The sequence below is a fragment of the Desulfitobacterium metallireducens DSM 15288 genome, assembly GCF_000231405.2.
GTDB classification, from domain to species: domain Bacteria; phylum Bacillota; class Desulfitobacteriia; order Desulfitobacteriales; family Desulfitobacteriaceae; genus Desulfitobacterium_A; species Desulfitobacterium_A metallireducens.
The window spans coordinates 978,752-1,036,422 of sequence record NZ_CP007032.1; the positions used below are offsets into that span (position 1 = coordinate 978,752).

61 protein-coding genes, 1 pseudogene and 1 riboswitch (2 of these 63 running past the window's edge) are annotated in these 57,671 nt (G+C 39.7%); of the genes and pseudogenes, 45 read left to right on the top strand and 17 right to left on the bottom strand.

Annotation, left to right across the window (positions count from 1 at the left end; all coding sequences use genetic code 11):
• Both DESME_RS04680 and DESME_RS04685 read left to right on the top strand, forming a co-directional pair.
• Positions 1–815, top strand: the 3' portion of a protein-coding gene (locus tag DESME_RS04680) for a carbon starvation CstA family protein (RefSeq protein WP_006715008.1). Its footprint begins 673 nt before the window's first position; the window shows 815 of its 1,488 coding nt (coding positions 674–1,488); the start codon falls outside the window, past its left edge; the stop codon is at positions 813–815.
• Between the two features lie 168 nt (positions 816–983).
• Positions 984–1,403 carry a hypothetical protein gene (locus DESME_RS04685; protein WP_006715007.1) on the top strand — a complete coding sequence of 140 codons (420 nt, stop codon included), beginning with the start codon at positions 984–986 and terminating at the stop codon, positions 1,401–1,403.
• A gap of 104 nt (positions 1,404–1,507) precedes the next feature.
• Here DESME_RS04685 and DESME_RS04690 read toward each other — a convergent pair whose 3' ends face one another.
• Together DESME_RS04690 and DESME_RS15585 are read right to left on the bottom strand one after the other, a co-directional pair.
• Positions 1,508–1,999 carry a hypothetical protein gene (locus DESME_RS04690; RefSeq protein ID WP_006715006.1) on the bottom strand — a complete coding sequence of 164 codons (492 nt, stop codon included), beginning with the start codon at positions 1,997–1,999 and terminating at the stop codon, positions 1,508–1,510.
• The gene (locus tag DESME_RS15585; RefSeq protein ID WP_156922793.1) at positions 1,996–2,298 is read right to left on the bottom strand and encodes a 4Fe-4S binding protein; all 303 of its coding nucleotides are present in this window, start codon (positions 2,296–2,298) and stop codon (positions 1,996–1,998) included. The genes DESME_RS04690 and DESME_RS15585 overlap by 4 nt, the downstream gene beginning before the upstream one ends.
• Positions 2,299–2,400: 102 nt before the next feature.
• Here DESME_RS15585 and DESME_RS04695 point away from each other — a divergent pair, with 102 nt between their 5' ends.
• The 3 genes from DESME_RS04695 (at position 2,401) to DESME_RS04705 (ending at position 6,244) form a co-directional block, all read left to right on the top strand.
• Positions 2,401–3,264, top strand: coding sequence for a pentapeptide repeat-containing protein (locus DESME_RS04695; protein WP_006715005.1), 864 nt, complete (start codon positions 2,401–2,403; stop codon positions 3,262–3,264).
• A gap of 101 nt (positions 3,265–3,365) precedes the next feature.
• Positions 3,366–4,640: a ferredoxin reductase family protein gene (locus tag DESME_RS04700; RefSeq protein ID WP_006715004.1), complete on the top strand. Its 1,275-nt coding sequence runs from the start codon at positions 3,366–3,368 to the stop codon at positions 4,638–4,640.
• A gap of 155 nt (positions 4,641–4,795) precedes the next feature.
• The gene (locus tag DESME_RS04705; protein WP_006715003.1) at positions 4,796–6,244 is read left to right on the top strand and encodes an amino acid permease; all 1,449 of its coding nucleotides are present in this window, start codon (positions 4,796–4,798) and stop codon (positions 6,242–6,244) included.
• A gap of 92 nt (positions 6,245–6,336) precedes the next feature.
• Here DESME_RS04705 and DESME_RS04710 read toward each other — a convergent pair whose 3' ends face one another.
• A complete protein-coding gene (locus DESME_RS04710; RefSeq protein ID WP_006715002.1) occupies positions 6,337–6,900 on the bottom strand; it encodes a hypothetical protein in 564 nt (187 codons plus the stop codon).
• A 295-nt stretch (positions 6,901–7,195) separates the two neighbouring features.
• Between DESME_RS04710 and DESME_RS04715 the strand changes: the two genes are divergently transcribed.
• From DESME_RS04715 to ymfI, 3 genes are all read left to right on the top strand, one after another.
• On the top strand, positions 7,196–8,788 hold the full coding sequence (locus DESME_RS04715; protein ID WP_006715001.1) for an NAD(P)/FAD-dependent oxidoreductase: 1,593 nt from the start codon (positions 7,196–7,198) through the stop codon (positions 8,786–8,788).
• 92 nt (positions 8,789–8,880) lie between these two features.
• Positions 8,881–9,234, top strand: coding sequence for an HsmA family protein (locus DESME_RS04720; protein ID WP_174377975.1), 354 nt, complete (start codon positions 8,881–8,883; stop codon positions 9,232–9,234).
• Positions 9,231–9,965: an elongation factor P 5-aminopentanone reductase gene (ymfI, locus tag DESME_RS04725; protein ID WP_006714999.1), complete on the top strand. Its 735-nt coding sequence runs from the start codon at positions 9,231–9,233 to the stop codon at positions 9,963–9,965. Before DESME_RS04720 ends, ymfI begins: the two co-directional genes overlap by 4 nt.
• On the opposite strand, the gene DESME_RS04730 is transcribed toward ymfI, so the two are convergent.
• Positions 9,954–10,856, bottom strand: coding sequence for a phosphatidylserine decarboxylase (locus tag DESME_RS04730; RefSeq protein ID WP_006714998.1), 903 nt, complete (start codon positions 10,854–10,856; stop codon positions 9,954–9,956). The genes ymfI and DESME_RS04730 overlap by 12 nt on opposite strands.
• A gap of 247 nt (positions 10,857–11,103) precedes the next feature.
• Here DESME_RS04730 and DESME_RS04735 point away from each other — a divergent pair, with 247 nt between their 5' ends.
• The 18 genes from DESME_RS04735 (at position 11,104) to DESME_RS04820 (ending at position 26,074) form a co-directional block, all read left to right on the top strand.
• Positions 11,104–11,670: a tetratricopeptide repeat protein gene (locus DESME_RS04735; RefSeq protein WP_006714997.1), complete on the top strand. Its 567-nt coding sequence runs from the start codon at positions 11,104–11,106 to the stop codon at positions 11,668–11,670.
• An 82-nt stretch (positions 11,671–11,752) separates the two neighbouring features.
• Positions 11,753–11,962: a (2Fe-2S)-binding protein gene (locus DESME_RS04740; protein WP_025248666.1), complete on the top strand. Its 210-nt coding sequence runs from the start codon at positions 11,753–11,755 to the stop codon at positions 11,960–11,962.
• 70 nt (positions 11,963–12,032) lie between these two features.
• Positions 12,033–12,740, top strand: coding sequence for a DUF421 domain-containing protein (locus tag DESME_RS04745; RefSeq protein WP_006714995.1), 708 nt, complete (start codon positions 12,033–12,035; stop codon positions 12,738–12,740).
• Between the two features lie 84 nt (positions 12,741–12,824).
• Positions 12,825–13,160 carry a thioredoxin family protein gene (locus DESME_RS04750; protein WP_006714994.1) on the top strand — a complete coding sequence of 112 codons (336 nt, stop codon included), beginning with the start codon at positions 12,825–12,827 and terminating at the stop codon, positions 13,158–13,160.
• A 180-nt stretch (positions 13,161–13,340) separates the two neighbouring features.
• Positions 13,341–13,820, top strand: coding sequence for a DUF6530 family protein (locus tag DESME_RS04755; RefSeq protein WP_025248667.1), 480 nt, complete (start codon positions 13,341–13,343; stop codon positions 13,818–13,820).
• A 1-nt stretch (position 13,821) separates the two neighbouring features.
• Positions 13,822–14,172, top strand: a complete 351-nt coding sequence (locus tag DESME_RS04760; RefSeq protein WP_006714992.1) for a GIY-YIG nuclease family protein — start codon at positions 13,822–13,824, stop codon at positions 14,170–14,172.
• Positions 14,173–14,295: 123 nt separating this feature from the next.
• Entirely contained in the window at positions 14,296–15,504 is a 1,209-nt protein-coding gene (locus DESME_RS04765) for an NADP-dependent isocitrate dehydrogenase (protein WP_006714991.1), read from the top strand.
• 162 nt (positions 15,505–15,666) lie between these two features.
• On the top strand, positions 15,667–16,785 hold the full coding sequence (locus DESME_RS04770) for a glycosyltransferase (RefSeq protein WP_041484093.1): 1,119 nt from the start codon (positions 15,667–15,669) through the stop codon (positions 16,783–16,785).
• Positions 16,782–17,504, top strand: a complete 723-nt coding sequence (locus DESME_RS04775; protein ID WP_167998829.1) for a glycerol acyltransferase — start codon at positions 16,782–16,784, stop codon at positions 17,502–17,504. Before DESME_RS04770 ends, DESME_RS04775 begins: the two co-directional genes overlap by 4 nt.
• 137 nt (positions 17,505–17,641) lie before the next feature.
• The gene (locus DESME_RS04780) at positions 17,642–18,040 is read left to right on the top strand and encodes a NusG domain II-containing protein (protein WP_006714988.1); all 399 of its coding nucleotides are present in this window, start codon (positions 17,642–17,644) and stop codon (positions 18,038–18,040) included.
• 61 nt (positions 18,041–18,101) lie between these two features.
• Positions 18,102–19,190, top strand: coding sequence for an FAD:protein FMN transferase (locus DESME_RS04785; RefSeq protein ID WP_041483960.1), 1,089 nt, complete (start codon positions 18,102–18,104; stop codon positions 19,188–19,190).
• A gap of 91 nt (positions 19,191–19,281) precedes the next feature.
• Positions 19,282–19,800, top strand: coding sequence for a Gx transporter family protein (locus DESME_RS04790; protein ID WP_006714986.1), 519 nt, complete (start codon positions 19,282–19,284; stop codon positions 19,798–19,800).
• 21 nt (positions 19,801–19,821) lie between these two features.
• Complete coding sequence (locus DESME_RS04795) at positions 19,822–20,619, top strand: energy-coupling factor transporter transmembrane component T family protein (RefSeq protein ID WP_025248669.1); 798 nt, start codon at positions 19,822–19,824, stop codon at positions 20,617–20,619.
• 293 nt (positions 20,620–20,912) lie between these two features.
• Positions 20,913–21,668: a hypothetical protein gene (locus tag DESME_RS04800; RefSeq protein ID WP_006714984.1), complete on the top strand. Its 756-nt coding sequence runs from the start codon at positions 20,913–20,915 to the stop codon at positions 21,666–21,668.
• A 216-nt stretch (positions 21,669–21,884) separates the two neighbouring features.
• Entirely contained in the window at positions 21,885–22,742 is an 858-nt protein-coding gene (locus DESME_RS04805) for a DegV family protein (RefSeq protein WP_006714983.1), read from the top strand.
• A 294-nt stretch (positions 22,743–23,036) separates the two neighbouring features.
• Positions 23,037–24,218, top strand: a complete 1,182-nt coding sequence (locus tag DESME_RS04810) for a pyridoxal phosphate-dependent aminotransferase (RefSeq protein WP_006714982.1) — start codon at positions 23,037–23,039, stop codon at positions 24,216–24,218.
• Between the two features lie 43 nt (positions 24,219–24,261).
• Complete coding sequence (locus DESME_RS04815; RefSeq protein ID WP_006714981.1) at positions 24,262–25,170, top strand: MBL fold metallo-hydrolase; 909 nt, start codon at positions 24,262–24,264, stop codon at positions 25,168–25,170.
• An 85-nt stretch (positions 25,171–25,255) separates the two neighbouring features.
• Complete coding sequence (locus DESME_RS04820; protein ID WP_006714980.1) at positions 25,256–26,074, top strand: EFR1 family ferrodoxin; 819 nt, start codon at positions 25,256–25,258, stop codon at positions 26,072–26,074.
• A 20-nt stretch (positions 26,075–26,094) separates the two neighbouring features.
• On the opposite strand, the gene DESME_RS04825 is transcribed toward DESME_RS04820, so the two are convergent.
• The 3 genes from DESME_RS04825 to DESME_RS04835 form a co-directional block, all read right to left on the bottom strand.
• A complete protein-coding gene (locus DESME_RS04825; RefSeq protein ID WP_006714979.1) occupies positions 26,095–26,652 on the bottom strand; it encodes a manganese efflux pump MntP in 558 nt (185 codons plus the stop codon).
• Positions 26,653–26,893: 241 nt separating this feature from the next.
• On the bottom strand, positions 26,894–28,444 hold the full coding sequence (gene pckA, locus DESME_RS04830; protein WP_006714978.1) for a phosphoenolpyruvate carboxykinase (ATP): 1,551 nt from the start codon (positions 28,442–28,444) through the stop codon (positions 26,894–26,896).
• Between the two features lie 203 nt (positions 28,445–28,647).
• Positions 28,648–31,302 (bottom strand): calcium-translocating P-type ATPase, PMCA-type, encoded by a 2,655-nt coding sequence (locus tag DESME_RS04835; RefSeq protein ID WP_006714977.1) that lies wholly within the window; start codon positions 31,300–31,302, stop codon positions 28,648–28,650.
• Positions 31,303–31,493: 191 nt separating this feature from the next.
• Between DESME_RS04835 and DESME_RS04840 the strand changes: the two genes are divergently transcribed.
• The 5 genes from DESME_RS04840 (at position 31,494) to ytvI (ending at position 35,915) form a co-directional block, all read left to right on the top strand.
• Positions 31,494–31,763 (top strand): DUF1905 domain-containing protein, encoded by a 270-nt coding sequence (locus tag DESME_RS04840; RefSeq protein ID WP_006714976.1) that lies wholly within the window; start codon positions 31,494–31,496, stop codon positions 31,761–31,763.
• Between the two features lie 99 nt (positions 31,764–31,862).
• Complete coding sequence (locus DESME_RS04845) at positions 31,863–32,765, top strand: DUF2156 domain-containing protein (protein ID WP_006714975.1); 903 nt, start codon at positions 31,863–31,865, stop codon at positions 32,763–32,765.
• Positions 32,744–33,649, top strand: coding sequence for a GNAT family N-acetyltransferase (locus DESME_RS04850; protein ID WP_006714974.1), 906 nt, complete (start codon positions 32,744–32,746; stop codon positions 33,647–33,649). The genes DESME_RS04845 and DESME_RS04850 overlap by 22 nt, the downstream gene beginning before the upstream one ends.
• Before the next feature lie 11 nt (positions 33,650–33,660).
• Entirely contained in the window at positions 33,661–34,689 is a 1,029-nt protein-coding gene (locus DESME_RS04855; RefSeq protein WP_006714973.1) for a 3-deoxy-7-phosphoheptulonate synthase, read from the top strand.
• 161 nt (positions 34,690–34,850) lie between these two features.
• Positions 34,851–35,915 carry a sporulation integral membrane protein YtvI gene (gene ytvI / locus DESME_RS04860; protein WP_006714972.1) on the top strand — a complete coding sequence of 355 codons (1,065 nt, stop codon included), beginning with the start codon at positions 34,851–34,853 and terminating at the stop codon, positions 35,913–35,915.
• Positions 35,916–35,925: 10 nt separating this feature from the next.
• Here ytvI and DESME_RS04865 read toward each other — a convergent pair whose 3' ends face one another.
• The gene (locus tag DESME_RS04865) at positions 35,926–36,801 is read right to left on the bottom strand and encodes a radical SAM protein (protein ID WP_006714971.1); all 876 of its coding nucleotides are present in this window, start codon (positions 36,799–36,801) and stop codon (positions 35,926–35,928) included.
• A 27-nt stretch (positions 36,802–36,828) separates the two neighbouring features.
• Positions 36,829–38,001 carry a cation diffusion facilitator family transporter gene (locus DESME_RS04870; RefSeq protein ID WP_006714970.1) on the bottom strand — a complete coding sequence of 391 codons (1,173 nt, stop codon included), beginning with the start codon at positions 37,999–38,001 and terminating at the stop codon, positions 36,829–36,831.
• A gap of 145 nt (positions 38,002–38,146) precedes the next feature.
• Here DESME_RS04870 and DESME_RS04875 point away from each other — a divergent pair, with 145 nt between their 5' ends.
• Positions 38,147–39,229, top strand: coding sequence for a GerMN domain-containing protein (locus DESME_RS04875; protein ID WP_006714969.1), 1,083 nt, complete (start codon positions 38,147–38,149; stop codon positions 39,227–39,229).
• Positions 39,230–39,275: 46 nt separating this feature from the next.
• On the opposite strand, the gene DESME_RS04880 is transcribed toward DESME_RS04875, so the two are convergent.
• Entirely contained in the window at positions 39,276–40,139 is an 864-nt protein-coding gene (locus DESME_RS04880; protein ID WP_006714968.1) for an MBL fold metallo-hydrolase, read from the bottom strand.
• A 211-nt stretch (positions 40,140–40,350) separates the two neighbouring features.
• On the opposite strand from DESME_RS04880, the gene DESME_RS04885 reads away from it, so the two are divergent.
• Positions 40,351–41,169 (top strand): DUF4405 domain-containing protein, encoded by an 819-nt coding sequence (locus DESME_RS04885; RefSeq protein ID WP_006714967.1) that lies wholly within the window; start codon positions 40,351–40,353, stop codon positions 41,167–41,169.
• Here DESME_RS04885 and DESME_RS04890 read toward each other — a convergent pair.
• The 3 genes from DESME_RS04890 to DESME_RS04900 all read right to left on the bottom strand — a co-directional run bounded on the left by DESME_RS04890 (position 41,140) and on the right by DESME_RS04900 (position 44,640).
• Positions 41,140–41,937: an MBL fold metallo-hydrolase gene (locus DESME_RS04890; RefSeq protein WP_006714966.1), complete on the bottom strand. Its 798-nt coding sequence runs from the start codon at positions 41,935–41,937 to the stop codon at positions 41,140–41,142. The two genes, DESME_RS04885 and DESME_RS04890, sit on opposite strands and share 30 nt — an antisense overlap.
• Positions 41,938–42,010: 73 nt before the next feature.
• Positions 42,011–43,474, bottom strand: a complete 1,464-nt coding sequence (locus DESME_RS04895) for an ArsB/NhaD family transporter (RefSeq protein ID WP_006714965.1) — start codon at positions 43,472–43,474, stop codon at positions 42,011–42,013.
• Positions 43,475–43,779: 305 nt separating this feature from the next.
• Positions 43,780–44,640, bottom strand: coding sequence for a class I SAM-dependent methyltransferase (locus tag DESME_RS04900; protein ID WP_006714963.1), 861 nt, complete (start codon positions 44,638–44,640; stop codon positions 43,780–43,782).
• A 201-nt stretch (positions 44,641–44,841) separates the two neighbouring features.
• Between DESME_RS04900 and DESME_RS04905 the strand changes: the two genes are divergently transcribed.
• On the top strand, positions 44,842–45,684 hold the full coding sequence (locus tag DESME_RS04905; protein ID WP_006714962.1) for a pirin family protein: 843 nt from the start codon (positions 44,842–44,844) through the stop codon (positions 45,682–45,684).
• Between the two features lie 132 nt (positions 45,685–45,816).
• Here the strand turns inward: DESME_RS04905 and DESME_RS04910 are convergent, their stop codons facing one another.
• From DESME_RS04910 to DESME_RS04920, 3 genes are all read right to left on the bottom strand, one after another.
• Positions 45,817–46,062, bottom strand: coding sequence for a 4Fe-4S binding protein (locus DESME_RS04910; RefSeq protein ID WP_006714961.1), 246 nt, complete (start codon positions 46,060–46,062; stop codon positions 45,817–45,819).
• An 88-nt stretch (positions 46,063–46,150) separates the two neighbouring features.
• Positions 46,151–47,281 (bottom strand): putative hydroxymethylpyrimidine transporter CytX, encoded by a 1,131-nt coding sequence (gene cytX, locus DESME_RS04915; protein WP_242837421.1) that lies wholly within the window; start codon positions 47,279–47,281, stop codon positions 46,151–46,153.
• 210 nt (positions 47,282–47,491) lie between these two features.
• Positions 47,492–47,594, bottom strand: a riboswitch (TPP riboswitch).
• An 88-nt stretch (positions 47,595–47,682) separates the two neighbouring features.
• Positions 47,683–49,347: a putative bifunctional diguanylate cyclase/phosphodiesterase gene (locus tag DESME_RS04920; protein WP_167998830.1), complete on the bottom strand. Its 1,665-nt coding sequence runs from the start codon at positions 49,345–49,347 to the stop codon at positions 47,683–47,685.
• A 215-nt stretch (positions 49,348–49,562) separates the two neighbouring features.
• On the opposite strand from DESME_RS04920, the gene DESME_RS04925 reads away from it, so the two are divergent.
• Positions 49,563–50,612, top strand: a complete 1,050-nt coding sequence (locus tag DESME_RS04925; RefSeq protein ID WP_006714958.1) for a phosphodiester glycosidase family protein — start codon at positions 49,563–49,565, stop codon at positions 50,610–50,612.
• 244 nt (positions 50,613–50,856) lie between these two features.
• On the top strand, positions 50,857–51,315 hold the full coding sequence (locus DESME_RS04930; protein ID WP_006714957.1) for an SHOCT domain-containing protein: 459 nt from the start codon (positions 50,857–50,859) through the stop codon (positions 51,313–51,315).
• 167 nt (positions 51,316–51,482) lie between these two features.
• On the opposite strand, the gene DESME_RS04935 is transcribed toward DESME_RS04930, so the two are convergent.
• The gene (locus DESME_RS04935) at positions 51,483–51,815 is read right to left on the bottom strand and encodes a CGGC domain-containing protein (RefSeq protein WP_006714956.1); all 333 of its coding nucleotides are present in this window, start codon (positions 51,813–51,815) and stop codon (positions 51,483–51,485) included.
• A 185-nt stretch (positions 51,816–52,000) separates the two neighbouring features.
• On the opposite strand from DESME_RS04935, the gene DESME_RS15320 reads away from it, so the two are divergent.
• The 9 genes and pseudogenes from DESME_RS15320 to DESME_RS04975 form a co-directional block, all read left to right on the top strand.
• On the top strand, positions 52,001–52,870 hold the full coding sequence (locus DESME_RS15320) for a LysR family transcriptional regulator (RefSeq protein ID WP_006714955.1): 870 nt from the start codon (positions 52,001–52,003) through the stop codon (positions 52,868–52,870).
• Between the two features lie 90 nt (positions 52,871–52,960).
• Positions 52,961–53,269 carry a LapA family protein gene (locus DESME_RS15325; RefSeq protein ID WP_006714954.1) on the top strand — a complete coding sequence of 103 codons (309 nt, stop codon included), beginning with the start codon at positions 52,961–52,963 and terminating at the stop codon, positions 53,267–53,269.
• A gap of 188 nt (positions 53,270–53,457) precedes the next feature.
• Positions 53,458–54,396, top strand: a complete 939-nt coding sequence (cbiQ, locus tag DESME_RS04950) for a cobalt ECF transporter T component CbiQ (protein WP_006714953.1) — start codon at positions 53,458–53,460, stop codon at positions 54,394–54,396.
• Positions 54,397–54,430: 34 nt separating this feature from the next.
• Positions 54,431–55,456 carry a cobalt transporter CbiM gene (cbiM, locus tag DESME_RS04955; protein WP_006714952.1) on the top strand — a complete coding sequence of 342 codons (1,026 nt, stop codon included), beginning with the start codon at positions 54,431–54,433 and terminating at the stop codon, positions 55,454–55,456.
• 108 nt (positions 55,457–55,564) lie between these two features.
• Positions 55,565–56,464: a GGDEF domain-containing protein gene (locus DESME_RS04960; protein ID WP_006714951.1), complete on the top strand. Its 900-nt coding sequence runs from the start codon at positions 55,565–55,567 to the stop codon at positions 56,462–56,464.
• A gap of 63 nt (positions 56,465–56,527) precedes the next feature.
• Positions 56,528–56,965, top strand: a complete 438-nt coding sequence (gene mscL / locus DESME_RS04965; RefSeq protein ID WP_006714950.1) for a large conductance mechanosensitive channel protein MscL — start codon at positions 56,528–56,530, stop codon at positions 56,963–56,965.
• A 115-nt stretch (positions 56,966–57,080) separates the two neighbouring features.
• Positions 57,081–57,230 (top strand): annotated as a pseudogene (rd, locus tag DESME_RS16180) (rubredoxin); the annotation flags it as partial.
• 45 nt (positions 57,231–57,275) lie between these two features.
• On the top strand, positions 57,276–57,425 hold the full coding sequence (gene rd / locus DESME_RS16185) for a rubredoxin (protein ID WP_242837441.1): 150 nt from the start codon (positions 57,276–57,278) through the stop codon (positions 57,423–57,425).
• Between the two features lie 142 nt (positions 57,426–57,567).
• Positions 57,568–57,671: the 5' portion of a metal ABC transporter substrate-binding protein gene (locus tag DESME_RS04975; protein WP_006714948.1), read on the top strand. It continues 838 nt past the right edge of the window; 104 of the gene's 942 nt are visible here — the first part of the coding sequence; it begins with the start codon at positions 57,568–57,570; its stop codon lies beyond the right edge, outside the window.

The following is a 57,671-nucleotide window of genomic DNA, read 5'->3' on the forward strand; positions in this document are numbered from 1 at the left end:
CAAATCCATTTACGCAACATCCGAGTGGACTTCCGTTTATTCCGATCTTTTTTGTTACAGTTGCCTGTGGAATTCTGAGTGGCTTCCATGCTACGCAGGCTACCCTTATATCTAGAACTGTCACTCATGAGAAAGAAGGAAAAGGCACCTTTTATAATATGATGCTGGTTGAAGGCTTTATCGCAATGTGCTGGGCAGCAGGCGCTATGGTTATATTTGGAAGAGGAGCCGGATTGGATACAGCACCTACCTTGATGGTTGGACTTGTATCAAAAGGATTCCTAGGAACAATCGGTGGGATGATCGCGATCATCGGAGTTGTTGTTCTTCCGATCACTTCAGGTGATACAGCCTTCCGATCACTGAGACTTATGGTTGCTGAGCAATTTAATATCGATCAGAAGGATTTTAGAAAGAGACTTGCAATAACTGCTATAATGTTCATTCCTGCAATCATTGTACTCTATTATTCAAAATCAGACCCAGCTGGATTCAATATTCTCTGGAGATATTTCTCCTTCACCAATCAATTTGTTGGAACCTTTGCATTGGCGACCATTTCTGTATATCTTTACTTAAATAAGAAAAACTACCTGATCGCATTATTACCGGGTGTTTTCTACTTCTTTGTAACTTTAAGCTTTATATTCCATGCCCCAATCGGACTGAAATTGGATGAAAGATTGGGAATGGATCCAACAAGCTATACGGCTTCATACATATTGGCAGCAGTATTTTGTATAGGTTACGTATGGTTTGTCAGAAAGCATAGTGAGAAAGAAAAAGAAACAATTATGAATGACGTGTCCTGTTGAGTCACATGATTTAACTTTATAAATTAATATAAATTTAGGCATTGATAATATTGAACATTATTAATGCCTAAATTTTATATTTGAGTTAAATGTATATCTAGAGGAATATTGGAGAAAGAAGCAGAATGATTATATTAATCTTGATCTGTGAATGAAGAAGGAATTATTGTGTTAAAACGTCCCATTATTGAAAAAGAATATATTGACCATTTCCAAGAAATTGGGTATTTTGGAGAGACTCAGGACCTTGAGATGAATCATATTTCACAAGTGGAAGAATCAATCAAAACTAATCGAGGACATCGCTTTCAACTTTTAGTGTCGAGCGAACTAAACTCCAATCTAGGAGCCAAAGAATATGAAGTAGTTGGGTGGATCGAAAGAACTGAGGAGATTCCCTTTGACTTTATCATCTATGATCGTAAACAAAGTAAACACTATCTTGCTCGACTGCATGGCAGGAAAGATGGGTGGCCCCTTTTCAGTGTTCAGCCAGAAGGTTATACCTGCGCTCGCTCACAGATGGGTTCGGATTGGAACTGCTTAATGTGTATTAAGTATTTTGGAACAGTATGTAAAGCACGATAACCAAGTAAACCGCAAATGCAGGATAAAAAGGGAGGAACCTCCTGAAAACCTAGCGAGTTTCAGGAGGTTCCTCCCTTTTGTTGTTTCGGAATTTTTGTTTGCTTTTACGGTACCTCAACAGAATGTGTATCTAGAAACTGAAATTGTTCCTGAGTTAGTGGTGCTTTTGCTTTTAGAATATCTACGGCGGGTTTAGGTAGGTACGTTCCATCTGCTAGCGTGATCGGCAAGCCTTTGTATAGAGCCACATAAGTACGCACTGAGCCTGTTCCTACTTCTTTTCCGTCAGCAGCTAAAGAAGAATATATTGTTTCAAGCTCTTTAACCTGAAAGGAAGCATAGTTTGAAGAATCTTTTATGCCAAAAGCGATTCCTAGATCCTCAACAGGGATCTCAAATGCGTTTTGGATTTCTGCAAAAGTATATGAGCCACGAATATCGGCAGGATTATATTGTCCAGCTAAACTCCCCTCTGAGAAGGTTGCTGGTATTTTATCATTTGTTGTTTTCCAAAGATCAAGACCAGAAGTAATTCCTACTGTTCCAAAGATAACGATGAAGATGATCCAGCCCAGAATGTTTGATTTTATTTTCATACGTGGTTTTCCTCCTTTGTAGAAAACTCCACAGTATTTGCAACGGGGCAGGAGTGTTCAGAGGTGCATTTCATGCAGCTAATGCATTGGTGATTTCGGACGGCATTTGTGGTTGATACACTAATATTCATAGGGCAAGCTCTGTCGCAGGCTTTACAATTAACACAACTGCTGTTCTTTCGGTGAATTTTGAAAATCCTAAAGAAGTTGAAGAATCCTAAAACTGCTCCATAGGGACAAGCATATTTACACCAGGGCCGTTCAATAAATAGCGAGAGGATTATTGTGGCTCCAAGTATAAGGAGAGCCTGTAGAGCAACTTCGGAGGACTATGATGTGGAATAAAGGGAAAATAGTCCATGGTTAATCATACTGAATTGAATAATAAGGAGAAGTAGATAATGTCTGAGAATCATGAGTGTTCTGTAACTTCATTTGATATAGGTCGCCGAAATCTGAGAGCGGATTGTGAACATTGTTTCGGCCTGTGCTGTATCGCACTGTACTTTTCAGCTTCGGAAGGCTTCCCAAAGGATAAAGACGCTGGTCAGCCTTGTAATTACCTCCAACAAGACTTTCGCTGTTCTGTCCACAAAAGTCTAAGTGAAAAGGGTCTTAAGGGATGTCGTGGTTTTGACTGCTTTGGTGCAGGACAAAAGGTTGCCCAAGTCAGCTTTGGAGGATGCGACTGGAAGAAAGCTCCAGAATCAGCGAAGCCAATGTTCGAGGCATTCTTAATCATGCGGCAACTCCATGAACTACTTTGGTATCTTACTGAAGCGCTGACCTTACAGCCAGCTCGATCTCTTCATGGTGCACTCCGAACTATACTTGATGAGACGGAACAATTAACGCATCTCAGTCCTGATTCGCTCATAAAACTGGACGTGGCACAACACCGAGCAGTGGTTAATACTCTGCTCGTCAAGACCAGTGAACTTGTACGCGCTGAAGCTCGTCATGGGCAGAAGGCTCCTTCGGGTCGCCAGAGGACCTTCCAACGAGGTGCCGATCTTATCGCTAAAGACCTCAGAAAAATTGATCTCAGAGGAGCTAATTTGAGAGGAGCGTATCTTATTGCGGCTGATCTTAGAGAAACGGACCTGAGTGGGACGGATTTCATTGGGGCTGATTTCCGAGATGCAGACCTCCGAGGAGCTGACCTTACCCAGAGTATCTTTCTTACCCAAGCCCAACTTAATGCAGCGAAGGGAGATAATAACACAAAGTTGCCTTTGGCGCTCACTCACCCAGCAAATTGGTGAACTTCCGGGTGTTAAAAAAGTAACGTATTTAAATTCCGATTTTATCATTTTGAGTTATAATGAAGAATATGATCGAAAATTGTATATGGAGGACGAATGAATTGAAACTCAAAGGGAAGTTGGGAATTTTTAGTATCTTTTTTAGTGTTTTAATCACGATTATGTTTTGGAGTTTTGAACAACCTGTAAAAGATCTTGCTTTTATAGGTCAAGTTTCACAACTCTTAGGGACTTTAGCATTGCTTGGCTTTGCCTGGAATAACTTTATTTCTACAAGACAACCTATTCTTGACAAGTTATTTGATGGACTGGATCAATCCTATATTTATCATAAATACCTCAGTATTATTTCGCTTGCTCTGGCCATGGTTCATGCAATGACGATTGGGATGAGTAAAGCCCAGAATTTAGCGCCAGGAACTCGTCCAGTAAAAAGTATTTTTATAGTATTGGGTTCGCCGAGTATGACGTTATTCATCATCTTGGTGATTGTGGCTTTTATGGCTAAAAAAATAGACTATGAGAAGTGGAAGAGTATTCATAAATTAGTACTCATCCCTTATGTTATTGCGCTCTTCCATTACTACGGAAGCTCATCCTATGTTGTATTTGGAGTTACTCCTTTTAGTCTTTGGATTAACATTGTTAATGCAATTGGGGTTATATCCGCCGTATATAGTCTATTTATTTATGAGAAAAGTTCTTTTAAATATCGCTACAAAGTGGTTAATACGCAATTCGTGGCTAAGGGAATGTTACAAATTTCAGGGAAGCCGATCGGTGAAAACTTAAATTACAAGGCTGGGCAATTTGCATTTTTAAAATTCGTAGATGCAAAACTGAAGTTTCCTTCTCATCCCTTTACGATCAGTGAAGCCCCGCATAAAGATGAAATCCAATTTACCATCAAGTCATTAGGTGACCACACAGGGTCTTTGCTGAAGAACTTAAAGGTTGGCGATGAGTTCGCAGTTGAGAACGCCCATGGTCAATTTAATTATTTAACGGGTACTCCTCATCAAATTTGGATTGCGGGAGGAATAGGAATTACGCCACTTCGCAGCTTTTACCAAACACAAATTCCTAAGGAGTTTTCAATTGACTTTTTTTACGCTTATAATAATGATCAAGAAGGCGCTTATGTAGAAGAGATCAATTCATTGCCGAAAAGAGACAATTTTAGAGTTCATTTATATGATAGTTCGAAAATAGGTTTTTTAACAGCGGCTGAGGTCGCGAAACATATGAGTAAAGATGTTTCCGTGGATGTTTATTTCTGCGGACCCAAACCGATGCGAGAAAGTTTAAGAAAAGGATTTGAGACAGGCAATCTTAAAGTTAATGCTTTATATTTTGAAGAATTCCAATTTAGATAAAAATATCTATAAGTAAGCTGACTGGGGTGTATACCTTAGTCGGCTTTTTTATATCTGTCCAGAGTTTTTCAAATGAATTTGTTTTCGGAATTTGAGTAATAATAATTTGGTCAGATTTTTTATAGGAGATACATTCGGAGAATGGAGAAAAAATTATGGAGCATAAACAGAAAGGCTTATCTGCATGGCAATTAGCGATGATGGCGCTCGGAAGTGTAATCGGAGGTTCATTTTTTTTAGGGTCGTCGGTTGCGATCAATGCGGCTGGACCTTCGGTTATAATAGCCTATATGTTAGCGGGAATTCTCGTTTACTTTATCCTTTTTGCTTTGTCTGAGATGACGGTCGCAAATCCTGGTATGGGTTCCTTTAGTACCTTTGCAGCACAGGAACTGGGTGAGGGAGCTGGGTTCGTAGTGGGTTGGGTGTATTGGACGGGTACGGTACTGGCGATGTCCAGTGAGGCTACAGCTATATCAATCCTCATCCGTGAATGGTATCCAAACTTATCTATGCCGCTATTAGGAAGCTTTATTATTACTGGAGTAACACTGCTAAATTTATTAGGAGCAGATAGGCTAAGTAAGTTGGAGAGTGGTCTTGCTGCCATAAAATTGTTCACTATCGTCTTTTTTATCATTATGGGCTTACTCTTAATTATAGGATTGATTCCGGGAACAACCCCACTTGGTACCGGGGAATTAGTCAAGGAGCCGTTGATGCCAGGGGGAATAAAAGGGATTGCGGGAAGTATGCTTATTGTCATTTTTGCCTATGCAGGTTTTGAAGTCATAGGATTGGCAGCTTCAGAAGCGGAGAATCCAAAAGAAACAATTCCTAGAGCCATTACTTATACGGTTATAGCTCTTGTGGGATTGTATATACTCTATGCAGCTGTCCTACTTCCTTTGATTCCAACAGCTGAGCTTAATGAAAATACGAGTCCGATGGTGGCAGCTCTGAATAGATGGGGGTTTGGATGGGTTGGCACGGCGATTAACTTGGTACTAATCACGGCGATCCTTTCGGCGATGTTAGCCGCTATTTTTGGACTGGGTAGAATGATAAGGTCTCTTACAGAAGAAGGTCATGCCCCGAATTGGCTGAAAGATAAAACGGATGTCCCTTATCGTGGAATACTGTTTTCCGGTCTAGCGATGCTTTTAGGATTAGGCTTTGGTTTATTGTTTCCCAGAGTTTATCTTGTTCTGATCACTTCGGGTGGTTTTGCTTTACTTTTTACCTATGCTGTTATTATGGCGAGTCACATCCATTTCCGTAAAAAGAAGGGATGTCCTCCAGACGGAAAGTGTCAAATGCCAGGGTATCCATATACCTCTTGGATTGCGCTTATCAGCATGATCATTGTTGTTATAAGTATGCCTTTTATTCCAGGGCAGGGAGTAGGGCTCATAACAGGCCTTGTCATGGTTGTTTCCTTTTCATTCATTTATCTAGCCATGAGATTTCGCACGAATGATCGCAGAGTAGATACAAAGAGTAGAGGCGTCTTGGAACTTGAGAGGTATCAGTCGCGATTATCAACTGAATTCTCTAAGGAATTAACAGAAAAGATTGGGGTGAAAGATAAACAAGATAAATAGAATACCGGGTTGAGATAAAGTGAAAAGAGGAAGTATCACAAGCTCTCCGTGAAGTGCTTGAAATACTTCCTCCTATTTGTAATATAAAATGATTATTTGGCAGCTTTTGCGGCTTCTAGAATTGCAGTAAGGTAACCTTGGGTATCTGTTAAGGTAGAACCAGTTACAGTATCAACAGGCATTTTTTCTTTAGGGGTATCTTTGAGTACCTTTTCTAATTCTGTAATTGTCTTTCCAGTTGCAAAGTCTTCGATAGCATCTAAGTTAGCTACATACGCTTTCGTTGCACTGGCTTTTTCTTTCAAGTTTTTTGAATAGAGTTCATTGTTGGTTCGTTTAGAAGCTAATGGTTTTTTTGGATCTGCATAGCCTTTGGCAAGACCCTTATCCGAATTTGGGACACCTTTTCCGTCAGCGATGAATTGGTAATCATCAATAGAAGCACCGACAATTTTATCCCCTTGGACAGCGGCTACTGCGCCAAGAACGACAGCATTTTCTCCATGGGCAGCATAATCAACTCTTCCCATTTTTAAGGGCTCTGCTGATGCTGTTTTAGCAGCCGTTGCGGATGCGGGTTGATTTGAGCTCGAGCAACCGGCTAGAGTTCCTGCTAAACCCACTACAAGAACTAGAGATACAATCTTTTTTTTCATATTAGTTCCCCTCCTAATATTATGAAAATTGCCTTACGTGTAATAATTTAGCATAAAGAACATAATCTGTCTATGTGAAAATTGACATTTGAACAATAAAATATGTAATTTTGTATAAATTATCTTGTATAATTTAGCTCATATTGCAGAATTTTGGCTTCATTCTCATGAATAGTACAAAAGAGTTATAATAGTTGAGAGATAGAGAAAGGGTTCTAAGATAAGAGGAGATGAGAATCCATGCTATATGTTATACTTACGACTGAGGAACTTGACGCTATGTGTGGGAGAAATAATGATTAAAATAACGAACTTAAGAATAGCACTTACGTATGATTCTAAAATGCTCAAGGATATTGTGGCCCAACGGCTTAATATAGATCGTACTCGTATAGAACATATCACGATTGAAAAACGCGCGGTAAATGCACTTGACAAAGAGGACATTTATTTCAAGATGACGGTTATTGTGGGTGTCTCAGGAGATGAACATGAAGTCCTCAAATTGCTCAAGAAGGACAAATGTATTTCCAGTGAAATAGATCTATTTTATACTGTGCCGAAGGGAAAAATACTAAAGAAACGTCCCATAGTTATAGGGTGCGGACCGGCAGGAATGTTCGCAGCATTGATTCTGGCGCAAGCAGGAGCAAAACCCATTCTCCTGGAGCGGGGCCTAGATGTAGATAATCGCAAGAGAAAGGTTTTAAAGTTCTGGCAGACTGGAATTCTTGATACCCAAACCAATGTACAGTTCGGAGAGGGAGGCGCGGGTGCTTTTTCCGATGGTAAGCTGAAAGTCGGGCAGAAGAATGCGCGTAAGAATAAGGTTCTCAGCGAGTTAGTAGAGGCTGGTGCACCACCTGAGATTATGTATTTAGCTAAGCCCCATATCGGCACCGATCGATTGAACGAAACGGTAAAGCAAATTCGAGAGAAAACGATAAGTTTAGGCGGCGAGGTACGTTTTAACGCAACGGTTACCGAAATATTGTTTAAAGACGGACAGGTTACAGGGCTCCGCTTCATAGAAAAGGGAAAGGAGACTGAACTTTCTACAGACCATATTGTTCTCGCGATTGGACATAGTGCACGCGACACGTTCGAAAGTCTGCTCCAGAGTGGCGTACATATGGAACAGAAGCCGATTGCGGTGGGAGTGCGGATTGAACACCCCCAGGAGATGATTGATAAAATTCAGTACGGTCGTTTTGTTGGGCATCCTACACTTGGAGCAGCAGATTACAAGATGGTCGTGCATTTACCCAATGGAAGAGGCATATATACGTTTTGCATGTGTCCAGGGGGAACAGTCGTTGCGGCGACGTCTGAGGAAAAAGCTCTAGTGACCAATGGAATGAGCGAATTTGCACGGGACGGGAGGAATGCCAATAGCGCACTTCTTGTGACCATAGAGCAGAAGGATCTCGGGAGCGATGATCCACTTGCCGGAATTGCTTTTCAGCGCAGGATAGAGGCGCAAGCCTTCATCGCTGGCGGTGGAGGATATAAAGCGCCAGTGCAAAGGTTGGAGGATTTTCTCCAAAAACGCAAGACAACAGCTTTTGGGAAAGTATTGCCGACTTATTTGCCCGGAACGGAGTTTGCGGAAGTGGATTCTTATTTACCGGAGATTGTGACAGATTCGCTCCGACAAGCCATAGTAGAAATGGGATTGTGGATGCCAGGTTTTGCTTATCCGGATGCTCTTCTGACGGGGGCCGAAACACGCAGTGCTTCGCCAGTGCGTATCACAAGAGGGGATAGCTTAGAAGCTATTGGGATTAAAGGCCTTTACCCCTGTGGAGAGGGAGCGGGATACGCCGGAGGTATCATCTCAGCAGCGGTAGATGGAGTGCTTTGCGCTGAGCAGATACTCGATAGCTAATTTTAAAACCAGAGTATAAATGATAAGAAATTACGGACTTAAAATATCAATGAGGGAGGATTTAGACTGTGAGTACCTACGGATTAGTTGGAATGGTTTTCATTTTTTTAGCGTTAATTATTTATAGCATTGGGGTCTGGAGCGAAAGATTTCAAGGGCGTTTGAAGTGGTGGCATGTAGCAATGTTTTATGTTGGACTTGCATGCGATACGATAGGGACTGGAGCAATGAGTCTCATGTCAGGAGGGTTAATTCAATTCACTTTTCATGGAATGACGGGTTTGGCCGCGATCATCATTATGGTTTTCCATGCGGTGTGGGCTACACGCGTTTTAATAAAGGAAAATGAAATTTTAATTGTAAAGTTTCATGAATTTAGCCTTGTTGTTTGGATTATTTGGTTGATTCCTATGATTACTGGTGGGATTTTTGGGGCAACGGTATGAAGAAAACAGTATTAATCACGGGCGGTGCTAAAGGAATTGGAAGAGCAACCGCTGAAGTTTTTGCAGAGAATGATTTTAATGTGGTTATTAATTATTTGAGCTCGGAGAAAGCAGCTCAAAGTTTTGCCAGCGAATTAAAAGAACGAGGCTTATCTGTCCTCGTCCTTAGAGCTGATATCACTTCAAAAGTGGAAGTCGAGAAAATGTTTGAGGAAGCTTACCGTACTTTTGGTACGATCGATATACTCGTGAATAATGCGGGAATATCACACTATTCACTTTTTCCTGAAATTACGGAAGCAGAATGGGATAGGATGATCAATGTCCACTTAAAGGGAATGTTTAACTGCTGTAAGCAGGTTGTACCGGATATGATCCGGAAAAAGCAAGGGAAGATTGTCAATATATCCTCAATCTGGGGAATGGTGGGGGCGTCTTGCGAGGTGAGTTATTCTACGGCTAAGGCGGGCATGATCGGATTTACTAAAGCCTTGGCTAAAGAACTGGGTCCCTCAAATATTCAAGTGAATTGCGTTGCACCTGGGGTAATCGAGACGGATATGCTGAACCCTTTGAGTGAAGTGGATAAAGATCTTCTAAGAGAAGAGATACCTCTCATGCGATTTGGTCAAGTTAAAGAAATCGCCAATCTAGTCCTTTTTCTGGCCAAGCAAGAATCAGATTACCTAACAGGCCAAGTGATCAGTCCCAATGGGGGATTAGTTACTTAAGAGACTTTCTTTTACACCGATTTGTTCGCCCATTAACACACAACTTTCATAACCTAGTTTGGTTTGCTTAAGAATATCTTCGTCAATCTGTACTTTGTCTGGCTCGAAGAAGAGAATTACAGTAGAACCCCCAAATTTGAAATAGCCTTTTTCCCCTCCGCGATTGACACGCTTTTGGGGTGTGTAGGTTTGAATAATTGAACCGACGAAGGTAGCTCCTACTTCGACATATAAGACATCACCAAAATGGTCGGAATGAAAAATGCTCCATTCTCTTTTATTTTCACAAAAGAGTTTTTGGACCTTTTGAAGTGCAACCGGATTGACAGAATAGTATGCACCTTTGATTTTTTGAGTGCCCTCACAGATCCCGCTATCAATAAAATGGAAGCGGTGATAATCTGTGGGACAGAGCCTTAAAATTATGCAGGACCCGTTGCTATATTTCTCAGCCACTTGCTGATCTTTAATTAGCTCTCTCAGACTGTAAGTAAAGCCTTTGACTTGAACGAGACTATCCAAATCGATGTTTTCATGAGCAAAAAGTTTGCCATCTCCACAGGAAATTAGAGAATGGTTATTGGTATCTATTTGGCGTGCACTAGGCTTTAATTTTCGATAAAAGAAATCATTAAAGGACGAAAAATCCATCACGCTTTTTTCGGCACTTGATATATCAATATTAAATTTATGGATAAAAGGATTTACTTTTTTCTTACTGACTTTTCTGTCCAAATACCAACCATAGAGGCTTGAACACATTCTTTTCTTAATAACCGCTTCTAAAAGCTTCATACCTACCGGCGAAGAGTAAGTCCACCCTAGAATCTTTTCGCCAGCGACCTGTTCTATTTCGTAGGATTTATTTTTTCGGTTATAATATTTTATCAATGATTTCAACTCCTATAGAGGATATTGTAAATTATTTTTTGAGGTTGAGGAAGAGGTTTATTCAATCATGGGTTAAACAAATAAGAAAACGTCGAATAAAACGCCAAATACTTCCAAAAAGTTGCTATATTTTTCGATACATGTTAATATTTAATAGTAATATTGTTTTTTCGGAATCATGAGCGGGAAACTCAATTACAGGATGAGTTGTCTGCTTTTTTGTATTTTATGACGAAAAGAGGATAAAATGAATACGATGAATTTACAAAAGTTAGTGGACGAAGCAAGTGAAATGGCTTTACGAAATATGTGGGGGGAAGATGCCTACAATGTCAATGAGGCTATCCTGAAGATGGATCCTAATAATTGCGCTGCCTGCACAAGGTTAGCGAAATACTATAAGCTAAATGATAATATTACTGAAGCTAAAAATATGTATTTAAAAGCATTAGTTATCGATCCGAATAACAGAGCAGCGATCAATCATCTGTATGCTATAGAAAAAGATCAAGAGGAAAGCAATATTGTTGAAAATATAAATACTCTTAAGGAATTGTCAAAAGAAGCACAGAAAGCATTAACAAAAGGTAAGCATAATTTGGCTGAGAAACTATACTTAAAAGCTTACAGTATGGAACCATCGCTTATTTACGCAGTGGGTCTGGCCGAAGCCTATAGTAAATTGGGTAAATACGACAAGGTAGAGGAGCTGTACAAACAGCTTCTAGATACTCACCCTAAAAAAGCAGATGCAGAAGCGATTGAAAAGGAATTTAAACCGTTACGATTGAAGGAAAAAATTCTGGCAAGGTAAGATTTTTGGAAGTATACAGGAGCATCTGCTGATGGCAGGTGCTTTTTTAATATAAAAGTGGAGATGAAACAGAGTGGATAATATGGAACAGAATTTGAATTCTGAAATACTCGACAAATTGACAAAAGTGTGTGTCTGTAAGGGGATATCCAAAGCAACAATAAAAAAAGCGATACGTAATGGAGCAAAAACTGTAATCGAAGTTCAAAAGCATACAGGTGCAGGTGGAGGCCCTTGCGGTGGTAAACGGTGCACCGAAAAAATTGAGCAATTGATAAGAGAAATAGGATAAACAGTATATAAACTGGGAGATCGGAGATACTTAACACTTATATTCCAAATATTACAGGATGTGAAATGTATTGGATTTCCTTAAAAGTCAAGACTCATTGACAGCACTTGAATGGATCTTACGAAGTATCGTTAGCTTCGTATTTTTATTGCTTTTAGCTAAAGTGATGGGACAGCGCTCCATTTCTCAGTTAAGGTTCCTTGACTTTATTATTGCTCTGATCCTTGGAAATATTATAGCCCATCCGCTTTCAGATGAACAATTGGGGTTAAAAGGTTCGATGATTACGTCTTCTGTTCTAATTGTGCTATATGTTCTGGCGACGTGGTTGAGTCTGAAATGGACGTTATTCAGACGCTTTGTTGATCCTCCACCGTTTATACTTATCAAAAATGGCGCAATCCAATTTCAAAATTTATCGAAGGCAAGAATCTCTATAGATTATTTATTCTCGGAGCTTCGCAAAGAGAAAATAGAGGATATCCAAAAAGTAGCACTTGCCGTATGGGAACCGGGAGGAACAATATCCATTTTTAGGACCTCTCAATACGAACCGCTTACTCCCGCAGATATGAAGTTAGAGACTGAAGAGTTTACCCTAACAAGACCAATTATCGCTGAGGGAGAAATTGATCTATTGCTTCTTAAAGAAATCGGAAGGGATCAGACATGGCTTAAAGAGAGGATTGGACCGATATATAAGGAAATTCAGGATGTACCGTTAGCGACCATTGATGGAAACGAGAACGTACGGATCTATTCTAAAAGTGACTATTGAGATTTACAACGGTTTATGTCATATTATAGGAAAGATAGTACCCGTGGGGGGTAGTATTGAAATTGAAGAGGAGAACATAATAAAATGAGTGATCAATTGGCTATTACTATTCAAACGAAGGAACAATTTGAAGAGTTAATGATGGAAAAAGAAAAAGATCCGGTGATCTTATATTTCAGTTCTGAAAACTGTAGTGTTTGCCATGCTGTTTTTCCGAAGCTGATGAATCTAGTTGATGACTATCCCATTACGGTTGCAAAAATAAACGTGGATGAGCAAATGGAGATAGCGGGACAATCTTTAGTTTTTACTGTACCTACTATTCTAATGATGTATGAAGGCAGAGAAATCCTAAGAGAAAGTCGATTTGTTGATTTTGCAAACATTGAAAGAACTCTAGGATTCGCCACAAGTAATTAATCTACGATACCTAATATGAACGTAGCCTGGGTAATGAACTGAATTTACCCTAGGCTGCGTTTATTTTTTCATTTTAATTGACATAAAATTCAAAACTGGGTATACTCTTAATTACTAGATCAGTAAGTTACTAATCTAGTAATTAAGTAGCAGGACGACTATTTTTGGAGGTTAATAATGATGAAAATACCCACAACGTTAAAACATAAACCGGTTATTGTATCAGAAAACTATGAAGATATTGATGGGAGATATGCTTATAATACAGATGCCAAAGGTCTTTCGTTAGGATTAGCACAATGGAATGATCGAGGAAAGGTCGATATTTCCGCCAAAGTTTGGAGATATACAGGAGAAAAATGGTCTAGACAATCTGAGGAATTACCCCTTCATCGCGTACTTGATCTCGCCATTCTTGTTTGCCGAACTAAACTTCATTTTCGAGAAGCTTACCGGTATGAGAAATTATATGACCCAGCAAATTCGATGATCGATAGAGTAGGATTACAGGGCGATGCAATGACAGTGGCTGTTTGTACAGATAATGAAAAAATTGATGAAGACATTAAATTGTTTAGCCAAGTGCTTAGTGATGATGATGAACTCATTGGCGAACGCTTACGTACTCTATCCAGAATATTGAAGGAGATGGGGTATTAAGGTGGATCGAAAAAAAGAATTAAAGCTGCAATACAAGCAAATGAGACCCGATATGGGACTATTTATTATTCGTTCGCAAATGAACAGCAAATGTTATATAGAAGCGAGTCAGAATTTAAAGGGTGCGATGAATAGCTCTCAGTTTAAACTGGAAGGCAACTCTCATCCTAATCGGGAGTTACAAAAGGAATGGAATGAGCAAGGGGCAGAGAATTTTATGATTGATATTCTTGAAAATCTTGAATATGACAAAGATGAATCGAAGAGTGATTATAGAGAAGATTTAGTTTTGCTCCGAATGACCTGGGAAGAAAAATTGATTGAAGAAAATATGGAGTTTTATAAAAAATAAATATACATAATACAAGTGGAAGAAATCCTTGTATTAAGATACAATAACTATTATAAAATACATAATTGTTATGTCGTACAATGATTGTACTTCGAAATAATTGGAAACCTAAGGAGGAAGAAAATGCAGAAAATCCAAATGAATATTCCCTTGGTTGAAATGGATGGGGATGAGATGACAAGAATCATCTGGAAATCCATCAAGGAAATTTTGCTACGACCCTATATCGAATTAAAGACAGACTACTATGATCTTGGACTCCAGAAACGAGATGAAACAGAGGACAAAATCACAGTTGATGCAGCGAATGCGACCAAGAAATACGGTGTGGCCGTTAAATGTGCAACGATTACCCCGAATGCTCAGAGGATGGAAGAGTATAATCTTAAACAGATGTGGAAAAGTCCGAATGGGACGATCAGAGCGATCCTCGATGGAACCGTTTTTCGGGCTCCAATTATTGTGAAGGGTATACAACCTTTGATTCCAACTTGGAAAAAACCGATTACGATTGCCCGTCACGCTTATGGCGATATCTATAGAAATGTTGAATATAGAGTCGGTGAGCCCGGAAAAGCTGAGCTTGTTTTTACCAATGAAAAAGGGGAAGAAACGCGCCAGACCATTTTTGAATTTAAAGATAAGGGCGTTCTCATGGGGATGCATAATATTGACCGCTCTATTGAAAGCTTTGCACGAGCTTGTTTTAATTACGCTCTTGATGTGAAGCAGGATTTGTGGTTTTCAACGAAAGACACGATTTCCAAAAAATATGACCATACCTTTAAAGATATTTTCCAAGAAATTTATGATCAGGAATATAAGCAAAAATTTGAAGAAGCGAAGATTGAATATTTCTATACGTTGATCGATGATGCTGTTGCTCGTGTTATTCGCTCTGAAGGGGGCTATATTTGGGCATGTAAAAACTATGATGGCGATGTTATGTCAGACATGGTGGCAACTGCCTTTGGAAGTCTAGCTATGATGACGTCCGTACTCGTTTCACCGGAAGGTAATTATGAGTTTGAAGCAGCACATGGTACTGTTACACGCCATTATTACAAGCATCTTAAAGGGGAAGAAACATCAACGAACTCTATGGCTACACTTTTTGCTTGGACGGGCGCCTTAAAAAAACGTGGAGAACTTGATGGATTGATGGATTTAGTTGAGTTTGCCAACCAATTAGAGGAAGCTTCGTTGAAAACAATCGAAGCAGGAATTATGACGAAAGATTTGGCTCTTATTGCAGATATCCCTAATAAACGAGTTGTTAATACAGAAGATTTTCTCTTGGAAATCAAGAAGACCCTCGATAATATGCGTTAAATGAAATTAATTGGATTTAAAAAGCTATGTTGGCATGTATGCCTTCATAGCTTTTTTTATTAGACAAGGAAGTTAGATGAAAGGATATGATATAATGAAATTGGATGAGAATGGAAATGCAAGCGTTGATTTGAATGGATAGGAATGATGCAATTTTTGAATATGAAGTCTCAAAAGACAATACGCGTTAACAGCGCGGTTATTATCCCGGCGTTAAACCCAATACTCGCTTTAACTGACTTTGTACGAGCCTTGCTAGAGCGTGGTGTACCAAAGGTTATTGTTGTAAATGACGGTAGTGATAGTTCGTATAATCCTATTTTTCATGAGATAGAACAGATGGAGCACTGTACAGTGCTTGTTCATGAAGTGAATCGTGGCAAAGGGAAAGCCTTGAAAACAGCATTCACCTATATTATTGAACACTACTCTTATTTGGACGGCGTGGTTACAGCTGATGCTGATGGTCAGCATACGGTAGAGGATGTTTGCAAGATTGCAGAGAGGCTGTCGTTAAAGGAAAATTCCCTTGTTTTAGGTGTGCGGAATTTCAAAGAGTCTAATGTGCCCTTACGCAGTTATATGGGTAACCTGATGACTGGCTTTCTTTTTCAGTCCCTCTATGGATATAATTTGCAGGATACGCAAACTGGTCTTAGAGGTATACCCATACGTGAGCTTATATGGATGGTTGAGACGAGTGGGGAGCGCTATGATTATGAAATCAACGTGCTGATTAAAGCAAGACACCATAAAGTCAGCTTTTCAACGGTGCCTATTCAGACGGTTTACTTCGATAACAATTCTGGTTCACATTTTAGTACGGTAAGGGATGCGATCCCAATTTTCCTACGCCTTTCCTCAGGGCTTATCCAGTATTCCGGAGCAACGATAGTAACCGGATTTATTGATATAGCAGGATTTTTTGTATTGAATAGTATTATCCTCGCTAATCTATCTGCGCCTGTACGGATTTTGCTAAGTACAGGTATTGCTCGTTTTATGTCTTCTATCTTGAATTTTTTCATGAACCGGAGAATCATTTTTGCCGACAAAGGCAAACTGGTAAGCTCGGCAGTTCGCTATTATATTTGGGCAATTATATTAATGATAATTTCTTCTAGTCTGGTATATACAATTAGCCTGTTTTGGGGGATCAATGAATCAATTATTAAGCTTATCATCGATATTGCATTAGGGTTTCTTAGTTATCAGGTTCAGTTGCGCTGGGTTTTTCGGGACACGGAGAGTATTGATGCGAATGATTATTTTTCAAGGTGAAAAAAATGAATGATAAAATTAGCAAAAACATCTATAAATTTTCGCGTTTTTGTATCCGCTGCTTTTCTTCGAGATATCGGGTTTGTCTATCGGAGAAAAATATAAATGATACAGGCATACCTGTAGTTTATGTGGTGCATCATCAGAACTTGCGAGGCCCGATTCTCAGCATAGCTTGGCTTAATATTCCTGTGCACTTATGGGTTCTGAGTGTATTTAGCGATCAACGAACATGCTTCCGCCAATTTTATGATTATACTTTTACCCAGCGCAGGGGTATCCCAAAGGGACTGGCCGCGGTTATCGCATATCCAGTATCAGTTTGGGTATCGGGAATAATGCAGGGGATGAATGCGATTCCTGTTTTTCGCGGTTCAAGAGCCATTGCTAAGACATTTAATCAGAGTCTTAAAGCTTTGATTAACGGAGAAAATCTATTGATTTGCCCAGATATTGACTATACAGATCCAGGTCCACATATGGGGGAAATGTATGATGGATTTCTTGACTTAGAACGATATTATATAAAGCGAACCGGTCATCATCTCGCTTTTATTCCATTATACATTAGCAAACGTGAACATTGCATCTATGAAGGAAAAGCGGTTTATTTCCACACGGTGGGCGATTTTAAAAATGAAAAGAAAAATGTATACGATCGATTGATGCAAGAATTTTCGCGTTTAGAAAATCGGTATGGGTCAGGTCTAATGTCGTAAAAAAGCGAAATATTGTCGATAATTCATCATAATTTGTTCAACCTTTTTTGGTATAATAATATAAATGCTTTTATCCTTTAATGACCAGAAGATTTCTAGGGATAAATCGATTTGAATACGGTGGTGAAAATGTTAACATGAAAAAATTAGAAAAAATAATTGTCGCAGTTATTTTATTATTAAGTATTTTGTCAATGGGGATTATGATGATTTCAAAACCAAACAATCAAGATGGAATTATCGTTATTCAAGTGGACAATAAAGTGGTTAAGAAAGTCGCATTGAATTATTCGAGTGAAGTCAAAACTTATGAGTTTAGCTTTAATGGCAATATTGCCTCAATTGAATCTAAAAATGGAAGTGTAAGATTGCTTGAAATGAGCGATGAACTTTGTCCAAATCATATCTGTTCAGATACCGGCTGGATAAATCAATCTTATCAATCTATTGTTTGTCTTCCAAATCAGATCATAATAACAATTGAAGGAGGTGAAGCAGATAAAGAGAATAAAGGTCAAATCGATATCGTGATTTAAATCTTCAGTGAGAAACTTCTAGTTGCACAATTAAGTTATTGCAGAAGGGGCTGAATTGTAGTTGAACTTGAAAAAACAAATCGGAAAAAGGTTGGCTTCAATAGTACTTGTTATCATGGCTGCCGGAATATTAACAGCGTGTAGTTCGAACACGAATTCCAACTCTACTTCAAAATCAAACGATGAAGCATATACAGCCGATGGGTTTGCAATGGGGACAGTTATCTCGCAAAAGATTTATGGCACGAATGGAGAATCTACTGCCAATGAGACTATGGAGAAAATAACAGATTTGGAAGCCCTTCTAACCTTTAATGCGCCTGAAGGCGATATCTATAAACTTAACGAAAATGCAGGAAAAGCGAAGGTTGAATTGAATTCGGAAACGATTAAAATATTGAACAAAGCGCAACGCATTTCGGAACTGAGCGGAGGTGCCTTTGATGTGACAGTAGGCCCAGTCGTAAAAAGCTGGGGTATTGGAACTGAAAATGAACGGATTCCAACGCCAGAGGAAATAAAAGATCTACTTACCCTTATTAATTATAAAGACTTAGAAGTGGATGGAAATTTAGCTTCTTTAAAACGAGCCGGTCAACAGGTGGATCTAGGAGGCATTGCCAAAGGCTATGCAGGAGATGTTGCGAGGGATATCTATAAAAAGAACGGTATCCGATCTGCTTATATTAATCTTGGTGGTAATGTTGTAACCCTTGGTAATAAGCCTGATGGAAGTCCATGGACTGTAGGAATTCGTAATCCTCGGCCTAAGGCGAACCAAACGAGTGGTCAGCAAATCGTGGGTACCGTTACCGTAACTGATAAAGCGGTAGTAACAGCAGGAGATGACCAGCGCTACTTTGAAAAAGATGGCAAACGTTATCATCATATTATTGATGCACGCACAGGATATCCTGCTCAGTCAGACTTGATGAGCGTTACTTTAATCACAGATTCATCCTTTAATGCGGATGCGATTGATACGGCAGCTTTTATCTTAGGCTTAGAGAAAGGCAGGGAACTTATCCAAAAGCAGGGTGGAATTGAGGCGGTTTTTATTACGAAAGATAAAAAAATCTATGTCACCGAAGGTCTAAAGGAAAATTTTGAGTTCCTTGACGAAAGTAATGAATATCAATATGTTAAATAAGATGATGTGGATTTTGGCTAAGGCGTGATTAGGGGAGAGATTAAAGGAGAATTTGAATGATCAGCATTCTGACTAAAGTAGGTAATCATAGATGAACAAAAATAAGAAATATGCACTGATTATTATACTCGTGACCAATGCGATCCTAATTTCATTTCTAGAATCGTTTATACCCATCCCTATTCCTGTACCTGGAATTAAGCTGGGACTCGGAAATATTATTACGATGATTGCTGTTGTATTTTTGAGCTGGAAGGATGTTCTTTTCATTGTAATCGTACGTAGTTTTGTAGTCGCAATACTAACAAGGGGTGTGATGATGCTCGCTTTTAGTTTGAGCGGTGGCATCCTGAGTGCTCTTGTTATGTTGTTGCTGTATAAAAAACTTTCGAGGTTTTTGAGCATTAAAGGGATAAGTATTGCTGGAGCTATAACGCATAACACAGCACAAATTGTGGTGGCATCGTTTATTTTGGGACAAGTTGTTATTTTATATTATCTTCCTGTGCTCATAATTTCTGCAGTAATTACAGGCTTAATTACAGGAAGTATAGGCGAAATGGCAATCAATGAGATAAGAAAAAAAGAGGTTTTTAAAGATGAAAAATAAGCAGGAAGAATTGCATTGGCCATGTCAAGTAATTCAACTTTAACAAATCTAAAACAGGCCCAAAGCGCTGAGAGATCGGATATGGATGGGCTTATTAAGTTTATTCTAGCCACACTCCTTGCTATCTTGCCTTTTTGGGTTCAAAATATGATGAGTTTTGGCGTTCTAACTATTTACTTAGGAATTATGACTCTAGCATCGAAAATAAAGCCAAAAACTTTATTAATCAGTGCGACCTCGTATGCGATCATCGTCCTGATTCCTTACCTTTTTGGCCTATTAATGAATACCCTTATCTACTCGCTTTCTAACAATGCGTTATTTGCGAATCAACAAGGAACCTATGAAAGCTTTCTAAGATTATTCCGATTGTTTATTATTTGGTATGTAAGCATCCTGTACTTCCATTCAACCCCGATTAAGACGGTGTTGGGGATGCTGGATAAACTCCTGAAGCCTTTGAAATTACTGGGGGTACCTGTAGAGGACTACTTAAAAGTGGTCATGTGCGTTGTGATTGAGCTTAAATCGATGGGAGTTGAAGTAAAGAATAGTTTAGGAGAAAGTATGCGTTCAGTTATGGGAGAAGGTGGACGATGGTTTAAAATAAATGTAAAAGGGATTGCTCAGATTATCGTTTCCTTAATTGTGGATTCCTTTGGGAAATTAGAGAAGATAGAAAGTTTTGTGGAGAAAGTTAATCCTGAAGAGTTATATTATTATTGCTTTAAACTATCCAAAAGAGATGTGGTCGTAGTATTGAGTTTCATCATGCTTGTATCTCTGATGTGGATGATTGAGATAGGATATTTTGTCTAAATTATTTTCTTGACATAATATGTAGGATATGGTAAATTCAAAATTGAGCCAAGTTAGTTGCAATTTGCCATGAGTAGTTTAAATCGTGCTTATTCGTATTTTCACTAATGGATTTATAAGTGAAGATTAACAATTTAGGTACTTACTTTTCCAAGTTAACATACAATATTGCCCGGATTAATAAAATAATCACTGGAAGGAGGCATTATTTTACTAATCTATTTATATCTTTAATTGTGGAGGCTAGGAGAACATAGGTAAGTACAAAAGAAAGTTGTGTAGGAGGGCTATTGATGAAAAAAGTAAAGGCTATTACAACTGCTTTGGTTTTGACTACGGCATTGTTAGTAGGGGGGTGCGGTGCATCTCAGACAGCACAGGCTCCTGCGGCTCAGGCACAAAAAGAAGTTAAACTCTTTCAAGGATTAGGTCAAACAGCGAATCTTCGTGTTGGACCTGGTACGGATGCAAATGGCGGACAAGTTTATACGATAAACTATACAATGGCTGATGCGATCTTTGATCAGGACGGAAAAGTTGTTCATGTCTCCTTTGATGGCTTAGAAGTATTTTCGCCAAATGATAAAGAGCATGTCGCTGGCGGCGCACCAATATTCTCAGGATTCCCTGGTCAAGCGGGTTATCTCACCGCTGCAGCTGCCACGGAAGACAGCGCCAAGAAAGAACTTGCAAACTGGCAATCAAAAATTAATCGCGGCGACAAAGCCTACGGTTTGGAGAGTCAAATAGGCGGTTGGTCAGTTCAAATGAATAAATTTGGAGAATTCATGAAAGGCAAAACAGTGGCAGAAATTAAAGACTGGTTTGCTAAAAACGCTTCTGACCTTAATGGTCGTCCGTTAACTGAAAAAGCGACAAAACCTGAGGATGTCGCAAAGTATGGTAAGCTTTCAGCGGATGAGAAGAAAGCACTTGCTGATGTAACATCAGGTGCAACGATTAGTCTTAAGGATGCACATGGTGATTACATAGGAGCACTTGAAAACGCTTATAAAAACAAAGTCGAAGTTTCAGTCCCCGTTAAATAATTATTCATGGAGCTGACGTAATGAGAGGGTATTCCCAAACGGTAATTTTTATTATCATTGGGGATACCCTCATTTATATATATAGAAGCTTCTAATTATCTTTGGGGTATGCTTTGTCACCATAATCTTGTAGATAGAGGGACGGTTCTTCTGTCTTGATTAAAATAGATTTTGTTTATATACTAATCTTGGAATGAGCGATGAGAGGAAGCTAGAATGGCAGTACAAATTTTAACAGATAGCACAAGTTATTTAAGTGAAGAGATCAGAAAAGAGCTGGATATTAGAGTCGTTTCCTTAGGCCTATCCTTTGGCAATGAAAGTATGAAGGAAACTGACATTGATAATGAGAGCTTTTATCAAATGATGGCTCAAAAGGGAATCCCGACTTCTTCACAACCTTCTGTTGGAGATTTGGAAAAAGAAATGATAAGTGGAGTTGAAAAGGGAGATCAGCTATGCTGTATTTTTATGTCCTCTGAGATGAGTGGTACATTTTCTACAGCACAGCTTGTTAAGGAAATGGTTTTGGAGAAATATGAGGATGCAAAGATTGCGGTTATTGATTCGAAATCTAACTGCATGCAACTCGGCTTCTCAGTCATTCAGGCTGCTAGGACTGCGAAAGCGGGAATGTCATTAGAGAAGGTTTCGCAGGCAGCGCTTGAAAATATAAATAAAAGTCGGTTCTTATTTATCCCAGAGAATCTTGATTATCTCAGAAAAGGCGGTCGAATAGGTGGGGCCAGTGCCTTGCTAGGAAACCTCTTTAAAATTATTCCAATATTGACAGTAGAAAATGGAAAAACCTCAGTGCTAATGAAGGTAAGGACAAAAGGAAATGCTTTGCGAGCTATGGTAGATCAAGTGGTCAAGGATATCAGCGAGAAGGGGCTAGGTGAAATTGCGGTTGAGCATATAAATTGCAAACAAGAGGCAAAAGAATTGGCAAAAGTGATTAAAGAAAAACTAAACGTCAACATCGATATCATGGATATAGGGCCTGTTATTGGATTACATGTAGGCCCGGGAACACTCGGAATCGTTTATTATACCCTAAAAGATATCAGATGAAAGAAAAGATTTTGATGGTATAAAACCCCTCCAAGTTCTGGAGGGGTTAAATATTTTGCTTATATTTTAAGAAGTTCATACTTGGGGCTTCCCAAGTATTGTTCCTCTGTCTGCCTTGAACAAAACGTGATTTGTCGATATACTATTCTCAGGTAATCTTTAGTATTATTTGCGTAAATTGTATTAATAAAAATAGAGAATACATAATAAATGGAACAGTAATTCTAGGATAGATTAAAGAGATAGACATAAGAATCGTCCCCGTGTATACGTGTTGAAGAAAGGTTGATGACGATGATATCAAGAACAATGCAAGAGCAGGTGAAGAACAGCTCGATTATTCGTGCCATGTTTGAAGAAGGGAAAAGACTGGCAGCGATTTATGGAACTGAAAATGTATATGATTTTAGTCTGGGAAACCCGAGTGTTGAATCGCCTGCAGAAGTAAAAAAGGCAATTTTAGAGGTTGTTAATGAAGAAGATGCGATAAGTATTCACGGTTACATGAATAACTCAGGTTATGAAGACGTAAGAGCTGCGATTGCAAAGTCCATCAATGATAAATTCAGCACTTCGTTTACCCATAATAACATCGTTATGACTGTTGGCGCGGCAGGCGGGTTAAACGTTGTTTTTAAAACTTTACTCAATCCCCAGGATGAGGTCATTACGTTTGCCCCGTTTTTTGGTGAATACAGAAGCTATGTAAAAAACTATGAGGGAAAATTAGTTGTCGTTGCTCCTAATACGGTTGATTTTCAACCTAATCTTGAAGAACTTAAAGACAAGATCACCCTTAATACGAAAGCGGTGATTATTAATTCACCTAATAATCCCACAGGTGTTATTTATTCAGAAGCTACTATCATTAAGCTGTCGGAAATACTGAAAGAGAAGCAGAAGGAATTTGGGATAGAGATTTACCTCATTTCTGATGAACCCTATCGTGAGCTGGCATATGATCATGCTGAAGTGCCTTATCTTACAAAATACTATGAGAATACAATAGTCGGATACTCTTTTAGTAAATCCCTTTCTTTACCTGGCGAAAGAATAGGCTATCTCGTGATTCCAAATCAGGTAACGGATCACGAAGATGTCATTGCAGCAGCGAATATCGCAACTCGTATTCTAGGTTTCGTAAATGCTCCATCCTTATTTCAGCGGGTCATCGCTAAGTGTTTAGATGCGAAGGTGGACCTTGCAACCTATAATCGGAATCGTGAACTTCTTTATAACGGACTTTTGTCGTACGGATACGAATGTATCAAACCTGAAGGGGCTTTTTACATGTTTGTAAAGACACCCATTGAGGATGATGTTGAGTTTTGCAATTTGGCTAAGAAGAAAAATATCCTCGTTGTACCCGGTACTTCCTTTTCCTGTCCAGGATATATTCGAATTGCCTATTGTGTCGCTTATGAGACAATCGAGAAAGCCTTACCAGGCTTTAAGGCTTTGATTGAAGAATTGTGAGTTATTCCTTGCAAAGGAATAAGGAAAAACAGAGGAGATTGGGATGAAACTAATACAAGTTAGAGGGAATACGTTTTGTATCGATACCGGAATGACAGCAATTCCTATTTATAAAATAAATGATGAAGAAATTATTATGTTGGATACAGGATGGGTGAAGGAGAGAGAAGGAATTGAAAACCTTCTTGAGGAAAATAGCCTTAGAATAGTGGGTATAATTAATAGTCATGCCCATATCGACCATATCGGAAATAATGATTGTTTCAAGAAAAAGTATAACTGCCTGATTGCGATGTCAGCTTTTGAAGCGCTTCTTTGCAGTTCGACAGTCACTCTTAAAACGTACTACAGTAGCCAAACCTTGTCTGAGGTTGAAAAGCATTTTGGACATATGGTTTGTGATACAGATATTATGATCGAGGATAACCAAAATAAAATATATGTCTGCGGCATCAAATTTAAGATATTTCATACTCCAGGACATAGTCCTGCCCATATCTGTATTATTACGCCAGATAATGTAGCCTATCTTGGGGATGCTCTCATCAGCTATGAAGTGATGGAGGGGGCTAAAATGCCCTATGCATTTATCCTAAGAGAAGATCTAAAAAGTAAAGAAAAACTTTATGACTTAAAATGCACCAAATATATAGTGGCCCACAAAGGGATATATAGTGATCAAGATATTACAAAACTGATTACTGATAATCTTAATTTTTATAAACAGCGCGCGGCCAAAATATATTCGCTCATCGAGGAAGCTATGACCCTGGAAGATATCACGAAGGCCGTCCTCAAGAGTTTCAACATCAGTATAGGGAGCATCTCTCGATATGCTGTGATCGAGAGAATGTTAAGATCTTATGTTGAATATCTGAATGAATCAGGAATGATTAGCTTAAAGATGGAAAAAGGGTTTCTAAAATACTCAAAAGGCAATACTGATTTATAATTTTAGAGAAATATTCAGATTATTCTGTTATAATGAGTTGGGAATACTGGGTGAGGTGTATAAGTCGCAGAGGAGGCCGATCATTGTGAATAAAAGGATCAATACGCTCTATTTTAGTGCAACTGATACGACGAGAAAAATTGTAACCAGCATAGCCGAGGAACTGGCAAAACATCGTGAGAAGGGAAAAACAATTCGGAATATGGATTTTACCTTACCGGAAGGAAGAAAAGCTGCCGTCTCTTATGAAGAAGACGATGTTGTTATTATCGGAATCCCTGTTTATGCGGGAAGAGTTCCTAATGTATTACTGAAATATTTAAATTCAATTCAGGGTAATGGGGCATTAGCGGTTGCAATCGTCGTTTATGGGAACCGAAATTATGATGATGCTTTAATCGAATTAAAAGATATCCTTGAATTAGATGGCTTTAAAGTCATCGCAGCCGCAGCGTTTATTGGAGAACACGCCTTTTCTAAAATACTGGCTCAAAACAGACCTGATGAAAAAGATAGCCTCTTTAGCCGAGAATTCGCAAAACAAATCGATAAAAAAATGACAACACAAGTTGAAATTCAACCTATTGTTGTCAATGGAAATAAACCCTATCGAAACTATTATATGCCTAGGGATAGACAAGGCAATCCTGTTGATATTCGAAGGGTTACGCCCAAGACGAATAGCAATTGTACGGATTGTAAACATTGTGTCAATATTTGTCCTATGGGCTCCATTGATTCTGAGGATCCTTCTAAATTAATTGGGATTTGCATTAAATGTGGAGCATGTGTTAAAAAATGCCCTGTAAATGCTAAGTATTATGAGGATCAAGATTATTTAAGACACAAATCCGAATTAGAAATAGAGTTTGCTCGACGGAGAGAGCCTGAGTTATTTATATAATGAAAGCATCAATAAAGTTATTAATAAAGTCCAAGGTGATCAAGTAGAATTTTGAGTCCCATGGCAATGAGAATAAGGCCACCTGCAAACTCGGCTTTAGATTTGAATTTCGTTCCGAACACATTGCCGATTTTTACACCCACAAAAGAAAATAAGAAGGTAGTAATACCAATCACGGAAACTGCTGGAAGAATATTGACTTGTAAAAAGGCAAAGGTTACGCCAATAGCCAAGGCATCAATACTCGTTGCAAGAGATAGGACGGTCAGGTCTTTAATGTTAAAGGAGTCGTCAATCTCATCGTAACCCTCTCTTGATTCTCGAATCATATTGATACCGATAATGGATAGCAGGACAAAGGCAATCCAGTGGTCAATCGAGGTAATGCTAGCTTTGAACTGAGTGCCGAGAAGATAGCCGATGAGTGGCATTACGGCCTGAAAAGCGCCAAAGAAAAGACCAACTGTTAGAGCTCGCTTGTAACTCATTTTTCTCAGAGATAATCCCTTGCAGATGGCAACCGCAAAAGCATCCATCGATAATCCAATGGCTATGATTAATAGTTCAAAAAATCCCATGTTATAACTCCTTTTTTACTTTTTAGTGTTTGTATTTAGTCTACCCAACAAGAAAAGACTCAAGTATAGCGAAATCTATACTTGAGTCTTTGAGTTTCTCAACAAAGGCACATGTATAGCAAGGCCGCGCTACACATGAGTCTCATTCATTAAGGTAAGCCAGACCCCAAAAGGTCAGTATGTTGACTTACCACACAGCGATGCTGTGCAAACTACTCCCTCACGGAATGTTTAATTTCGTTTAATATAGTGTGTTAACTTGCTTATAATTTTGGGCGAAACGAGATGCTAAGTCTTTTGCAATCGAATCGAATTCGTTTTTATCTGTCCAAGTATTGCGGGGGTTTAGGATTTCACTAGGAACTCCATCTACATGGTCAGGCACGAATAAGCCAAATGTGGGATCAGCGGTGAAGTTCGCCTGTTCAATCGAGCCATTGAGTGCTGATGTAATCATGGCTCGAGTATAAGCTAACTTAATTCGCTTACCCGTTCCATAAGATCCACCGGACCAACCCGTATTCACGAGGTAAACTTTTGTGTCATACGTTGAAATCCTTTCGCCGAGCATTTCCGCGTATACGCGGGGTTCGAGCGGAAGGAACGGGGCTCCAAAACAGGTGGAAAAAGTTGCCGTTGGTTCAGTAATGCCGCGTTCTGTTCCCGCTAATTTTGAGGTATATCCCGAGAGAAAATGATACATAGCCTGTTCTTTAGATAATTTTGAAATAGGAGGTAATACTCCAAAGGCATCAGCAGTTAAGAAAAAGATTACTTTAGGCTGTCCTGCGACGCCGGGTATAACCGCATTTCCTATATGTTCAATAGGGTATGCTGCACGGGTATTTTCCGTTAATGATTTGTCAGCATAATCGGCATGCCGAGTCTCTAAATCGAGAATAACATTTTCAAGAACAGTCCCATATTGAATGGCATTCCAAATTTGAGGTTCTTTTTCTTTGGAGAGGTCAATACACTTGGCATAACATCCACCTTCGAAATTGAAAACCCCATCTTCACACCAACCATGTTCATCGTCGCCAATCAAACGTCGCTCTGGATCAGCTGAGAGTGTTGTTTTACCTGTGCCGGATAACCCAAAGAAGAGGGCGACATCGCCACTTTTTCCGATATTTGCAGAGCAATGCATTGAGAGGGTCTTTTGAAGGGGTAAATAGTAATTCAACACGCTGAAGATGGATTTTTTCATTTCGCCAGCATATTGAGTTCCTCCGATTAAAATGACGTGTTTCTCAAATGAACAGATGATAAAGGCTTCTGAATGTGTGCCATCGGTTTTGGGATTCGCTTTAAAGCCAGGAACTGCAATAATTGTAAAACCGGGTTGATGACTTTCTAATTCCTCTTCAGTCGGTCGAATAAAGAGTTGATGGACAAAGAGGTTTTGCCAAGCATATTCATTAATAATTCGAATGGGCAAACGATATTTCTCATGGGCACCGGCGAATCCGTCAAAGATAAAAAGTTCACGTTCTTTAAGATAGAGTTTAACTTGATCGTACAGATTTTCAAAGCAATCTGTAGAAATTGGGCGGTTTACAGTGCCCCAAGCGATCTGATTATGTACTGAGGGTTCATCGACAATAAATTTATCCTCAGGTGAACGGCCTGTATATTTTCCTGTACTTACACGCAAAGCTCCTGAAGAAGCGAGAACTCCTTCTTTGCGAGCGAGAGCTGTTTCGACTAATTCAGATACGGACAGATTATAGTGTATCTTCTTCGACGTAAGGGTTTCGCTAACCTCGATGGGCTGAGCGCTAGTATTCATAGGATGTTCTGCTCCTTTTTTTGAAATATTAACAGAATATTGTATACGCACTATTATAACAACACATTGAGGAATAAGTACATACTTTTTAATAAAAAAATTATATTTATTCCTCATAAATTGTTCGAATATTTAAAACTACAATAATTAAAAAGCTGTTGCACTTGAACATAAATTTTCCCGGGCAACAGCTTTTGCGCTAATTACAGCTGCTTTTTTCGTTTAAAGGATTTGAGAAGTTCATTGATGAGAAGGGGAACTAGAGCAAAGGCGATAACGATGAACCAATCTCGAGCGGAAAGCCATTGAAGTTTAAAGGCGTGAGATAGAAAAGGTACAGATATCATGCCTAGCTGGAGGGCCAAGCCTACGACGATAGCACCTATAAGATACTTATTAGAGAATAAGCCAATGGTGGAGATAGACTTGGAAGGATTACGTATGCTTAAGGAGTAGAAAAGTTGTGAAGCTGCAAGAACAACGAAGGACATTGTTCGAGCATAAGTTAAGACTCTTTCAGGGATATTTTTGGAATTTAAGTTATAACCATATTCGCTCAGTCCGAAGTAGAAGGCGAGCAGAGTTAGAATACCAATTAGCGTTCCGCCGATGATCGCTCGCTTTCCAGCACCCAGTGCAAAAAAGCTCTCTTTCGGGTTACGTGGTTTCATTTTCATCACATCTTTATCGCCGGGATCAACTCCTAAAGCAATAGCAGGGAGAGTATCTGTAATTAAGTTAATCCATAAAATTTGTGTAGGGAGGAGGGGAACTGGCCAAAAGAAAAGAACGGAGAGGAAGATCGCAATAATTTCTCCTAAATTACAGGAAAGTAAGAAAATTACGGACTTTTTAATGTTGCTATAGATATTTCTTCCTTCTCTTATCGCATGAACAATCGTGGTGAAATTATCATCTGTTAAAATCATATCGCTGGCACCTTTAGCAACATCCGTACCTGTAATCCCCATCGCGACTCCGATATCAGCACTTTTGAGCGAAGGAGCATCATTAACCCCATCACCGGTCATAGAGACAATGTTCCCCTGTGTCTTGAAGGCTTTAACGATCTTCACCTTGTGTTCAGGGGATACGCGCGCGAAGACTCGAAATTCATTGATTCTCTTGGCAAATTCTTCATCAGAAAACGTATCAATCTCAGCACCGGTTAAGGATTGCTCAAGAGATTCAGCAATCCCTAATTTTTTAGCTATCGCTACAGCTGTGTTTTTATGATCACCTGTAATCATGATTGGTGTAATTCCCGCATGTTTAGCTTCTTTAATGGAATCTTTTACTTCTAATCGTGGGGGGTCGATCATTCCCACGAGTCCGATGACCGTTAAATCCTGTTCCATTTCTTCAGGCTCGAGGATTCGATCCGTATCTTTGAAAGCTGCCCCTAGAACTCGTAATGCATCATCTGACATTTGTTCAGCAGTTTTTAAGTATTCGTGCTTCATCTCTTCAGTTAAGGGAACGAGTTCACCGTGGATTAAAGCATTTTTTGAAATTCTTAAGATATTATCAATCGCACCTTTAGTATGAACACGGTATCCCTTTTCTTCTTCATTGAGCGTTGACATGAGTTTACGATCCGAATCAAAGGGCTTTTCACCAACACGCTTATATTCAGAATCTAAAGAGCGTTTAGAGAGGCTATAGCGATCTCCAAGAACAACAAGAGCAATTTCCGTGGGATCGCCTGTTCCTTTACTATTTTCATAGGATGCATCCGAGCATAAAATAAATGTTTTCAGTAATTCTTGGGTGTCTTTATCAGCTACTAACTCAAGTCCTTGTGCGGGAATATCGAAGAGATTATTTAAAGTGTAATGTTTAACTACGGTCATCTTGTTTTGGGTCAGAGTTCCTGTTTTATCGGAACATATAATATTTACTGAACCTAAAGTTTCAACAGCTGGAAGTTTTTTTACAATGGCATTTATCTTTGACATTTTAGTTACACCGAGGGCTAAGACAATAGCGACGATCGCCGGAAGTCCTTCTGGAATTGCAGCTACGGCTAAACTAATTGCAGTTAAGAACATTTCGAACAAATTTCGCTTTTGAAAGAAACCAATGATAAACATTAAAACACAGATACCGATAGCGAGATATCCTAATATCCGACCAAGTTCATCCAGCCTTTTTTGCAGAGGAGTCATTTCTTCAGTATCTTCATCTAATATCTTGGCAATTTTACCGATTTCGGTTTCCATAGCTGTCGCAACGACAACCCCCTCACCTCTACCATAGGTTGCGAGAGTAGACATAAAGGCCATGTTGGACTTATCGCCCAAAGGTGTTTGGGGATCTGCATGTATAGCTTTTGCATCTTTTTCGGAGGGGACAGATTCTCCGGTTAAAGCGGATTCTTCAATTTGCAGATTTGCACTTCCAATGAGTCTCAGGTCTGCAGGGATGAAGCGGCCCGCATCAATGACAATGATATCTCCAGGGACGACTTCTGCGGAGCGGATTTCTCTCACTTTACCATCGCGGCGAACGAGGGAGCGTGGGGTCGTCATTTGCTGAAGCGCTTCAATCGCTTTTTCAGCCTTATATTCTTGAAAGACTCCAATCGCCGCGTTTAAAATGACAACGAACAGAATGATGATAGCATCAACATATTCTCCAATAATTAAGGTGATGACTGCCGCTCCAAGGAGGACATAGATAAGCATATCTTTGAATTGGGCGAAAAATAAAGAAATTAAGCTTTTCTTCGGCTTACCTTTCAGTTTGTTTTCACCATACTTTTGCAGCCTGGATTGAGCTTCTTGCGCAGTAAGTCCTAGGGCTGGGTCGACGTCAAGCTTTGTGAGAACGTCTTCTTGAGATTTTGCGAACCACATAATATTACACCTCTCTTATTTTGGTATTCTTTACAAACTTATATAAAAATATTTTTTTCGTTCTAACTAAAAATATGTTAAAAATAGGAAGCGTTTTTTTCTACTTTGTGGTAGCTCTTAGGTAAATATGCTATAATAAAATAATTTTAATTTATGTACTTCAGTATTTTTTGGAAAGAGGTCAATTTGACATGAGCAAGGTCTATGAATTTGAAGCGGAGATTAAGAAGGTACCCGATATTGACGGAGCCTATATCGAAATCCCCTTCGACGTTAAGGCAGAGTTTGGGAAAGGACGAGTACCCGTAACAGCTACTTTCGATGGCGAAGTATATGAGGGAAGTCTTGTTAAAATGAAAACGCCTTGCCATATCTTAGGTATTAGAAAAGATATTCGAGCAAAGATGGGTAAGCAGGCTGGAGATACAATCAAGGTTATTATTCAAGAAAGAGCGAAGTAGAAATAAGCGTATCCCCTTATATTAGTAATCTATATCCTAGTTGATGTGAAAATATATGAAATTTAATGAGATGAAATATAGGTTAGGTGAAAGAAGATCATGATTAACTTTAAAAAAGTAGAGCTCAAAGACAAAATGTGGATTGAACCGTTACTTGAGACAGCTGATTTGAAAGGTTGTCATCAAAATTTTACAAACATATTTGCCTGGTCAGAAATTTACAGGTATCAAGTGGCCCAGGTTAATGGTTACCTTGTGGTTAAGAGTGGTCATATCGTCAATGAACCGGCTTATTTCTGGCCAGCAGGTTCAGGGGATATCAAGGACGTTTTGGATGAGATGAAACAAGATGCGGTAGACCGTGATTATGAATTTATTTTAGCGGGAATCTCGCCTGAGAATGTGGAAGAGTTGCGACGCTTATATCCTGATAACGTTGAATATAAAGAAGCTCGCGACGCTTTTGATTATGTGTATTTGTTAGATAAGCTTATCTCTCTCTCGGGTAATAAGCTCCACTCGAAACGGAATCATATTAATCGGTTCAAGGAAAATAATAATTGGAGCTTTGAACCGATCACTATAGAGAATTTAGCTGAATGCTGGGAGATGAATAAAGCCTGGTGTAAGGCGAACAAATACGAAGAAGATGAACAGCTCGTAGAAGAATTGTGCGCCGTTCGTCAATGCTTTAATAATTTTATGACGTTGGGGCTAGAGGGTGGACTCCTGCGTTTGGATGGAAAAATTATTGCCTTTACGATGGGAGAAAAGCTAAACTCTGATACTTTTGTTACTCATATTGAAAAAGCCTTTGGTGAGATACAGGGCGCTTATCAGATGATCAACCGTGAGTTTGCGGTTCTGATCAAAGAAAAGCACCCTGAACTAATCTATATCAATCGTGAGGAAGATATGGGTTATGAAGGGTTGAGAAAGGCCAAGTTGTCTTATCACCCCGTCAAAATGGAGGAAAAGTTTTGGGCGAAGTATATCCAATGATTAACGTTAGGCTGGCCCAAAGTGGCGAGATTGTTCGACAAAAAGAAATATGGAAACGATGTTTCGGAGATGCGGATTCGTTTATCGACTTTTATTACGATAACCGATACAAGGCGGAGGATACGGTTGTGTTGCTTGACAAAGGTCAAATCGCAGCAATGCTGACTCAGATTCCGATCCGTGTTGTAACTCAAGATCAACGAAGCTTGAATTCAGCAATGTTTTATGCAATTGCCACTCATCCTGACGATCAGCACAGAGGTCTTGCCACTCAAATCATTGATTTCAGCAACCAATTTCTGGGGCAAACTCAGAAAGAACTTTCAGTGCTTGTCCCTGCAGGAAAGCCCCTTTTTGACTTCTATCGTAAATTGGGATATCAGGAAGGTTTCTATATTCGGGAATCTGTTCTTCAGGGCAACGAGCTTGATCCTTTTGCTCTTCACAAAATAAGCCCCTGCAGAATTTCGGCCATAACTCCCGAAAAGTATAATCAAAGGCGAGATCAACAACTTAAGGGTAAGCTCTATGTTGCCTATAATGATGAAGAAATTGCCTATCAGAAGAAGCTTTCACAAATGTCAGGAGCAGAAATCTACGCTCTCGACTGTGGAGAAGGACAAGGCTGTGTAGCTATCGAACGCGTGACGTACGATAAAGTACTCATCAAAGAGATATTAATTTCTGGAGAGCTTATTCCAAATGCACTTAAAGAAATTGCTTTACACATATCGGCCAAGGAGTATGTCGTGCGTACACCTACCTACTTAGGGGAGAATTTAGGAGGCTCCATTCATCCATTTGGAATGTTTAAGATGCAGCGAAAAAGTGACGTTGAGATTACGCCTGAAGCTTCCGGTTATCTAGGCTTGGCGTTTGATTAGGAGGAAGAAAGATGAGTATGAAATTTATTAAGAGAATACCGACGGCTGAAGAGGTTTTAGAGCATATTCCCATGCCGAGTCATATTCAGGAGATCAAAAAGAAACGAGATCAAGAAATTAGAAACGTTTTTGCGAATCAAGATGATCGTTTTCTCCTGATTGTTGGCCCATGTTCTGCAGACAATGAAGATTCGGTGTGTGAATATATCAGTAAGCTGGCAGAAGTTCAAGAAAAGGTTAAAAAAGAGCTCTTAATTATCCCGAGAATCTATACCAATAAACCACGCACGACAGGTGAAGGGTATAAGGGAATGATGCATCAGCCTGATCCTGAAAAAAAACCGGATTTATGTGAGGGAATCAAAGCTATTCGAAGATTGCACCTTAGAGCCTTATCTGAATCCTACATGCCGGCAGCTGACGAAATGCTCTACCCTGAAAATTACAGCTATCTTGCCGATGTTTTGGGATATATTGCAATTGGAGCGCGCTCTGTAGAAAATCAACAGCACCGACTTACGGTAAGTGGTGTAGATACACCAGTAGGAATGAAAAATCCAACAGGTGGGGATATATCCGTCATGTTGAACTCGATTTTTGCGGCGCAACATCCGCACTCTTATATCTATAATGGTTGGGAAGTAGAATCGACAGGTAATCCGTATACGCATGCTATTTTAAGAGGGGCAGTCGATCGGAACGGAAGAAATATTCCAAATTATCATTATGAAAATCTTACGTATCTGGCAAAAGAATATGAAAAACTAGAGCTTCATAATCCGGCTATTATTGTTGATGTCAATCATGCTAATTCAATGAAATGTTTTTATGAGCAACCTAGAATCACCAGGGAAGTCTTAATGAGCAGAAAGTATGATATAAACCTTCAGAAGATGGTTAAAGGTTTAATGATTGAGAGTTATCTTGTGGAAGGGAACCAAGGCATCGGTGAAAATATTTACGGGAAATCAATAACAGATGCCTGCCTGGGCTGGGAGGATACAGAAAAACTCATTTATTACATTGCGGAGAATAAGTAACTGACTCTAGAAACGACCTGCGAGAAAGAATCACTTGATCCTTCTTCATAGGTCGTTTCTATTTGATTATAAGCATAAGACGACATAGAATTTACAAACTGTCGAGAATAACCTAAAATTGGGGTGTAACGATTTATTGAAGACAGAGGAGAGTATTAAGCATGAAAGAATATATACAAAAGGTTGCGGTTACTCTATTGGTGATTTTGGCCTTTGTTTTCGTACCACTGTTTTTCTACTCCATATTTCCGCATTTTACACCTTTTATTATCGCTTTCCTTTTTGCTTTACTCTTAGAACCGTTTAATCTATGGATGGTGAAGAAATTAAAGATCAGTTGGCCGATTGCAGTAAATATCTCATATTTTCTTTTCTTTGGTGGGGTTATCCTCCTCACCTATTTCCTCTCGACCAAACTGATCCGAGAAGTCCTTGAGTTAATGAAATATATACAGAGAAATATCCCAGAGATTCAAACCTGGTTTTCTGATGTTTTTCAGCAGATTCATGAATTTACCCTTTTCCTTCCTCCTGAAATGGGGATGCAAATCGAACAGATCTATACAAACTTTATGCAGCAATTATCGAATTTGAATCTTCTTTCAAGTCTCGGTGCTTATACGTTTAACCTGACCGCTGCAATTCCTAATTTTTTCATTGTAATGATTATTTTCTTCATTTCGCTTTATATGATGAGCCTCGATCTAAAGAAGATTAAAAGTAAGTTCTTCTCATTTTTTAAGGATACCTCTAAGCCAAAAGTCGAAGTCGTTCTCTCAGACTTACGCAATGCTACAGTTGGTTTCTTACAGGCCCAGGTCATTTTAAGTACGATTACCTACCTGGTAAGCCTTAGCGGTTTACTTATCCTTGGTGTGCGTTATGCCATGGCCTTAGCACTCCTTATCGTGATTGTAGATATTTTACCGATTCTGGGTACAGGCTCTGTGCTCGTCCCTTGGGGATTGTTTTCAATGGCTTTAGGAGATATATTTCTCGGGGTAGGGTTGATTGTCTTATTCCTCTTAATTACGGTTTTGCGCCGCATTATCGAACCGAAGATTCTGGGAGTGAGAATTGGCTTAAATGCATTAACCACGCTGATTTGCATTTGGGTTGGATTCAAAGCAATGGGAATAGCTGGAGTTTTCCTATTCCCATTGCTTCTCATTCTCTACAAAGCATTAATCAAGGCCAAAGTGATTCAGTTTAGGGTAAAAATCTGAATGCATTAATTTATAGTCCGCGCCACGTTTCAGGTCTTAACAGTTCCTTGCGATGTTGTTCTATGACGTTAGTTAATTTCGAGAGTAAGGCATCTTTTTCTTCGGGGAGATGCGCTTTGAGCGTTAGGTAATTCGAAGCGTGATTACTTCGGTAAATACAATTATGGACTTCGAGATGCTCAATCATAAGCTTTAGTTCTTCGAGGATTTCCCAGGGATTAAGGAGCTTGAAGGTTCCTGCTACCATTTGTCGCCTGAGTGGAGCTTCAGGGTCAAGCATCAAGGTTAAGGTTCCAAAGTATTGAGGATCGATGGCACTCACGACTTTGGCTGTTTCAAGTGCATGCTCTTTTGTTAACGCTGTACCCCCAAGACCTGAGATGACTGTGCAAGATAAAAGAATACCACTAGCAACAATGCGTTGCCCTGCGTTGATCATCTCCTGAGGGGTCACGCCTTTTTTTATGTGCTGAAGAACCTCGGCGCTTCCGCTTTCGATACCTAAGTAGACGATGTGCAATCCATGTTGCTTGAGGAGGCTTAGTTCTTCGGGAGATTTTGCTAAGATATCCAAGGGTCCGCCATAAATGCCGACCCGTTTCAGATGTGGAAACCTTGCATAAATTTTCTTGAGAATATCCACTAAGAGTTCAGTCTCGAAGGTGAGAGCATCCCCGTCAGCAAGAAAGATCCGTTCGGCGAAGGGGTATAAAGAGGCTCCCTCCTCAATTATTACGTCTATTTCTTCGCGCTTCTTTTGACGGAAGGTTTTGCCTTTATACATGCTACAGAAGGTACATTGATTATGCTTGCAACCCACGGTGACCTGTAGAATGAGACTAGAGGATTCACTCGGCGGACGGTAAATTGAGCCTTCATAAAACATAAATTCTCGTACTCCTTTATCATTAAATTAGGTGTTGCTCGCTACAACCGAATCCACAACGATACTGACATGATTCTGCGCCGCCATGAGCCTTTTCGAAATGGTTTGGCTTATTCCTTTGTACTCAGATTCTTTGATATCTGAAGGGACGACAATACTAAAAATGATGTTAGTCTTATGTAAGCCTTCAGTAATTCGAATATGCTGTACGCAGAATTGGTCGTTTATTTTTCGAACTTCTTGATTGACAAAAACATTAACTTGTGAAAGCTTTTCAGTATTTGTTGAGAGTGGATCGATGTGAACGACCATATTAATACCCAGTTGATTGGAAATTTGATCTTCCAGATCATCAACGATGGAATGAGCTTCGATAGTACTAATCGTATCAGGAAATTCTGCATGGATGGACGCGAGGATTCTTCCTGGTCCATAATCGTGAACTTTTAGGTCATGAGTACCGACGATATATTGTCCGCTACTAACCCTAGTTTTGATATCCTGAACCAGAGCTGAATCGGGAGCAGAGCCGAGTAGTAAATTGATGGTGTCTTTTGCAATTTGTAAGCCTGTATATAAGATTAATACAGAAATAGCAAGACCGACAATTCCATCAATTGAAAAATTGAAATAATGGCTGATCAGGGTTGTTAAAAGGACCGCACTTGTAGCCAAAACGTCATTAAGACTATCGAAGGCTGTGGCATTTTGAATACTGGAATTTATTGTTTTGCCAATATATCTATTGTAGGAAAACATCCAGAGTTTAACCAAGATTGAAAATGCTAAAATGATGATCAAGGCTGAGTTAAATACGACTTTTTCCGGAGCGAGAATTTTACTAATAGAACTCTTAAACAACTGAAAGCCCACTGAAAAAATAAGGAAAGAGACAACGAGAGAGGAAATATATTCGAATCTTCCATGGCCAAAAGGATGCTCAGGGTCGGGGGGACGATTACTCATTTTCGCTCCGATGATTGAGATTAAGGATGAGCCTAAGTCAGAAAGGTTATTAAATGCATCAGAAATAACAGCGATACTATTACTCAGCATACCTATTGTTAATTTGAGAATAAAAAGCAAGAGGTTGCAGATGACGCCTAAGATCCCGCCTAATACGCCATAAGCTTCACGAACCTTTTTGTCTTGAATTGCTTCGTAATTATTTATAAATGTTTTGACGATTAGCTTAATCACAGCAATCCTCCGATTTTGATTTTTTTTTGTAAATCTGGCAAAAGGATGGTCTTAAGTATAATTAAATTTAGAATGAAGTAACAATGATGGTAGTATATACAATGACGAAATGAACATTATAGGTCTATTGAGAGGAGGTCGAAAAGTGAAAAAGCTTCCTTTATACGTAGGTATTCTTTTCTCGTTCTTTATTTTAAGCGGTTGTACCAATAAGAATTCGGTCTCTCAAGAGAACAAGAACAACTCAGCGCTTTATTCAGGGGTTCAACAACAAACGATTAATGACTATTTCAGCTATCCGAAAAATACCCGCTATATTTATACGGGTCAAGGCAATGAGTATGCCTCTTATACCGCCTATGTGGACTATATCAATGAAAACCGTGTACAACTTAGATCAAATAACGGGGGCACTGAAATGGTTAAAGTGTTAGAAAAAAAGGATGGAGAGCTGATTCAACTTCTTGCTCGGGGTGAAACATATTTTCGTGAGAATTTCACGCAAAATCTAAGCTTAAGTAGCGCTGAAAGTAAAAGCAAAGGCGAAATTCTCTTAAAAGAACCGATTGTAAAAGGGACGACGTGGACCCTGACGGACAATCGAAAACGCACAATATCCAATGTTGAGGTTGACGTCACCACTCCTACGGGTAACTACAAAGCCGTTGAAGTGATGACAGAAGACACCGGGGGGAAGACGCTTGACTATTATGCTCCAAATGTTGGATTAGTTAAAATGGTTTTTAATTCCAATGGATCAGAAGTTTCCTCAAGCTTAAGCCAAATCGAGAAAAATGTTCCTCTCATCCAAAACGTGAAGTTTTACTATCCTAATGGCAATGATGGAAAACTCTATTTTACGAATAAGAAGCTTTCCTTTAACACCAACGATATCACGAGACAGATCTTAGAGAAGGAATTTAAAAATCCACCCCAGGGGAATCTCGGTAAAGTCATGGGGGTTAATGCTAAAATCAATAGTCTTTATCTCAATCAAGACAATCGAGTATATATCGATTTAAGTCAAGCATTTGTGAGTGAAATGAATGCAGGCTCAGGGTATGAAAGCATGATTTTGCAAAGTGTAGTGAATACAGTTGGCGGTTACTACGGTGTAGACAAGGTCTATTTAACAGTCAATGGAAATCCCTATGTTTCAGGACATATCGAGATGAAAAGGGGAGAGGATTTCAACGTCAATTTGAGAAACAGTGTGGAACTGAAGTAATAAATGAGGCATCTGTGCAGAGCAGGTGCCTCATTTATTACTTCAGTTATGGTGAGTGGGTGTTTAGCACGGTTTTAATCATACTCCGCGTATTGATCCGAAAGGCATCGATTGGTTGCTCTGAGCGACTCTCTTCGTCGCGAAAGACCTCTTCATATTCTAATAAAATTTGTTCTTCATTATATCCTAATTCAGCATAGTGGAGGATGAAATAGCGACTCTTTTCTGCTGATTCGATACAATTTTGCCAATAGTTCATTATAGAGTGTGAATCGACGAGCCCGTAATGGGGAGAATAGATGAATTTAGGATGAAGGGCCTGACATTTTTTTATAGATTCAATTGCCTGGGAATAGCTGACTAAGAAACCGGGATAGATCTTCCCGGAGTGGCTCAATACTCCACACGATTCGCTGACAAAGAGAATTTCGTGATTGATTAAAAATGAGAGCGTACAACGGGTGTGCCCTGGTGTTTCGAGGACCTGAATAGTGGAATGACCTAAATCAAAACGATCTCCTTCGGAAATTACGTTGTCGATTTTCATGAGATCATTGTTGTAATCTTCAATTAATCCTTCCGAGTATACTTTAGCAGCCTGAAGACTCAATTCTCGGATGGCTTTAAGAGCATTGTGGCGTTTTAAAATACTTTGATCGTGTTCAGCACCATACACTTTGAGTTCAGGCCATTCCACTCTTAAGAAGGGAATAGCACCGATGTGATCATAATGCGAATGGCTAAGAAAGACACAATCTAAGGGACGGTTGGAAAGAATCTCTTTGATGTTGTGAATCAGATTCGAAGCAGAATAAGCCATGCCGCAATCCACTAATGCTGTTTTTTGATCACCCACGATTAAATAAGAATCGCCGCCTCTTCCACCTCTGACAGGATATATGTTGTTCATTTGAATTTTCACTTTCTACGTTCTATCTTAAATAATCATGTCTAGAATATATTGCAAATTTTATCATAGAGATACGAGAACTTCAATTAAATGAATAGAAGTTTCAACACATCACTTTTAAGCAAACTTTCAGTTTCCGCTCAGTCAGGATTAAGGTTGAACGATCATAATTACGTCAGAACAAAGTTCGGATTTGGAGGTTATCGGTCGGATGCTAAAGAATAAAAATATCGTTAAATTAATCCTGGATGGAGTTATTGCAGTAGCGTTTGCGTTACTCTTTAATGCAAAAGTCATGGGGGGACTTTTTTTTCATGAAAGTGTGGGTCTGGGAATCGGAGTTGGCTTTTTAGTACATATCTTGCTTAATGCTCAATGGATCAAAACCGTAACGCTAAGGCTTTTTGACCGGAAGCTGCCAGGTAAAGCACGCTTGGGTTATTTCCTGAACATATTGCTTTTTATAGCCATGATCGCAGTTATTGTAAGTGGATTCATGATTTCCAAGATCATTTTCCCTGGTTTCCGTGCAGTGGATCAACACGGGTTTAAAGCTCTCCATCTTGGTGTGTCTTATCTCACACTAATTATCGTAGGTGTGCACGTCGGACTTCATTGGCAATGGATTGCAGTGATGATGAAAAAAGTATTCAAGGTCCAATCTACGAGCTTGATGCGTGTCTTAGCTAGAGTCGCTTTGGCTTTGGTAATCTTTTTCGGAGGCTTCCAAATTCTTGATACTCAAGTCGCTCCCCAAATCTCTCAGTCGGGAACAACGATGACTTCGAACTCAAGGCAAATTCCGCCTGAAGGAATTGAGGGAAAATTTAAGGGTGAATTAGAGGGGAAAGAACTTGGCCGTGGAAAACTTGAGGCAGTACCAGGTGGAGAATTTGAAGAGAGAGACGATAAATTAAGTACATCAAGTTCTGCAGGAACTATCCTCAGATTCTCTGGAATCATCGGGTTCTTCGCTTTAATCACATATTTTGTTGAAAAGTTACAGACGAGAAAAATGGTTAGAATTTAAAAGATGAGAGCTTCCTAACTCTTCGAAAAATAGCGTTTCGATGAAATCGCTTTTGATCTTCTCAAAACTTTTATGAGTTGCCTTGACCCAGCCGAAACGATCGTGTTCTTTATTAGGCAAATGGATAATCGATATTTGCTGAGGGTGGATGTATTCCTTTATCACGATTCGTGCCGAAGGTAGGGCGATATAAGGGAAGGGAGCAATAAGGCAATTCAAATTCTCGGCTCTAAGGTTAAACTCACTAAAATTCTCGCGCACGGGGCTGGCATCTCCAACGTGCATAAGCTTTACGCCATCATATTCAATCAGGTAAGCAAAATTATGGACATCGTCATAGCCTTTACCCATGTGGAGCATCGAGAAAATCCGGATATCAATTCCCTTTAAGGTGAGCTTTTCCTCATGGTACAGCTCGGTGTTTAATTCGACTAGATTATTTTCATTGTCGGAAGCATACGCTTTGATTTTAGAAATCACTTCAGGGGTTGAGAAAATTATCGTTTGGGGATTGCTTTTTCGAAACTCATGGATACCGAGGGGATCGAAGTGATCAGGATGATGATGTGTGATCAGCATAAGATCCAGGTTATCAAAAGGGGGAATGCCCCCTTTTATTTTTTGCGCAATTTCAGGCGGGGGGTCCTTGTATAATGGCTGCCGAGAATGACACAAGCCGTCGATGAGTATTTTCTTATCTTTAAGCTGGATTAGAACGCCAGCATTGGAGACATAGGTTATCGTATTGACTTCCGTTCTGAGATCCATAGCTATTCCCCCTGGTTCACGTATATTTTAATCATAACATTAATTGCACCAGGAGGGAGGAGAGTTGTTTTTGCTATTGATAGATCCACTCGACCCAATAGGCCAAAAAAATGAGTGTAAATAAAAGAGATGGGGGGATAACTCGGAGCGTAACGCTGACATAATCCTTCCAGAGAAGTTTAATGTTGTGCTGTTTTAGAATGTTCAACCACATTAACGAAGCAAGAGTCCCAATTGGCAAGATTAAGGATCCCATGTCACTGCCAATTACACTGGCGAGATAAGCAATCTTCAGCGTGTAAGGATCGAGTTGCATGCTTGTTAAGGTTAGTGTTCCTATTAATAAAGCCGGATGATTGTTGAAAAATATCGACATTAGCGAGATGAGTGATCCCATGGCTAAACTGGCTTTGAAGAAGTCCCCATAAACTAACGGGTGGAAGACGTTTACTAACCAATGGGTTAAGCCGATGTTGTTTAAACCATAGATGATAACGTACATCCCGAAAGCAAAAACGAAGATGTGCCAGGGAGTCTTTTTCAATAAATCGGCTGGGGAGATTTTGAAAAATAACCATCGCCAACTGAGCAGGAGTAAGGAACCCATAACAGCAACCCACGAAATGGGGATTCCCAAATATGAACCTACAAAAAGGCTGATCCTCACAAAAAAGACAAAGAGAAGAATATTCCGCATAAAGGCGTTGCGGTCTTTTAGGTGAGGAGGTTGAAGCGTAGGGTGAGGTTGAGGGAGCAGGTGAGGAGGGACAGGATGATCTCCCGGAGTAGTATCATGGGGAGGATGTGGATGCGGAGGATGAGTTTGAAAAGGAAGGCGCCGCACCTTATGAAGAGGAGGTCCATTCAAGTACGTCTCGAAGAGTCCTGCTTTTAGCGTAGGTAATTTACGCGGTAATTGATGGTAAAAAAGAAGAAACAAAAGGGATAATAGAACGAGTAAGCCGAGGATCGCTGGGATAAACATCATTAAAGTATACATATACAATGTTGTTTCGACGATTTTTAAGGAGATCAAGTTAACAATATTGCTGACGCCGATGGGTGCGCTGGAGGCTGTGGCGATCAATGCCCCTGAGATGAGATAGGGAATTTTTTCGCTATTTTTAAAATGGAGTTTATCGAGAAGGATGAGCAGGATGGGGGTAGTAATCAAGATACTCCCGTCATTATTAAAGAAAAGCGTCATTAGAAAGCAAATTAAATTCACGTACCAGAAAAGACGGATTCCTGAACCGTTTGATCTAGCGGCTAAACCTTCAGCTGCCCAATAAAAGAATCCAAAGCTTTCTAAGACATTGGCCATCACGATCGTTGCAATGATTGTGATGGCAGCACTGCTGATTGTGGCGCCGATCGTGCCTAAATCTTCGAAGGATACACTTCCGCTAAGAACGATTAAGAAAGCTCCAACGGTAGCAGGTATTGCTTCGTTTAACCCCCGCGGTCGCCAGATCACTAAAATCATGGTGAGCAAGAATGCCATGATCGTAAGAAAGGTCATGACTAATTCTGGCATGTCTTTTCCTCCAAATAATAATTATTATGAGGTTCTGATCCTTGTTTCCGCTGTCGTTCTCGTAGCATTTCTATCAAGATCAACTTGGGTGTTATCGCTCATTTGTTCAGAGTGAGCATGGACTGGGGGCTTTAAGAGAACGTACAATAAGATCCCAGATATAGAAATAATTGCGGCCACAAACATGGTTTCACCCTCTCTCGTGTGGAGGATATTTTTTCATAGATCGTCCTTTATTACTGTAGAATACGCTAAGAAATAGACTTGTGTGCTTGGCTAAATCAAGCAACGTAAGACGCGATATTCTATTTTGCTTGCTTAGCGTGGATCAAGTTTAAGAGCCAGCGTTTGAAGCCTAATCGAGGGGAAACAGGAGGTGCGGGTGGAGTGGGTTTGCGTCCATAGATCAAGCCAAATCCAAAGTAACCTTGGGTTCTCCTCGTGAAACTCACATTTTTTTGCAACCTGGGTATTAACCCGGGCTGTTTGCTTACTTTGTCAGCTAGATCTTTGATTAAGATCCAATCCTTCTTAAGCTCACTCGCAATTAGGTTCCCATTGTTTTTTAAAGGTTGTGGGTTTTTGATTTCTACATTCTGAAATCCCGCTTCGGTTATTGAGTGACACCATTCTTCAAAGGATAGAGGATTGGTGCTTGGTCCAAAGCACTCTGCCAGTTGGGGTTTGAGGGGGGCGGGTAACTCATGAAGCAAGGCCATTTCGAGATCGGCGACCTGACCTTCAGGCTTGAGCACGCGGTAGAACTCTTTGTACACCTGGACTTTATCTAAAAATACGGTTATTGATTCAGCAATGACCCAATCAAAAGAATTTTCGGCGAAAGGCAAGTGGGCAACATCGGCCACCCTAAATTCTATAAGGTGTGATACCCCTTCTTTTTTCGCTCTTTGGGTGGCTTTTTCAATCATCTGAGGACTAATATCGATTCCTATTATTTGGCAACCTGTCGTCTTAGCGAGATGACAGGCTGTAAGTCCACTACCACATCCGGCGTCAAGTACATATGATTCAGACTTGATCTGTACTGTTTCTAAATTCAACTTAGTTGCAGGGAAACCACCGGGGTGGGAGCTACCAATGCCTAACCATGCCAGTAGTTCAAAATAATTCATATCTTCGACTCTCTTGTTCTCAACAGAAACCATGAAGTCTCCCCTCCTTTCCCAATATCATGGTATTATATTCCAGGAAAAGATGATTTGTAACATCAGTCGGTGTAATCCTTGATAGAATTTCATAAATTTAAAATAATTATTAAAAAGGTTTGATTATTTAAAGCTTGTGTTATAATTAATCATACTTATAAGAGAGTCTTAATAATTTAAGAATTTAAGGAGGTTCGTCGAATGAGCAATATTCGAACTATTAATAAAATTATTACCGGGGAAAGGGCAACCGATGGTGCTGGCGTAAAGTTAGTCAGAGTTATTGGCTATGATGATACTCAAGATTTTGATCCCTTCTTGATGATGGATGCCTTTGATTCTGTTAATCCAAACGACTATACTAAAGGTTTCCCGTGGCATCCTCATCGAGGAATAGAAACAGTTACCTATCTTATCAAAGGAGATATAGAACATGGGGATAACCTAGGGAACAAAGGAAGTATTCTTGATGGAGATTGTCAGTGGATGACAGCTGGTTCAGGAATTATTCATCAAGAGATGCCGAAACGGAGTGAGTGGTTGTTTGGAGTTCAACTATGGCTTAATCTACCTGCTAAAGATAAAATGGTTTCACCACAGTATAGAGGAATCCAAAAGCACGATATTCCTATCGTGGATGAGGAAGATTCCAAAGTCCATATTATAGCGGGAAACTATAAGGGAATACCAGGTGCACTGGAAGGAGATTATGTTAAACCTCTCTATTTTGATGTAGAAGTAAAGAAAGATAGGGAATGGACTTTCGAAACGGAGGAAGATTCCACCTTATTCATTTATATTCTTCAAGGAGAAGGTTTCTTTGATCCCCAGAATGAAGCGTTTATTTCGGAAAAGCATGCGGTCCTATTTAATAAAGGAAAAGATTTCCGAGTAAAAGCTTCAAATCAAGGAATTCGGTTCTTACTTTTATCCGGGAAACCACTCAAAGAGCCTATTGCCTGGGGTGGTCCAATCGTGATGAACACAAGAGAAGAGCTGGATCTTGCGTTCAAAGAACTCAATGAGAATAAATTCGTCAAATAAGTAATAAAAGCTGTTACGCAACGTTATTTGCTAAACAGGTGTTTCATCGAAGTCGCTAAGAAATTTCAATAAAAAGGGAGATCACTACTACTTAAGAAGTAAGTGATCTCCCTCGATTTTTTTGTTGGGTTATTATTTAGTTTTCTTTTTTTTCTTTTTTTGTCCGGGTTCAGATCCTTTAAAGCTCACGGCCCCATGGGGACAACTTTTGATACAAACCCCACAGGCGACGCATAAATCTGGATTTACATAAGCGGGTCCTCGACTAAGAAAACCTAATTTCTCCTGGGTGATCGCTTTCTCGGGGCAAGAACGTTTAGAAGGACACAACGGTGAACGATCACATTTTATGGGATCAACATATGCTGCTTTACTCACAACTCCCACTCCTATCTATTTAGTGGATATATACCTGATGGGGGTATTGCTACAAGCATACTATAAAACGTGCAAAGTGACAATGCGGTTAGGATAAAGCATCATGAATTATCACTTTTTTTAACGTTAAATAAATTACTGCAACAAGAATAAAGACCATAATCGTCGGTGAGCCCCATTCGACATTGACGAAGTATTGATAAAGGAATGTTCCAAAAGCCGCGATGAGGATGCCTAACGTATTGAGCTTTGAGCTCTGCCCTTTATAATGGGTAAGATACTCGATAAAGACGATCGTGTAGACTGGAATGAAGACACTGCCGATCATCAGTAGAAAGCTTTCGAAGTTTTCGATCGGGAAGACAAAAGCAATCATAAGAGAAATTAACGAATAAAGGACAATCATTAGATTTTCGTTTTTAAATGGAAAGAGTTGTTTAGAGGAAATGACAGCCGAATAAATATCCATAAAAGCAGTTGTCACCGTAGCAATGATGATGATAAAGCCAGCGATAAACTTCATATTGCTCTGCACGATATATTCGATAACATCCATCCCCGTATGGAGAGTAATGAGGAAGCCTAGAAGATACATAAGCATACTGCCGATAAAGTAGCCGATGAAGCTGGAGAGAACGACCCCTCTTTTGCTTTGCCCATTTTTAGTGTAATCTCCAATGAGTGGTAGCCAGGAAATAGGCATGGCAATGGAGAGTTCCACCGCAGTCGCAAAATTCATCTGTCCAGTTATTGGAGGGAGGGATTGCATATCAATGCGGAAAAAGATCATGACGCTCAGGACAAGCAGAATAAGGACAAAAATATCATTGAGGGCTTTGGAATAGTTATTAAAGAAAAAGGCCCAGATTAAGACGGCAAAGCCCATTATAATCATGGAGACCGGTAAAGATAGATTAGCGATTCCGCCAAAGGCTCTTCCCGCTTGGATAATCATGACTGTACCCCAACCAATGAGTTGGAGAACATTTAGGAAAGCAATAACTTTTACTCCTACTGGCCCCAGGGAGTCGCGGACTTTTTCCATGGCTGTTTTACCGCTTTGAAAAGAGATATAACCGCCAAATGCCAGAAGCAAAGTGCCAATCAGGTGTCCGATAAGAATAGCAGCTAAGCCTTTCGCCAGTCCTAATGGAGCGGTTAGCCCCCCGGTATAAATTTCAGAAATTGAAATGGCTGCTCCAGCCCATAAAAGAAACATTGATGAATTCTTAATCTTCTCCATTTGTGTTCAACCCTTTCTGTTATAGAACTTAAAATGTATTAGTGCGAGTAATTTCTGTTATCAAGTCAACAGTCTGAGCACCATTTAATGCTCCATTCTATCTTCCCCCCCCAACAACCTGTTTAAGAAAATAAAAAGACTTACCCGAGGGGTAAGCCTATTCCTATCTTTGAAATCCACATTTACGCGGACAGTCTTCAGCATCCCTACGCTGGTGTTAACCAGATCAGGTTCTAAGGGTTAAGATGATTCTTTCTCAGCTCCCGACGGAGCACCCCCTGCACTATTCAATTATATAGAACTCTGAGGAAAATTATAAGTCTCTTTTTGATGATTGTAAATAGGTGATTTACGATAACGTTATATTCTAACCATTCTTAACCGAGCGAGGAAAGGAGTTGACCTTCTTCCATCCTCCTATTTGTTATGAAATTAAAAAACTCTTCGCCGGAGAGTGGGGTACTCAATAAAAAGCCTTGAACCACGTTACATCCCATGTCTGATAGAATAGAAAATTGCTCAGGCGTTTCTACACCTTCGGCGACTGTGGAAAAGTTAAGACTCTTGGCCATAATCAGGAGAGCTTTTAACATTGCTCTATCGCGCACTTCGAAGGCGATATCCTGAATGAAAGATCGGTCTATTTTTATGGTGTGGACAGGGTATTTCTTCAGATAACTTAAGGAGCTATAGCCTGTTCCAAAGTCATCAATCGCAATCTTTATGCCTATGGACCTAAGATTGTTCAATATACGGATCATCTCTTCAGGGTTAGAAAGAGCGACACGTTCAGTAATTTCTAGTTCAAGAAATTGCGGTTCGAGCCCTGTCTCGGCAAGAATTTGCTGAATCTTTTGATAGCAATGACACTCTTCCAACTGGATGCAGGAGATGTTGACTGCGACAATGATCATATGTCCGGCATCATGCCATCGTTTCGCTTCTTGGACAGCTGATCTTAACACCCATTCTCCAATCGGAATGATGATTCTTGTTTCTTCAGCTATAGGAATAAATTCGTTAGGTGGGATCAGTCCCATTTTTGAATGGTTCCAACGAATTAAAGCTTCAGCGCTGGTTACTTCTCCTGTCTTAGCATCACATAGAGGTTGATAAACAACGGTAAATTCATTCCGTGCTAAGGCACTTTTCAAACCGGATGCTAAGCGAGTCTGGCGTAAAAGTGCCTTGCCCATTTCGGGTGTAAAAAAGGTATAATTGCCGTTGCCACGTGCTTTAGATTGATACATTGCAATATCGGCATGTTGGAGCAGCATGGAGGGGTCAATACTATCTTGAGGGTAGAGCGCAATTCCTAAACTTGCTGATATTTTATATTCCAGCGTATCTAGTATTATCGGTTGTTCTATGGTTGAAAGGATAGCTTGGGTGATGTTCGTGACTTCCTCAGGTGAGGAAACGCCATCTAAAAAGATGATGAATTCGTCTCCGCCTAGGCGCGAAATAAAATCTTCTCCCCGAATAATTTGTTTTACACGCTGAGCAATTTCGAAGAGGACTAAATCTCCGATGCGATGTCCTGCCGTGTCATTGAGATTTTTAAACTGATCTAAATCACAAAAAATTAAGGCAAACATTCGATCTGTGTCCTTAGCTTCTTGGAGCGCTTCATCCATCCTTTGCTCAAACGCACGGCGATTAGGAAGAGCAGTTAAGGTATCGTGATTAGCCAAGAATTCAAGATCTTGACTGAGTTTCTCTAATTCGATTTGCTTTTTTTCCCTATGCCGCATTAAGAATCCAATACTCAGGGTTACTGTGGTTATCGCGATGGCAATTGCGAAAGTAACATTAAAGTTATTAAAGCTATATTCTTCTGGGTGAAGGAAATATTCATGAAGCTCATAAGAAGACTGCAATAGCACACAAAAGAGTCCGGTCAAGATGCCCGTTTTATAGCCATGATAAAAGAGAACTAAAATGGGAGGTAATAAATAGAGAATCCACATCATTTCATAGATGCCTTCAGGAGAATCATTGATTAAGGGAATAATGAGGAGAATGAGAATAAAACTGTACAATAATATTTTCTGAGACATTCTATTTTTTATCATTTTGATTAAGCCTTTCTTTGTCAGATCAAATGTGCCATTGTGTAAAACATGGCAACTTTAATTTTTCGACACCATTTGTAAAAGTCCTCTAAGTATTCTTCACAAAAATTTAAAACTCTTCGAAGCAATTATGGTGTATATTAGAGATAATTGCTGAATATTAGCGAAGAGAGGAAGTTAACATGGGTACTACAGGAATTCCCGGGTCTTCACGTCAGACGGTGCAACCACGACGGTTACAAGGAAAACCTGCAGGGGTTTATCATTATAGTCGCAAGAAGAGGCGGCTGCGGCGAATTGGTGCTAAGAGCGTTACGATGATTGCTCTTCTTTCCCTCATCTTTATCGGATTCCGATTTGCCCCTTTCCAACCTTTTGAGGGGTTACGCAATTTATGGGTGACTACAGCTATGACGACGTTAAACCATCAATACTTGGCAACCTGGTTTTTCAGTGAAGATGAGATTCAAAAAATTATGGATAGTAATCAAGCGGCTAATCTAGGAAATTCGAATCCTTCGGCCATCAATACTTTAGGTACAAATAAAGATAAAGGAATTGATTTGGTCGACATTAGTCAAAAAGGGTTTAAAGGATATTTACTTAAGGTCAAGGATCCCTCACGAGTTAAAGTTGCAGCAACGCAGTATCTTGGGACGCGGGGAGAAAAGGCCGAAGAGATAGCGAAGGAAACGGGAGCTGTTGCAGTCATCAATGGAGGAGCGTTTAGTGATCCGGAAGGGAACGGGAGCGGCGGAAATCCTTTGGGTATTCTCATCTCGAATGGGAAAATTATCCATAAAGATAATTTGAATCAATATGATCTGATTGGAATGGACCGTAACAATAAACTGATCTTGGGGCATTATACTTTTGCGCAAATTCAGAAGATGGGTATTCGTGACGCAGTCTCGTTTGATCCTTTTCTTGTCGTTAATGGTAAACCTGCGATCACCCAAGGCGATGGGGGATGGGGAATTGCTCCACGGACAGCGATTGGACAAGCCCGGGATGGCACAATCTTGATGCTGGTCATTGACGGACGTCAAGTCGGTTCGGTCGGGGCTACTCTCAAAGACGTTCAGGATATCATGCTCAAGCAGGGTGCTTATAATGTAGCTAATCTTGACGGAGGTGCTTCATCTGTGCTCTATTATCAGCAGCAGATGGTAAACAGTCCATCAAGTAAGTATGGGGATCGCCATCTACCCTCGTTCTTTATTGTGAAGTAAATGAAAAAAGCGATGTAATTCACGGAAGCACACTTAATTTATAGTGTGCTTCTTAGTATTTTTATAAGGAAATCCCAAGGCCTTTCTGACATCTATTAGGTATATTATTAACTTACTTTTGTCATAGTCCTGACAAAGTTTTGACACAATCATCGGTTAGACTAAAAATATAAAAGGAATTCAAGCAAAAACAAAATAGGAAAGTGAAATATTAGTAAAAGAGTAAATTTGGGGGGCGTTTATTATGATGAGATATGGATTAGGTACAAATCATGGTTATGCCACGGGCTGGGCAAGTGGAGGTACAATTATTCTTATCTTTTTAATGGTGATAGTATCAATTGCGGTCTTTAGTTTTTCAAATGACTATTTTAAGAAAAAAAATCATCCTAAACATAACAAGCTTTTAAAAATACTTGAAGATAAATATATAAACGAAGAAATCAGTGATGATGATTACATTGAAAGAAACAGTCTACTCGATGATGAGTATTTGCTCCATTCAGATAATCCTGCAATAATGCAACTTAAAGAGCAATACGCAAAGTGTGAAATTGATTCCCGCGAATATATCAAAAGGAAAAAAGAATTAAGTGAACGCAGAAATCAATTTGCTCTGGATATCCTCAGAGAGAGGTATGCCAAGGGTGAAATTTCTTCAGAAGAGTTTCGAAAGATAAAAGCAGATATCCAATATGATTAGTAATAATCCAAACCTAGTGATTTTGCGTATTTAGATGACCTTTTTAGGGACATGATGAGTCTTGAAAAATAAATTAGGTTTACTGTTATAACAAGAAAGAAGGTAGCATTTTGAAGCTACCTTCTTTCTTAACTTACGTAAGTTAAAATGGCTAACATGATTGGAAGCTAATGAGTATAATCTATTAGTCTTATAGTATCACCAATCTTTTTAGAAATTGCTTGTTTCATTTGTTCGGCATGTGGACAAGGAAAGCCAATAGGATTTCCTCTTGTAATACAGGAAGCTAATACAATTGTGTCAGCACCACGTTTAATCATTTCTGTAGCCCGAGTAACCGCTTTTTTTCCAGGACAACCCCCACAGGTATTTACTCCAATTACTTCGATATCTTCTTCCACATTTGCAAAGGCAAGTTTCTTTTCCTTCATAACTTTAAAATCGGTCGTAGCAGGACACATGTCCTCAGTTTGCATACATCGAATTAATCCAACCTTCATAAATAGTTCCTCCAAATTCATAACTTCTCTGCCATAATTAACTACCGAAAGAACAAAACTTGGGAGCCGAGCAACCCTCAAACTGAATAGGTAATTAGTAACATCATATTGTTAAGATACCACACCAGGAGCTATAATGGTTATGCATTGTTATCATAAATCTTATACTAAAGGAGTATAGCCTTGTGGATATACAACAGTTTAGAGCCTTTCGCGAAGTAGCACGACAGCGAAGCTTTTCTGGAGCAGCAAAAGAATTATTTCTTAGCCAACCTGCGATATCACGTCAAGTAGCTGCTTTAGAGACTGAGATAGGATTACCGCTGTTTGTTCGTATGGGCAATAACATTTCTCTGACTGATCCCGGTCGGAGGCTTCTGATTTATGTAGATGACATTCTCCTTAAACTTGACCAAGCTGAATCTGTCATCAGGGATTTAAAGGACTTAGAAAGCGGTACAGTTATTGTTGCAGCTGATAATTATTTAGGTAAATACTTTTTGCCACGCTTTATCGGTGAGTTTCATCGCCGCTATCCAACCCTTCAACTTCATTTAATTACTCATCCGCAAGAAAGTTTAGTAGGCCTGTTAGCGAATGGGCAAGCAGACTTAGCCTTTTTCTGCGGGGAACCAAAACGGAATTTACCGCTTACGTTCGAACAACTATGTACAGAAGAACTTTGTTTTGTAGCTCCTGGGTCACTCAATCTTGATATTGCCGGCAATATTGAAAAATATGCTCCTTTTCTATTTCCGCCGAAAAGTTCCTCTTTTGGCGAGGACTACGAACTTTTGTTGCCTGTATCTATTGATCGCACCAATTCACTAATTACCATTGAGTCTCTTGAAGGAATTAGAACGCTTCTTAATGAAGGCTTTGGGTGTAGTATATTACCGAAGAACCTTATTCATTGGGAACTCGAAAAAGGCTTCTTGCAATCCATGCCGATTGGACTTGAATGCCCTGTGATTCTCACCTATCCAAAGGATACCCGGCTTGCTCATCCCGTTCTACTTTTTATGGGGGTTATTCATAAAATGTTATCAATTTAGCTTAGAACTCGAAAATTATCGTAAAATAATGAACAAAAATGATATAATGACCTTACAAATTTGACTTGGAAATAACAAAGGGGGATTAGAATGTTTTTATTAATTTTAACGTTGCTTTTTGCGTTGCTTGTCGCTATATTTGCGGTCCAAAATGCTGCCCCAGTCTCGATAAATTTATTTTGGATAACAACACAGGTCCCTTTGGTTCTCGTCATTTTAGGCTCGGTGCTCGCAGGAGCAGTAATTGTTGTTTTGATTGCTATGTGGCGGAAAATACGTCCCAAAAAGAAAAATAAGGGTATGTCCATAGTACCGGTAGAAGAAAAGAACATGGATTCGAAAGAAAATAATTTCTCAGAGCAAGTTACTATGAAACAATTTACGCCAGAAGAAAAATAGATTCAGTATATTCTTAAAATTTAGAAAAGATTTAATAGAAAGAAGGAAATTCATTCTAGAGTCGCGAATACAATATGAAAATAGTGAGAATTAACAAGACCATGGAGGTCTGACCCTACAGAGGGTCGCTCTATGGCCTTTTTCTTTTTTTCTGAAAATAAGCCGAATAGCAAAGAAGGGAGAACAGGATGGAACTTCCAAGCTGGTTAAGTGAGATGAGCCCCGCAGTGCAACTTGACGTTGGTGGGGGGCGACGTAAAAGAAATTTCATCGAGAAGACGCTGAAAGATATCGTTAGCTTTCTCAGTGATGCATTTTTCTCAGAAAAAATCGCGTTGAGAAAAGGCTTTTTACAAGGGCTAGATCCTCGCGTTAAAGTATTGTCCCTAATTTTTCTCTTGGTCGCCGTTAATCTTTGCTCAAATCTTGGTTTGCTCTGGATCTTCTATTTTATTCTACTCGCGATTGCGGTACTTTCAAAACTGCCATTTCGACTAATGCTTTCTAGAGTTTGGTTAGTCATTCCTTTGTTTACAGGGATCATGGTGTTTCCCTCACTCTTTAACTGGGTACGACCAGGTGATCCGCTATGGGTCATTGGAAATTTTGGACATCCCTTGCGCTTCGGCCCACTTGTTTTCCCGGCAACTCTAGCTGTGTCGAAGCAGGGGGTAGCAGGAGGAATCTTACTCATTAGCCGAGTAGGTATCTCTGTTTCTTTAGCTATGGTGTTGACCCTTAGTACACGCTGGATGGATATTCTCAGGGCTTTGCGTTCGTTCTTTATCCCGCGTATCTTCATCAGTACGACAGAGATGACTTACCGATATATTTTCGTCTTAATTAAAGCGATGGAGGAAATTTTTATTGCGCGCAAGGCTAGGGATGCAGGACAGTCCTCAGTGAAGGAACAACGGAGTTTTATAGCAACTACGATGGGTGGATTGTTTGGCAAGTCTTTACAAATGAGCGAGGAAGTGTACAGCGCGATGGTTGCTCGTGGCTATACAGGAGAAATGCGCATGATTCATCAGAAAAGCATGGTCTGGCAAGATATTTTCATTTTGATGGTTGCCCTTCTGGCAGGACTAATTATGATTGCAACTAACAAAGTCCTAGGAGGGTGAAAGAAAATAGTCATCAATGAGGAGGAGTGTTATTATGCATATTCCTGATGGTTATCTGAGCCCACAAACTGATGCAGTCTTAGGAATTGCAAGTGCGCTTGCCGCAGCAGGTGCGGCCTATCAAACCTCTCATTCGCTTAAAGCCAAATACATACCCTTGCTTTCTATAGGAGCAGCGTTTTCATTTGCGATCATGATGTTTAATATTCCTATTCCCGATGGAACGACGGCTCATGCCACAGGGGGTACTCTTTTGGCAATTTTACTCGGGCCCTGGGCAGCGATGGTAGGAGTTACCATAGCCTTAGTTTTGCAAGCTCTTTTCTTTGGAGATGGCGGAATACTGGCTTTGGGAGCGAACATATTTAATATGGCAGTGATCTTGCCCTTTGTTAGTTATGGTATTTATCAATTCATCGCGGGTAAGAGTAATGTTCAATCCAAACGTCAATGGATTGCTGCCGCTATTGCGGGGTATATCGGCCTCATAACAGCAGCCTTTTTTACAGGAATTGAGTTTGGGTTACAACCTCTCCTCTTCCATGCTGCAGATGGAACTCCGCTTTATAGTCCTTATGGATTAAACATAGCTGTACCCGCTATGCTTCTCTCTCATCTATCGATTGCAGGTCCTGTTGAGGGACTAATTACGGCGTTGGTTGTACGATATTTGCAACGAACTAACCCGGCAATGCTTCAATTAAGACAGTCTGAGGATAAATCAACTAAGGATTTCCGTTACGGTAAACTTGTGCTGGGGATCGTTATTATGGCCCTGCTTACGCCCCTAGGACTTTTGACTTCGGGAACGGCGTGGGGGGAATGGGGAAGTGAAGCTTTAAAGTCTCAACTTGGATTCTTACCTAGTGGATTTCAGAAATTAAACGACTTATGGCAACACGCGATTTTCCCCGATTATGGTGTCGTAGGATATGATCAAACGTTCTGGCAACAGGCTTTGGGATATCTATTATCTGCTTTTTTCGCGCTAATCGTTATTGGAACGATTACAATCCTCATCCAGCGTTTTGTGCGAAGGTCGGAAAAAGAAATAAATTAATTTATATAGGAATAACTGCAAATTTAATGTAAAATAAAGAAAAATGCATGAAAATACTTCATGCATTTTTTCTTAACACTGTTCTTAGGCCGTCTAGGAGGAAGAAAAATGTCACTTGAAGAAGCAAGTCAAAAGATCTTTGACAGTTTAAAAATTGTAGACAAGATGTATGAGCATATTCGGCTTATCGATCCTGTCACGAAGAAAATCATCGCCTCCTATGGGGAAGATCTGTCTAGAGCGGGTGCTGAATGTTTTGCTTTATGGAAAAAAGGAAAGAGCTGCGATAACTGTGTTTCTATGCGTGCTTTTAATGAGGATCAAACTATTGTCAAAATAGAATATACACCTGATAAAATATTTATGCTTACTGCGATCCCCGTTGAATTAGAAAATCAAAAAGTTATTGTTGAAATTCTTAAGGATACGACTCAAAGTATGATTTTCCAAAGTGGAGATTCGCCAGCTTCCTCCTCGATTGTTTGTGGCATCATTGATAACCTGAATAATATCGCCCTACGAGATCCATTGACTGGAGTAAATAACCGGCGTTTCATTCAAGAAAAGTTACCTGTCAATCTCGTTTTAGCCTCAACTTCGAATCAAAGCTTATCTTTAATCATGGTTGATATTGATTTCTTTAAGAAGATCAATGATACCTATGGCCACGTCGCTGGAGATTTTGTTCTAAAACGCTGTGCGGAGATAATTGCAAATTGTGCTAAACGGGAAACTGACTGGGTAGCACGTTATGGTGGAGAAGAATTTTTAATTTGTCTTCCAGGAGCAAACTTGGAAAGTGCCTGTGAAATTGCTGAACTTATGCGCAAGACCATCGAAAATGAAGTAATTCAATGCGATAAAGAGACGATAAAAATAACGGCCAGTTTTGGGGCGTGTTGTACTACCCCTTGTTCAGGTGAAACAGCTAAACAGTTGATTGAGCGTGCGGATCAAGCCCTTTATGTGGCTAAAGAGCAGGGCAGGAATACGGTGGAATGGGTATGACTACATTCCGAAGTAGATATAATATGTACGCTTCATAAATTTTAAAAAAAGGAGAAAAAGTACATGTGGAAAGAATTTAAAGAATTCGCGTTGAAGGGTAACGTTGCCGATCTAGCGATCGGTGTTGTAATTGGTGGTGCGTTTGGGAAAATTGTGACCTCTCTTGTCAGCGATATCATTATGCCGTTAGTTGGGTTGTTATTAGGAAAAGTAGATTTCTCAAATCTGTTCATCACGCTTGGAAGCGGGCATTTTAATACGATCAAAGAAGCGAAAGACGCAGGAGTCGCAACTTTAAATTATGGACTTTTCATCAATAACATTATTGACTTCTTGATCGTTGCTTTTTCTATTTTCTTTGTGATTCGGCAATTAGGACGGTTTAGTAAGAAGAAAGAAGGGGGACCTGCAGCTCCAACGACAAAAACGTGTCGATTTTGCTGTACGGATATTCCAATTGAAGCGATTCGATGTCCCCATTGTACCTCTGAACTTAAGTAATATTCTGAAATATCTTGAAAAAATATGGTTTGAGAGCAGGAATTTAGTCCGATCCAATAGAATATTGAACAAGATTGCACAAGTCGCAGTTTAAGGAATGTAAGGAGGATTTGAAATGAAAAAGTATTTATGTCCAGGTTGTGGGTATATTTATGATCCCGCGTTAGGTGATCCTGAAGGGGGTATTGCCCCGGGAACTGCGTTTGAGGATATTCCGGACACTTGGGTTTGTCCTTTATGCGGTGTAACAAAAGCTGAATTTGAAATTGTCGCTGATGAGAAACAAGAAGCTTCTAACACGACGCAGTATATTTGCACAGGTTGCGGATATGTTTATGATCCTGTTCAAGGTGATCCTGATGGAGGTATTGCTCCTGGAACTGCATTCGAGGATATTCCAGATGATTGGGTTTGTCCTTTATGCGGCGTAACAAAAGCTGAATTTGAAGTGGTTAAATAATGATCTGAGGGGAGCGGGCTATTGGCCCGCTTTTTATTTTGCGATTGTTTCATATTGCATATTCTAGGCAACCCTATTATAATAGTTAAATGCAATGCAAATGCGAATGATTTGCAAATCTCGGTTCAGGGACGGTTGTTGAATGAAAAAATTACGGGTAGGATTCTTGGGTTTAGTTTTAATTTTAAGTGCATTGGTTTTTACAGGATGTGGTGCGAACAGCACAGCAGATTCCCAAGGAACGGG

Bases quoted from the DNA above. Each gene is read 5' to 3' on its own strand.
- DESME_RS04690 (WP_006715006.1), bottom strand. From the start codon at position 1,999: ATGAAAATAAAATCAAACATTCTGGGCTGGATCATCTTCATCGTTATC.
- DESME_RS04695 (WP_006715005.1), top strand. From the start codon at position 2,401: ATGTCTGAGAATCATGAGTGTTCTGTAACTTCATTTGATATAGGTCGC.
- DESME_RS04705 (WP_006715003.1), top strand. From the start codon at position 4,796: ATGGAGCATAAACAGAAAGGCTTATCTGCATGGCAATTAGCGATGATG.
- DESME_RS04710 (WP_006715002.1), bottom strand. From the start codon at position 6,900: ATGAAAAAAAAGATTGTATCTCTAGTTCTTGTAGTGGGTTTAGCAGGA.
- DESME_RS04715 (WP_006715001.1), top strand. From the start codon at position 7,196: ATGATTAAAATAACGAACTTAAGAATAGCACTTACGTATGATTCTAAA.
- DESME_RS04720 (WP_174377975.1), top strand. From the start codon at position 8,881: ATGGTTTTCATTTTTTTAGCGTTAATTATTTATAGCATTGGGGTCTGG.
- ymfI (WP_006714999.1), top strand. From the start codon at position 9,231: ATGAAGAAAACAGTATTAATCACGGGCGGTGCTAAAGGAATTGGAAGA.
- DESME_RS04735 (WP_006714997.1), top strand. From the start codon at position 11,104: ATGAATACGATGAATTTACAAAAGTTAGTGGACGAAGCAAGTGAAATG.
- DESME_RS04740 (WP_025248666.1), top strand. From the start codon at position 11,753: ATGGAACAGAATTTGAATTCTGAAATACTCGACAAATTGACAAAAGTG.
- DESME_RS04750 (WP_006714994.1), top strand. From the start codon at position 12,825: ATGAGTGATCAATTGGCTATTACTATTCAAACGAAGGAACAATTTGAA.
- DESME_RS04755 (WP_025248667.1), top strand. From the start codon at position 13,341: ATGAAAATACCCACAACGTTAAAACATAAACCGGTTATTGTATCAGAA.
- DESME_RS04765 (WP_006714991.1), top strand. From the start codon at position 14,296: ATGCAGAAAATCCAAATGAATATTCCCTTGGTTGAAATGGATGGGGAT.
- DESME_RS04770 (WP_041484093.1), top strand. From the start codon at position 15,667: ATGAAGTCTCAAAAGACAATACGCGTTAACAGCGCGGTTATTATCCCG.
- DESME_RS04780 (WP_006714988.1), top strand. From the start codon at position 17,642: ATGAAAAAATTAGAAAAAATAATTGTCGCAGTTATTTTATTATTAAGT.
- DESME_RS04790 (WP_006714986.1), top strand. From the start codon at position 19,282: ATGAACAAAAATAAGAAATATGCACTGATTATTATACTCGTGACCAAT.
- DESME_RS04795 (WP_025248669.1), top strand. From the start codon at position 19,822: ATGTCAAGTAATTCAACTTTAACAAATCTAAAACAGGCCCAAAGCGCT.
- DESME_RS04800 (WP_006714984.1), top strand. From the start codon at position 20,913: ATGAAAAAAGTAAAGGCTATTACAACTGCTTTGGTTTTGACTACGGCA.
- DESME_RS04805 (WP_006714983.1), top strand. From the start codon at position 21,885: ATGGCAGTACAAATTTTAACAGATAGCACAAGTTATTTAAGTGAAGAG.
- DESME_RS04810 (WP_006714982.1), top strand. From the start codon at position 23,037: ATGATATCAAGAACAATGCAAGAGCAGGTGAAGAACAGCTCGATTATT.
- DESME_RS04815 (WP_006714981.1), top strand. From the start codon at position 24,262: ATGAAACTAATACAAGTTAGAGGGAATACGTTTTGTATCGATACCGGA.
- DESME_RS04825 (WP_006714979.1), bottom strand. From the start codon at position 26,652: ATGGGATTTTTTGAACTATTAATCATAGCCATTGGATTATCGATGGAT.
- pckA (WP_006714978.1), bottom strand. From the start codon at position 28,444: ATGAATACTAGCGCTCAGCCCATCGAGGTTAGCGAAACCCTTACGTCG.
- DESME_RS04835 (WP_006714977.1), bottom strand. From the start codon at position 31,302: ATGTGGTTCGCAAAATCTCAAGAAGACGTTCTCACAAAGCTTGACGTC.
- DESME_RS04840 (WP_006714976.1), top strand. From the start codon at position 31,494: ATGAGCAAGGTCTATGAATTTGAAGCGGAGATTAAGAAGGTACCCGAT.
- DESME_RS04845 (WP_006714975.1), top strand. From the start codon at position 31,863: ATGATTAACTTTAAAAAAGTAGAGCTCAAAGACAAAATGTGGATTGAA.
- DESME_RS04855 (WP_006714973.1), top strand. From the start codon at position 33,661: ATGAGTATGAAATTTATTAAGAGAATACCGACGGCTGAAGAGGTTTTA.
- ytvI (WP_006714972.1), top strand. From the start codon at position 34,851: ATGAAAGAATATATACAAAAGGTTGCGGTTACTCTATTGGTGATTTTG.
- DESME_RS04865 (WP_006714971.1), bottom strand. From the start codon at position 36,801: ATGTTTTATGAAGGCTCAATTTACCGTCCGCCGAGTGAATCCTCTAGT.
- DESME_RS04880 (WP_006714968.1), bottom strand. From the start codon at position 40,139: ATGAACAACATATATCCTGTCAGAGGTGGAAGAGGCGGCGATTCTTAT.
- DESME_RS04885 (WP_006714967.1), top strand. From the start codon at position 40,351: ATGCTAAAGAATAAAAATATCGTTAAATTAATCCTGGATGGAGTTATT.
- DESME_RS04890 (WP_006714966.1), bottom strand. From the start codon at position 41,937: ATGGATCTCAGAACGGAAGTCAATACGATAACCTATGTCTCCAATGCT.
- DESME_RS04895 (WP_006714965.1), bottom strand. From the start codon at position 43,474: ATGCCAGAATTAGTCATGACCTTTCTTACGATCATGGCATTCTTGCTC.
- DESME_RS04900 (WP_006714963.1), bottom strand. From the start codon at position 44,640: ATGGTTTCTGTTGAGAACAAGAGAGTCGAAGATATGAATTATTTTGAA.
- DESME_RS04905 (WP_006714962.1), top strand. From the start codon at position 44,842: ATGAGCAATATTCGAACTATTAATAAAATTATTACCGGGGAAAGGGCA.
- cytX (WP_242837421.1), bottom strand. From the start codon at position 47,281: ATGTTTCTTTTATGGGCTGGAGCAGCCATTTCAATTTCTGAAATTTAT.
- DESME_RS04925 (WP_006714958.1), top strand. From the start codon at position 49,563: ATGGGTACTACAGGAATTCCCGGGTCTTCACGTCAGACGGTGCAACCA.
- DESME_RS04930 (WP_006714957.1), top strand. From the start codon at position 50,857: ATGATGAGATATGGATTAGGTACAAATCATGGTTATGCCACGGGCTGG.
- DESME_RS04935 (WP_006714956.1), bottom strand. From the start codon at position 51,815: ATGAAGGTTGGATTAATTCGATGTATGCAAACTGAGGACATGTGTCCT.
- DESME_RS15325 (WP_006714954.1), top strand. From the start codon at position 52,961: ATGTTTTTATTAATTTTAACGTTGCTTTTTGCGTTGCTTGTCGCTATA.
- cbiQ (WP_006714953.1), top strand. From the start codon at position 53,458: ATGGAACTTCCAAGCTGGTTAAGTGAGATGAGCCCCGCAGTGCAACTT.
- cbiM (WP_006714952.1), top strand. From the start codon at position 54,431: ATGCATATTCCTGATGGTTATCTGAGCCCACAAACTGATGCAGTCTTA.
- DESME_RS04960 (WP_006714951.1), top strand. From the start codon at position 55,565: ATGTCACTTGAAGAAGCAAGTCAAAAGATCTTTGACAGTTTAAAAATT.
- mscL (WP_006714950.1), top strand. From the start codon at position 56,528: ATGTGGAAAGAATTTAAAGAATTCGCGTTGAAGGGTAACGTTGCCGAT.